Consider the following 56,823-nt stretch of genomic DNA (forward strand, 5'->3'; position numbering starts at 1 on the left):
GAAATATCAATTTCAGTTACGATTGCTCCCAACTTTTTGAATAATTTTCGAGCTGAGCCGACATAACCGGTGTAGCCTTCATGCAGTGAAGCTGTTGGAATAAATGCGACTTTCTTATTTTCAATTTCTTCCTTTATCAGACTTCCTACACTTGAAAAGTGCGAACATAAAAATAGTTTCATCAATATTCTCCTTTATAAATTCCGATTTACCGCACCTTCATTATACCACACAGTCCCAACCAAGTCAATCCACAACCAAAATCACCGACACAGCCCCCTCCGCACCGGCTTTTTTGTGGCGAAATGCAGAATTTTCACAAAAACCTTGTAATCTTCACAGCTTTGGTGTATAATGAAAGAGTATTTGCGGAACAAACAGCGATTGTGCGACCGATTTGTTCCGCCAAACCAAGGAAACAAAAAGGAGTCTTTCCCATGAATTTTAACATTGCATTGCTTCGGGGCGACGGTATCGGTCCGGAGATCGTAGACAGTGCTGTGGCTGTTCTCCACAAGATCGGCGAGAAATACGGTCACACCTTCACCTGCACCCCGTACCTGATTGGCGGCTGTGCGATCGATGCCACCGGCATTCCCCTGCCGAAAGAAACCATTGACGGCTGTCTGGCAAGCGACAGCGTCCTGCTGGGTGCTGTCGGCGGTGCAGTCGGTCACAACAAGTGGGATCAGATGCCGCCGCATCTCCGACCGGAAAAGGCTCTGCTGGGAATTCGTGAGGCTCTGGGACTGTTCACCAACCTGCGTCCGGCAAAGCTGTATCCGGCTCTGAAAGGCGACTGCCCCCTGCGGGAAGACATCGTGGCAAAGGGCTTCGACATCATGATGGTTCGTGAACTGACCGGCGGCATCTACTTCGGCGAACGGGGCAGACGCGAGGGCAAGTACGGCGAAGAAGCATATGACACCGAGTGCTACAGCAAAATGGAAGTAGAGCGTATCGCACGCGTGGCTTTTGAGACTGCACAGAAGCGGAACAAGAACGTCATCAGCATCGACAAGGCAAACGTTCTGGAAAGCTCCCGTCTGTGGCGTGAAGTCGTTCACGAAGTGGCAAAGGATTATCCGGACGTCACCCTCACCGATATGCTGGTAGACAACGCAGCCATGCAGCTGGTCAAGAATCCCAGACAGTTTGACGTAGTTGTCACCTCCAATATGTTCGGCGACATTCTGTCCGATGAAGCTTCCCAGATCACCGGTTCTATCGGTATGCTACCGTCGGCTTCTCTGGGTGCCACCAAGCGTGGCATGTACGAGCCGATCCACGGTTCTGCACCAGATATTGCCGGACAGAACAAGGCAAACCCCATCGCAACCATTCTCTCCGCAGCCATGATGCTCCGCTACTCCTTCGACCTCATGGACGAGGCACAGGCAATCGAAGACGCTGTGGACGCATATCTGAATGCAGGCTACCGCACTGCCGATCTGGCTGGCGAGGGCGTAACACCGCTGTCCTGCACCGAATGCACCGAAAAGATCATTGCACTGCTGAAGTAAGCAGTATTCTTATAAAAATAGTCGAAAGAGATGACCCATATGACTCCCAGAGAAGAAATCGGATACGGGCTGGATGCCCTTGTCATTTTCCGCAGTTTACAGCAGGATCCGGTGCTTCGTGCACTGATGCAGTTCTGCCACACTGACAAGGAAAATACCCCCGCACAGATCCGCTTTTACAGTGCCATGGTTTCCGCCCTGTATGAACGGGCAGACGACCTCACCGGCTATCTGGAACAGATCGTTCTGGAACACGAAAACGTTTATGTCCAGCGTGCCGGTGCCGGCGAAACCATTTCGCAGAACATGGAAACCTGCCTGCACACAGAATTGAAATTGCTGAACCGCATTGCAATGCTCACCCCTGCCATGATTCAGGCAGAGATGCAGACCAGCATTCCCCTGCCGGCATGGCAGACCCACAAGACCGATCTGGACAAGCTCTACACCCAGCGTGTAGCGGAGATCGGCAAGCACGGCTACGGCATCTATGCACGGCACCACATGTTCACCGTCGGAGCAAGCGGCGAGTTGGTTCCGGTGCAGTATCCTGACCCCATTTCTCTGGAACAAATGGTGGGATACGAACGGGAACGCGGCATTGTGGTAGAGAATACCAAGGCACTCCTTGCAGGAAAATACGCCTCCAACGTCCTCCTCGCCGGAGATGCCGGCACGGGAAAATCTGCAACTGTCAAGGCAATTGCCAACGCGTTCAAAGACGACGGACTGCGGCTGATCGAACTGAACAAAGACCAACTGTGCTACATTCCCCAGATCATGGATCACCTGTGCAAAAATCCGCTGAAGTTTATCCTCTTTATTGACGACCTCACATTCTCCGAGGACGACCCCAACTTTGGCACGCTGAAAGCGACTCTGGAGGGCAGCATTGCCGCCAGAATGCGGAATACCGTCATCTACGCCACCAGCAACCGGCGGCATCTGGTCAAGGAAACCTTTGACGACGGCAGCGACAAGCACTCCAACGACACCGTACAGGAACGCATCTCCCTGTCGGAACGATTTGGCATCACAATTACCTACAGCCGCCCGCAGAAGAACCTGTATCTGGAGATCGTCCACGCTCTGGCAGAACAGAACGGTCTGGACATCACCATGGAGGAACTGGACGCACAGGCAGAACAGTTCGCCCTCCAGAAAAGCGGCAGAAGTGCCCGTGCTGCAAAGCAGCTGATCGACCAGCTGCTGACACAGCGTTCTTAATATGATTATGGAAAGGAAGTCCTATCCATGCTGACATTGGATAAAATCTATCAAGCAAGCCACGTGCTCCGGAGCGTGATCCGGAAAACGGATCTGATTCAGGCACCGAAACTCTGTCCGGACTGCAATCTGTTTCTCAAGACAGAGAACCTGCAGGTCACCGGTTCTTTCAAGGTTCGCGGTGCCTATTACATGATGTCCCAGCTGACAGAAGAAGAAAAGGCACGGGGTGTCATCGCCTGCTCTGCCGGCAACCACGCACAGGGTGTGGCTCTGGCTGCGGCAAAGAACCACATGAAGGCTCTCATCTGCCTGCCGGACGGTGCTCCGATCTCCAAGGTAGAAGCTACCAAGAGTTACGGTGCAGAGGTCTGCATGGTCAAGGGTGTCTATGACGATGCCTACAACAAGGCTGTAGAGCTCCAGAAGGAACACAACTACACTTTTGTACACCCCTTCGACAACGAAAACGTCATTGCCGGACAGGGCACCATCGGTCTGGAAATTCTGGATCAGATGGCAGACGTGGACGCAGTGATCGTGCCGATCGGCGGCGGCGGACTGATCTCCGGCGTGGCATTTGCCATTAAGCAGCTGAACCCGAATATCAAGGTTTACGGCGTACAGGCAAGCGGTGCACCCAGCATGTACGAGTCCATTCACAACGATAAGATCACCTGTCTGGACTCCGTTTCCACCATTGCCGACGGTATCGCCGTCAAGGAACCGGGGCCTCACACTTTCGAGTATGTCAAGAAGTATGTGGACGACATTGTGACTGTGACCGACGACGAGATCTCCGCTGCAATTCTGGCTCTGATCGAAAAGCAGAAGCTGATCGCAGAGGGTGCCGGTGCAGCATCTGTGGCTGCGGCAATGTTCCACAAGGTTCCCGTAGAGGGCAAGAAAGTGGTTTGTCTGGTTTCCGGCGGCAACATCGACGTGACTATTCTGTCCCGTGTCATCAAGCGTGGTCTGCTGATGTCCGGCAGAAGCTGCATGCTCAACATTGAACTGCTGGACAAGCCGGGTCAGCTGAAAGATGTTTCCCGCATCATCGCCGATCTGGGCGGCAACGTCATCTCCATTCACCATGAACGTGCCAACGAGGGCAGCGACATCAACGGCTGCTTCCTGCGGATCACCATGGAAACCAGAGATTACGCACACATTCAGGAGATCCGCAGTGCCCTCATGGAAGCAGGATTCCATCTGGTGGACTAAAATAAGGCAATACCGCACAAAGAGCGTCTGGCGACTTTGCACGCCATCTGCTTGCAAATTTTCCGTCATATTTCACAAAAATGCTCGTGAATACATCAAGTATTCACTCCGCTTTTTGTTTCATCTGACGAAAAATTTGACGACGCATCTGTCGCACAATCTTTGTGCGGTATTGCCTAAGAAATCCCTATTTTTTGAAAAGAGGTTTTTATCATGGATACCATTTATACCAAAAACGCACCAAACGCAATCGGTCCGTATTCACAGGCTGTCAAAATCGGTGATATGCTGTACACTTCCGGTCAGATTGCCATCAATCCGGCGACCGGCAATGTAGAAGCAGCTGACATCGTGGGACAGTCCAAGCAGGTCATGGCAAACCTGAAAGCCGTTCTGGAAGCCGCAGGCACCAGCTTCGACAAGGTTGTCAAGACGACTTGCTTCCTCAAGGACGTAGCACGGGATTTCGGTGCATTCAATGAAGTGTACGCCGAAGCCATGGGCGATGCAAAGCCGGCAAGAAGCTGTGTTGGCGTAGCAGACCTGCCCAAGGGTGTGCTGGTAGAAGTTGAAGTTATCGCGGCTCTGTAAGCGGTAGGCTTCACGCAAAGAGAAATGAGAAGCGGAGAACGTTTTTTAGACGTTCTCCGCTTTTTTGTCATTATCGATTGCCTTTGGGATAAGGCTTTTTCTCATCTGTTCGCCCCATGAGATAATCTACACTTACCCCATAAAAATCTGCAAGGGCATTCAGCGATTCCAAAGGGATTTCTCTTGTTCCCAGTTCATATCTGGAATATGTCACCTGCGAGCAGTGCAGGTAATCTGCAATGTCTTTTTGATATAAATCCATATCTTCCCGTAAATCACGAAGCCGCTGTAACAACAAGTTCTTTTCCTCCGTTTTTTACTCATTATATGCCAAACCAAAACGGTATATTGACTTATAAACCAAATTGGTATATAATGAAGCAAAAAGGAGGTTTTCCCATGACAAATTACAAAAGACCTTACTTCCGGTTATTCTGTGCCGTCTGTGACACCATTGATGCACTGGAACAAACAGCCGCTTCGAAAAACTGCCCCGAAACCACTGCCAAACTTCTTTCAGAACAGGCGAAGCAGTTGCGAAAAGTCACACAGGAAACAGAGAAACTGGTCATTGGCAGCGATTCCTAACGTTTTTACCGGCTCTTTTTTTCCGCAAAACGCTTGTAATTTCCGCTGAAATATCGTACAATAAAAATATACACAAGCATTTTCCAGCTAAAAACGTCAGGAAACCAGCATCTATCCAGCAGCAGTACATACGCTGCTGCAAAAGGGGAAGCACATGAATCAAAAAACAAAACATTTTCTAATTGGATTAGCTTTGTCCGTTTGTTTATTTCTCACATTAGTATTGGTTGTATCTTGTTACGATAATGTCGCTTTCAAATATGAAACAAAATACATAGAATCCGAAATAAATCGAACTATCTGCGTTGAAAATGAACGCATAAGATGCACATATCCGTCTTATCACAAGGGAAGTAACAAAATTGAGATGTATTTTGAAATTCATGATGAAACTCATGGTCAAGAAAAAGAAGGCGAATTAGAAAGAATGTGTGAGATCGCGGACTATATATCCCGATATATCAAAAACAATCCCGAATCTTTTTTATGCGGAAAAAAAATCACCCTCAGTTCTGAAAGCTGTGACCGGTTAGGCGATGTAAAAATTTGTAACTTTGATCCTGAAACAGACGAAACCTTTTCCAGTTCAGAACAGTTTCACTATGGGTATTTTGACGGATACTTCTATCCCAAGGAAGATTTTTCCCTGTCCAAGCTAGAAAGATTTGATTGGTTCGAAATACTAGAGTTTACAGATATGACAAACGATAACGCTTCCAGTTTGCTCCATTTTCCGCAGTTAAAAGAAATTCGCTGTGAGCGTGATTTTTTCACAACGACAGAACAAGAACGATTTCGATCTAAGGATATTTTCCTGTCTTTTATAGAAATCTAAAATTTCACAAATTTGGTTCCCTTTTTTGAGTGAGGCTTGATCTTACATGGAGAGCGGCAACAGAATCGCACCCTATCTTTTTTCCGCAAAACGCTTGTAATTTCCGCTGAAATATTGTATAATGAAAGCTATAGGAATCTGCCCTGCGGGTTTCAATTTATCAAAAGGAGTTTTTACCATGTACGCAAATATGATGGACACCATTGGTTTTGTTTCCCAGTTCGATCCGGAAGTCGGACAGGCAATGAATGAGGAGCTGGGTCGCCAGCGTCGGAATCTGGAACTGATCGCCAGCGAGAACCTGGTTTCTCCGGCAGTTATGGCTGCTATGGGTTCTGCCCTCACCAACAAGTATGCAGAAGGTCTGCCCCACAAGCGGTACTACGGCGGCTGCGAATATGTAGACGTAGTAGAGGAAATCGCTATCGAACGTGCCTGCAAGCTGTTCGGTGCCAAGTATGCCAATGTACAGCCCCATTCCGGTGCACAGGCAAACACTGCTGTATACTTCGCACTGCTCCAGCCGGGCGATACGGTTATGGGCATGAGCCTGGCACACGGCGGCCACCTGACACACGGTTCTCCGGTCAACATCTCTGGCAAGTACTTCAACTTCGTTCCCTATGAACTGGGCGATGATGAATATATCGACTACGACCGTGCCGAGGCTCTGGCAAAGGAAGTCAAGCCGAAGCTGATCGTTGCCGGTGCAAGTGCATATCCCCGCATCATCGACTTCAAGCGTCTGTCCGAGATCGCAAAGTCTGTAGGAGCATACCTCATGGTAGACATGGCTCACATCGCCGGTCTGGTTGCCGCAGGCGTTCACCCGTCGCCGGTACCCTATGCCGACATCACCACTACCACCACCCACAAGACTCTCCGCGGTCCGAGAGGCGGTCTGATCCTGACCAACGACGAGGAACTGGCAAAGAAGATCAACAAGGCAGTATTCCCCGGCACACAGGGCGGCCCGCTGATGCATGTGATCGCAGCAAAGGCTGTCTGCTTCGGTGAAGCACTGAAGCCGGAATTCCAGACCTACGGCAAGACTGTTGTTGCAAACGCTTCCGCACTGGCTGACGGCTTGATGCAGCGTGGATTCCGTCTGGTATCCGGCGGCACAGACAACCACCTGATGCTGGTAGACCTGCGTCCTTTCGGCGACCTCACCGGTAAGGAATTCGAACGCCGTCTGGACGAAGTGTTCATCACCGTCAACAAGAATGCAATCCCCAACGACCCGCAGAAGCCGTTCGTTACCAGCGGTATCCGCGTAGGTACACCGGCAGTTACTACCCGCGGTTTGCAGCCGGCAGATATGGAAATTATTGCACAGGCAATGTACCTCGCCGCTTCCGACTTCGAGAACAAGGCAGAGGAAGTTCGCGAGAGTGTCTGCGAGCTGTGCAAGAAGTACCCGCTGTACGAATAAACCATGCACACACCCCTTGCAGATCAGATTCGCCCCAGCACGCTGGACGATGTGGTAGGACAGCGGCAGCTGCTCGCCGCCGGAAAGCCTCTGCGGCGAATTATTGAAAGCGGAAAAATCCCCAACATGATCTTCTATGGTCCCTCCGGCGTGGGGAAAACCACCGTTGCCCGCATCATTGCGGACAGCACCTCGATGACACTGCACAAGCTGAACGGCACCTCTGCCTCGACGGCGGATATTCGCGACGTGGTGGCAGAAGTGGGCACCTTTTCCGGCATGAACGGCATTCTCCTCTATCTGGACGAGATCCAGTATTTCAACAAGAAACAGCAGCAGCTGCTTCTGGAATACATGGAAAACGGGCAGATCACCCTGATCGCCTCCACCACGGAGAACCCCTACTTTGCCGTGTACAACGCTCTCATCAGCCGTTCCACCGTGTTTGAGTTCAAGCCGGTTCCGCCGGAGGAACTGGAACGTGCTGTTGCCCGTGGTTTCCGCTGTATGGAACAACAGCTGGGCGAAACAATTCACCTGTCAGACGGTGTCTGCGGCTGGATCGCACGGGGCTGCGGCGGCGATGTCCGCAAAGCCATGAACACGGTGGAACTGATCGTGCTGTCCGGTGAACACACCGAAAACGGCATTGTCATTTCCGATGAACTGGCACAGGAACTGACGCAACGCAGCAACATGCGATACGATCGGGACAACGACCAGCACTATGATCTGCTGTCTGCCCTGCAAAAGTCCATTCGCGGCTCCGACGAAAATGCAGCCCTGCACTATACGGCAAGACTGCTGGCGGCAAATGATTTGCTGTCCGTCTGCCGGCGGCTGCTGGTCATTGCGGCAGAAGACGTGGGGCTGGCATATCCGCAGGCAATTGTCATCACAAAGGCATGCGTGGACAGTGCCCTCCAGCTGGGGCTGCCCGAAGCCCGTATTCCCATTGCAGAAGCCGTGGTGCTCCTCGCCACTTCGCCAAAGTCTAACAGTGCCTACGAAGCGATCAATCGGGCAATGGCAGACGTGGAAGAATATGGAGCACCGGATTTTCCGCGGCATTTACAGAATAAACATTTCGACGGGGCAGAGGCAGCTGTCCGCGGGCAGCACTACCGCTATCCCCACGACTATCCCAACCACTATGTCAAACAGCAGTACCTGCCGGATATTCTCAAGGACAAGGTCTATTACCAGTTCGGCGAGAACCGGCAGGAACAGGCCGCGGCAGCCTATCGGGAAAAAATCCTGCGGGAAGATCAGACGTAAAGATTTTAGGCAATACCGCACAAAGATTGTGCGTAAGGTGCCCTAGATTCGGCGGGACAGATGCTCCAACGCCATGTCATACAGACCTGACGGCTTGACTTCACGCCGGATTAGGTCATTGGCAAAGCGGATCGTCTGTTCCAGACTGCCGGAAAAGTCGGGAATGCTCTGGCGTTCTTCGGTGTACAAGTCCTCCAGCATGATTCCATAGGTGGGCTGCCGGATTCCCTGCCGCACGATGCTGCCGGCAGTGACACGGTAGACCACACGGTTGCTGCTGTAGACTTCCATATAAACAATGAGTTCCGCGGGGCGGGACTGGGAACGGGTTTTCAACTTCGTTTTCATTTTGTATGCTCCTGTTCTGGTAAATAGAATCTTTTTCTCTGGGCAGTGCTGCATTTTGCAGCAGATGTTCCTTCTGTCTACCAGTATAACATTTCTCCGCGAAAATGAAAAGGCTGAAAAGCCACGTGTTTTGTCGAAATTTTGAGAAAACACAGGGAAAAAGACAACATCGCACAAGGTCGACAGCAAAGCTTTTTGCAGCGTTTTCCCAGACTTTTCCGCGAAGTGAAACGAAGCAGACACATTGCAACTGCAATACGTTAAAAATGCTGTGCTGTCCATGTAAAATCCACAAGATTCCTGCGGTTACAGTCGGAAATCTTTGTCGGAAATGCGACTAGACGAACACACATGATGTTGCTATAATAGAGAAACATGCTTTTTCGAAAGGGGATCTCTGTTATGACAAAAGATATGACTGCGGGGAAACCGCTGGGGCTGATCTTACGCTTCTGCGGTCCCATGGTGTTTGGCAACATTTTGCAGCAGTTGTACAGCATGGTAGATACGGTCATCGTGGGACGCTATCTGGGTGCCAGTGCCTTGGCAGGCGTGGGTGCCACCGGTGCTATCAGCTTTCTGGTGGTGGGATTTGCCACCGGCATCTGCACGGGGCTTTCCATTCCTGTGGCACAGGCGTTCGGTGCCGGCGACTACCAGAACATGCGGAAAAATATTGCTAACTCCTATTATTTAGGTGCACTGATCGGCGTACTTCTGACCATTCTCACCATGATCGGCACAGGAACGATCCTGCACTGGATGAAAACGCCGGACGATATTTATCAGTATTCCTACGATTATATCATTGTCATTTTCGGCGGCATTCTCACCTCGGTGCTGTACAACAGCCTTGCGGCGATTCTCCGTGCCGTCGGTGACAGCAAGTCCCCGATCTTGTTCCTCGCCATTTCGTCTGTTTTGAATATCGTTCTCGATCTGGTATTTCTGGTGGGACTGCACTCTGGCGTTGCTGGTGCCGGCTATGCCACTGTCATTTCACAGGGTATCTCCGGACTGCTCTGCCTGTTTTACCTGTACAAAAAATTCGAGATCATGCGGTTTCAGCAGGGAGAATGCAGACTGGAACTGAAGCGGTGCAGCCGGCTGCTGTCCATTGGTCTGCCGATGGCACTACAGTTTTCCATTACGGCGATCGGTTCGATCATTCTGCAAACCTCTGTCAACTCCCTCGGCTCGCTGGCAGTCACCAGTGTCACTGCCGCACAGAAGATCTGTGCCATTGTCATGGGCCCGCTGGAATCGCTTGGCATCACAATGGCAACCTTCTGCGGACAGAATCTGGGTGCCAAAAAGTTTTACCGGATCCGCGACGGCATTCGCCTGAGCATGTACGTTTCCATGTGTTACTGTGCATTCTGCATTGCTTTCCTGTGGATTCTGGGAAAATACACCGCATACCTGTTCCTCGATCCCTCTGAAACAGAAGTCATTCAGCTGGCAGTACAGTACATGCGTCTAAATGCGATCTTCTATCCGGTGCTGGGCGTGCTCTTTATCCTGCGGAATTCCCTGCAGGGCATGGGCTACAGCCTGATGCCGATGATGGCAGGTGTCAGCGAACTGGCGGCACGGTCGCTGGTCTGCTTCGGCTTTGTTCCCACCTTTGGCTACATGGCTGCCGTCATGGCAAGTCCGGTGGCGTGGATCTTCGCCGACGTACTGCTGATCACCGTTTACTTTGTGGACATGCGAAAGCTGAAACGGCAGCTGCTCCCTGCGGAGGCTGCGGTTTCGGCGTGAGAACATTAAGGAAACACACCCCAAGAAAGGATACTTTTATGAAAAAATTCATCTCACTGATCAGTGCAGCGGTGTTCTCTGCAACACTGGTGCTGCCGCAGACGCTGGCTTTTTCCGCTGCGGCAGAAGAATCTGCACTGGAAGAAAGCACTGTCTTTGATGCAGCGGCAGCCGAAGCCAACCCGTTTCAGGCAACCGGCACCGCCAACACCCTGCCCTATCAGCTGCGTTTCGTACCGGAACGGAATTTCGTCACGGCAGAAGAAGTTGCCGCCGGCGACGTGGTCATTCCGGCAGCTGTGTATATCTCCGGCAGTACTGCCAACCGCTTCGGCTCCGTTATGGTAAAGTACGATGCGTTCCGCAACGATGAAAAAACTGACAGCGTTTACTTCTCCGGCATCTCCACCGGCGACAACGCTCACCGGACTTCGGAAAAGAAAACCTATAACAGCAGTCAGGGCACGTTCACCACGGACTATGTGCCGTACTGCTTCGGCTCTGTTTATGATGACGAATACGACAGCAATTCTCCGATGTTCACCACCAGAGAATATGCCTGTGACCCGATCTTCGGCTCGACGATCACCAGTGCCGGAAAGAACAAGATCAAGTTTAACGCCTCGTTCTACAACAGTGCAGACGAACGCAAAAACGGCGTGAAAAAGACCAACAAGGATTTCATTGCAGATGTGACAGTGGACGAGAACGGCAACGGCGTGTACTCCTATGACTACATCGACCAGAGTTCGTTCCAGACCATTACCAAGACGGCGACACTCCCCCGCTACAATCCGGACACACCGGAAGGCGAAAAGCTGCCGGATACCTGCAACAGCGTCATGTGGGTCGCTGGTACCAGCCAGCTGAAGGACGGTGCCGAATTCCTCGGCAGCACTTCTGACGAATTCCCGCTGTTCCATGTCAATATCGTTATCTCCAAGGGCACTGCTTCCGGCATATATGACGTGCAGTTCCTGACACGGGAAACTGTCGGTGCCAACGAGGCTCCCACCCAGCTTACCAGCAACAAGAGCAAGGAATTCCCCACTGAACTGGTGGGCACTTCCATTGCAGTAGGCGTGGACAGCGTTGCTGTTACCGATTCCCAGCAGGATAACGTACAGTTCTACACGGACAGCAACACCAACATCATTCGTGCGACAGACTTTGCAAGCAAGATCCTTGCAGACGTGACCTATACCGACGGCACCACAGAATCTGATGTGGACATCACCCGTCTGGTGGACTGCTACGGTGCAACGCCGAAGGAACTCTACGATAAACAGGCAAAGAACGGTTTCTTCTCCTCTCCCAACATGCCCCTGTACTATAACGGCAAACTGCTGAAGTGGAAGACTACCGACAAGAACGTGACACAGAACATCATGGTAGGCAAACGCGGCGACCTGAACTTTGACGGCGGCGTAGACTCCACTGATATTTTCTACCTGTCCCTCTACATTGCCCAAAAGGCTGTCGGTATGAAAACCACTCTGTATACCGGTACTTCCACCGATGCCAACATGGAGGATTTTGCATTCTACCTCATGGACTTCGACACACTGGGACAGACCAGCACGGCAGCTCTGGACAGTACAGACATTTATTATCTCCTCCTGTACGTTGCAAACCGTGCAGTAGGCAACCACATCGCCTGGGATTCTTTCGTCCTGTAAGCTGATCCTTTTATAAGGCAATACCGCACAAAGAGCGTCTGGCGACTTTGCACGCCATCTGCTTGCAAATTTCCCGTCATATTTCACAAAAATGCTCGTGAATACATCCAGTATTCACTCCGCTTTTTGTTTCATCTGACGAAAAATTTGACGACGCATCTGTCGCACAATCTTTGTGCGGTATTGCCTTAACAACCTACAAATAAAAACGCTGACTTGCATGGTACAGTCAGCGTTTTTTGCGTGTTTCGCATCTGTTTTGCTCTTCGAAAAAGTAAAATGCCCGTCTGAGGGAGCAGACGGGCATTTTAATAAGGGGATTTTTATGAAAAAAATTTTTAAGAAAGGATACTTATATTATACTCATGCCTACCCCCTCTGTCAACAGTTTTCAAGATAATTTACAATTATTTCACATTTGAAATGTGCTGCCTCAAACTAGTCCGTCTGTTTTGCATGGGATGATCTGCACAAAGTAAAACGCTCGCCTGAGGGAGCAGACGAGCGTTTTAGTAAGGGGATTTTTATGAAAAAAATTTTTAAGAAAGGATACTTATATTATACCCCTGTCTACCCCTTCTGTCAACAGAATTACAGATTGTTTACATTAATTCTATATAAGAAATACAAATAGGTGCAACATTTTCGTGTTGGAAATATTAGGAATTGGAATCCGTGGTTTCTTCCGGCATATGTACGTCCATTTGCGGATACGGAATAGAGATACCGTGGCTGTCGAACGCCTTTTTCACGTTCTCCAGCAGCCGGTAGTGCAGCTGCCAGTAGTTTTCGCTCTTGGTCCACACCTGCAATTGCAGCACCACAGCACTGTCGTCGTGACTGAACACCACCACTTTCGCTTCCGGTTCTGCCAAAGCCTCCGGAGCCGCCTGCACCTGCTCCAGCAGTACCTTGCGGGCAGCATCAATATCGTCCTCATAGCTGATGCCGAAGTTCAGGTCTACGCGGCGGGTATCCTTGTCTGTGTAGTTGATGATCTTGCCGCTGGCGACTACGCCGTTTGGGATAAAAACGGTCTTGTTGTCCGCAGTGACAATGCGGGTGTAGAGAATGGTAATGGCTTCTACCTTACCCGTCACGCCGTCAGCTTCAATGGTGTCCCCCTCTTTCAGCGGCTTGGAGAACAAAATGATAAAACCGCCTGCCAGATTGGAAAGACTGTCTTTCAGGGCAAGACCGACTGCTACGCCGGCAGACGCGATCACGGCAACAATGGAATCCATGGGCACGTCCAGAATAGACAGAGCAATGACGATCAGCAGCACATACAGTACGATCTTGGCAACGGAACGAATGAAACTGGACATGATGCCGTCCATGTTGGAACGGTTGAATGCCCGCTTCAGGATCCGCATGATCTGTTTTACCAGAAAAAAGCCGATCAGCAAAAACAGTATGGCAAAGATCAGGGACGGCAGCTTGTCCAGAATAGGCTGAAAAATTTTGTTCAGTATGCCGGAAGTCTGCTTTACTTCTTCCCCTACAGTGTCCACCATGTTCTGTACGACAGGTGCCAGATCTGTGGTATCTGTGGCAACCGCAGAAGAAGCCGTCCAGAAGGCAGAGCATATTCGAATTGGATTCATGTATATTTCCTCCTGTCATGTTGATATAAGTAATATTATATCGTTTTTCCGAAAAAAGGTCAAGGGCATAATTGCAGGATTCCGGAACATGCTATTCTTGTTGCAGTGTTTCCTGAATATTCCGGCACGAAAATCAATTTTCAAAAATATGTTGATTTAAATTGTGCCAAATTATGAAGTTTGACAAATGAGGCTCCCCTGAAAGGGCACCCGCAGGGCGTGCCTTGTGCTGAGCTGGCAGTGCGTAGCACTGACTGAGGGGTTCCACTTACGCCGGAAACGCCATAAAAGGATTTTACGAAAAAACCTCTCCACCGCCTAACGGCGGTCCCCCTCCCCTTTCAGGGGAGGCTATCATGAAGATTGATTTCCGTGATATTCTGGAAAGAACAGTTGACAGAATCCACTTTTTCTGGTAAGATGAATTTGAGCATATTCGCATAAAATTTTGCCGAAAAGACGTGCATGTCATTCTAAGGCAATACCGCACAAAGATTGTGCGACAGATGCGTCGTCAAATTTTTCGTCAGATGAAACAAAAAGCGGAGTGAATACTTGATGTATTCACGAGCATTTTTGTGAAATATGACGGGAAATTTGCAAGCAGATGGCGTGCAAAGTCGCCAGACGCTCTTTGTGCGGTATTGCCCTAATGTGCACACGCTCCTATTCAAGGCAGCATCATGTAAAGCTTGTTCCGGAATTCCGCAGGCACGGTGCTGCTCCCAATACTGCTTTTTGACAGAGAATCGAGGTCATTGCATCATGCGTCAACCACCAAAAGAATCTTCGCAATCCCTTAGCTATCATATTGCCCTCGGAGGAATCATTGCTGCACTCTGCATCGCCTGCATGTTTCTCACAGGCGTGTTTCCCATGTTCTATCTGATTTTGCCCATGCTGGCGAGTGCCTTCATCTATATCATGACGCTGGAAACCGGCGGCTACTGGGGCTTTCTGACCTATTTGTCCGTGGGACTGCTCTCCGTTTTTGTCACGCCGAACAAGGACGCTTCACTGGCATTCCTGTTCTTTTTTGGCTATTTTCCCCTGCTGCGAAACGGCATGGAACGGTTCCGCTGGAAGTTTCTCGGATTCCTGCTCCGGCTGGCAGTCTTTAATGCCGCAGTGCTGACGTTCTTCTGGGTGTCTGTCTATGTACTGGGCATGAAAGAGCTGCTGGAATCTCTGGGCGATTACGGCAAATACGGCGGCTGGATCCTGCTGGGCATTGCAAACGTTATGTTTTTCTGTTACGATTTCAGTATGGGAAGCTTTCCCGCATTGTATCGCCGATACCTGAAACCACGAATCTCTCCCGGTGCACATCGGGAGTCCTGAAACAACACTGAAAGGAGCATACACATGTCTGAAAAAAAAGAACGCATTGCTTTTTTTGACACCAAGCCTTATGACCGTGTCTGGTTCGACCAGCTGAACCAGCACTACCACATCAAATACTATGAACACAAGCTGACACCGGATTCCGTGTCACTGGCACAGGGCTGCCGTGCGGTGATCCCCTTTGTGAATGACACGCTGGACAAAACCGTTATTGACGGGCTGTGCGAAGCCGGCGTGGAAATGATCGCCCTGCGGTGTGCCGGCTACAACAACGTTGACCGGCAGGCAGCCGCCGGACGCATTGCCGTGACACGTGTCCCCGGCTATTCGCCTTATGCCGTGGCAGAATTCACCATGGGGCTGCTGCTGACACTGAACCGGAAAATTCACAAGGCATACTTCCGCACCCGTGATTTCAACTTTTCCCTGAACGGTCTGGTGGGATTCGATCTTCACGGCAGAACCGTCGGTGTGATCGGCACCGGCAAGATCGGGCAGATCTTTATCCGCATCTGCCGCGGATTCGGCATGAATGTAGTGGCATATGACCCCTATCCCCTGCCGGACGCAGACTTCCCCTATGTTTCGCTGGAAGAGCTGCTTCAGCAGAGCGACATCATCTCCCTGCACTGCCCGCTGACGGAACAGTCCAGGCACCTCATCAATGCCGACACCATTGCCCAGATGAAAGACGGCGTGTATCTGCTGAACACCTCCCGCGGCATGCTGGTAGAGAGTGAAGCACTGCTGGACGCTCTGAAAAGCGGCAAGATCGCCGGTGCCGGTCTGGACGTTTACGAGGAAGAAACGGATTTCTTCTTTGAGGACCGCTCCGATATGGTCAAGCGGGACACCCTGCTCTCCCTGCTGGTGTCCATGCCCAACGTGGTACTGACATCGCATCAGGCGTTTCTCACCAAGGAAGCCCTGCACAATATCGCACAGGTCACGCTGGAAAATCTGGACGCTTACTTCAAGGACGGCACTGTGCTGAATCCGGTGCAGTGAGAACAGGAACACGGTTCGCCGTGTTTTTACATATAGGAAACACTGAATAAAGCCCGCCTGACGGCTTTGCACGCAATCTGCTTGCAGATTTTCCGTCATATTGCCCAGAAATCCCTTGCCAGACACCAAGTCTGCCTGCGGAATTTCTGTGCAATCTGCCGAAAAATCTGACTACGCATCTTACGCACAAGCTTTATTCAGTGTTTCCTATATTACCATTCGATATATTGAAAAGGAAGAAGGAACTTTTATGCTGCCTGAAGCAGTTAAAACTTACATTCACACCCACCGGCAGGAAGCCGTAGATACCCTTTCCAAACTAATCGGCTTTCCCAGCGTTGCCACACCGCAGCCGCAGGATGGCTTTCCCTATGGCAAGCCCGCTGCCGAGGCTCTGGACTTTATGCTGGAACAGCTGTCCGCACTGGGCATGACCTGCACCAACTATGACTACCACATGGGAGCCGCTGACTGGGACGACACGCTGCCGCCGCATCTGGGAATTCTGTGCCACCTGGACGTGGTTCCGGCGGTACAGGCGAACTGGACTTCCGATCCGTTCACTGCCGAGATCCGAAACGACCGCATTTACGGCAGAGGTGCCATTGACGACAAGGGACCGGCTGTGGCAGTGCTATACGCCCTCCGTGCTATCAAAGCCGCCGGCATTCCCCTGCGGAAAAACGTCCGGTTCCTGCTGGGCTGCAATGAAGAAAACGGCTCTACCGACCTCGCCTATTATCTGGCACATGCTGCCATGCCGCCGCAGGTATTCACGCCGGACGGCAGCTATCCGATCATTCATCTGGAAAAGGGTATGCTCCGGCTGGAGTTCACCAAGCAGACCGCAGATCCCATTGTCCGTTTCTCCGCCGGCACTGCTCCCAACGCTGTTCCGGCAGATGCCTCTGTGAGCCTTTCTGCGGCGTTCTGCGGTGCAGCAGAACAGGGCAGTCAAATTACCCGCCAGGGGAACAAACTCGCCTACAAGGGCGTTGCAGCCCACGCTTCCACGCCGGAAAGCGGCGACAACGCCATTACCGGACTGCTGACCTATCTGGGCAGCGATGCCGCCTTTGCCGACTGCAAGGCTCTGGCACAGCTGTTCCCCCACGGCTGCACCGACGGCAGCGGTCTGGGCATTGCCTGTGCTGACACAGAATCCGGTGCCCTCACCTGCATTTGCAGCATGCTCCACGTAGAAAACGGCATGCTCACCGGCTGTGTTGATATTCGCTTTCCGGTCTGCACCACCAAAGAGGCAGTGCTGGAACAGGTACAGGCTGCCTTTGCCGCAAAGGGATTCCGGTGCGAAGCACGCATTCAGAGCGACCCGCATCACACCTCCAAGGACACGCCTTTTGTACAGGACTTGCTGGCAGTCTATGAGGAGCAGACCGGCACCAAAGGCGAATGTATTGCCATTGGCGGCGGCACCTATGTGCATGACATTGCCGGCGGCGTGGCATTCGGCATGGAATACCCCGACTGGGACTATCACATGCACGGGGACGACGAATTTTTGCCGCTGGAACAGCTGGAGGAAAACACCTGCATGATGGCAGCGGCAATTCTACGAATCTGCGGGGAATGAAGGCGGAATAAAGATGACAAAAAAAGCGTTAGAAAGAAAATTAAATGAGTTAAACATTGACAAACGTGCATATGACCTAAATGGCAGTCTTCCAAATGAAACATATTGCATAGAAGAATCTAATGGGAAATGGTATACTTACTATTCAGAACGCGGGAAACGCACTTCATTCAATTCGTTTGAAACAGAAGAAGAAGCATGCCAGTATTTTTTGGATTGGCTCAAGTATATTTTTCATATCTGATATAATATCAGACTTTATCTAACCCTTTTCTGTAATCATCTGTCGCTGGCATTACATGAAGAGGAAGCTTCCATGCTTTTGACCTATTTCAAAATTATCACTGGAATCTTATCTGAACACAGTCCTGTTGTAACACAACTGATCAGAAAAAGCATTCTCTACTAAAAAGGAGAGAAACCATGACACTCACACCCAACCTCATTGCCTGCCTTGCCATTGGCGGTGCAGGGATCCTGACTGCCCTGCTGTCGATCCCATTTTTCCGGCACACCGGCATGCTCCGGCGGAAATGTTCTGCCCGCACCACCGGCACCGTAGTTCGCTACCGCCTGCAACGCAGGGGCAGCGGCTGTGGTACATCGATCGCACCGGTGGTGGAATTTCAGGCGGCAGGTGAAATTTACACTGCCTACCGGCATTACAAAGGTATAGCTGTTTCCAAAAAAGTTGTCCCCATTTCAGACGGCACTGCCGGAAAAACCCGCATTGCTGTCCGGAACGACGTTTTCCACATACAGCAGACCGGAACGGTTCACAGTCTGGAAGCTGCTGCCGGAGAACTGTGGCGACTGGGCAGCACACTGCCGGTAGTCTATGACCCGAAAAATCCCAAGCGTGCCTACGTAGAACACGTGGTTTCCACCACCGGCGTGGCAGGCGTTGTACTGCTCTGTGTCGGTGTGGGACTGCTGGTGCTGGCAGCTTTGGGCGTAGCTTTATTCTAAGGCAGTGGCATCGCCCTGAAAGGACGGGATTTCTTTGATTTTTGTGACTGGAGATATACACGGCAGCCGTGACATTCAAAAGCTTTCCGCAAGCAATTTTCCCATGCAGCCGCAGCTGTCCCGCGAAGATTTTGTCATCATCTGCGGTGATTTCGGGCTGGTTTGGCAGGACTGTGCCGAAGAACGCCGCTGGCTGAACTGGCTGGAAGAAAAACCGTGGACAACCCTATGGGTGGACGGCAACCACGAGAATTTTGACCGGCTGCATACATATCCCGCCACGGAATGGCACGGCGGCAAAATCCAAAAGATCATGCCCCACGTTTTTCATCTCTGCCGCGGACAGATATTTCAGCTGGAAAACCGCCGCATCTTCACCATGGGCGGTGCAGAAAGCCGTGACAAAGAATACCGCAGGGCAGGCGTGTCGTGGTGGGCGGAAGAACTCCCCGCCGAAACGGAGTTGCAGCATGCCAGAGAGGCACTGGAGCATGTGAACTGGAATGTTGACGTGGTAATCAGCCATTGCCTTTCCACAAAAATGCAGCAAAAGCTGTTCAAAGAGTGGAATTATCCCCAGAACCGGCTGACCGATTTCTTTCAGGAGCTGGACGAAAAGCTGAATTTCCGCCTTTGGTTCTCCGGACACTATCACCTGTCCAAGCAGTGCGACCCGCGGCATGTGATCCTCTATGATGCCATTGTACAGCTGACGGAAAACGGATTTCAGCCGCAGCTTCCGCAGGAGCCGAATTCACTTTTCACCAACATTTAACCCACGGCTCCATGCCGAATTAACCTTTCTGTGGTATACTAAGGGAAACACTGAACGCAATCTGCCTGCAGTGTTTCCCTTAACGTCTGCCACAGAAAGGATTATTTTTATGAAAACCAGCAAGCAAAAACGATTTGCCGCCATTTTCGCCGGCATGCTCTGCATCAGCTGCCTGACGGCTCCATTTTCCGCAACAGCCGAAACCGCAGACACTGCCGGAGAAAACGATACCCTCGCCGCCGCGGAAGAACTGCCCCTGAATACAGCAGTTTCCGGAGAGATCTCCGCCAAGGGTGATATGGACTACTACAAGATCACCCTGCCGGAGGACGGTACGCTACAAATGGGCATGACTGCGGACTGGGTTTCAGGCTTCGGGGAATCCTATCGCGTTGCCTTTTACACCGCCGACGGCACGACCGTTTTTCAGGATGACTATGTTGCAGAGAATATACAGTTTCCGGCTGACGGTTGGAAAGCAGGTGTCTATTACTTCTCTGTAAAGCCGGAGTATGACACCTACCCACCCAAGAGTGCCTACACCCTGACGGCAAACTTCACTCCGAAAAGCCAGTGGGCTACTGACAGCAGCTACGAGTTGGAACCCAACGGCAATTTCAACACTGCCAACCCCATTGCACTGGCGACCCCCTGCAAAGGCGTTTTCAGCGATTCCAATGATGCCGACTGCTACACGTTTTCCACAGAGGAGGCGGGAAAAATTTCTGTCACACTGGAAAATCCTGACCAGAGCACTGCGAACTGCACCATAATTCTATACAATGAAGCACAGGAACCGGTGGGCAAGGCTGCCCTGCGAAACAACAGCACTTCGGTAACGATTCCGGAACAGGGATTCAACGCGGGAACATTCTACGTGCAGGTGAAGACAGACAACACCTTGACAAACAACTGGAAATATGCGGAACAATACCAGCTGACTGTGGATTTCACCCCCACCGGTGACACCTACGAGAGCGAACCCAACGATACCACCGCCAATGCCGACACTCTGCCGGTAAATGCACCTGTCACCGGAAAACTGGTTTCCGTCAACGACACCGATTTCTACAAGGTCACATTAAACAGTGCCGCACAGTTTTCCCTGACGCTGGAGCATGCCCTGCCGGACAACCTCAGCAAAAGCGGCAATGCGTGGACTGTGACCTGCTATCAGTACGACGAAAAAGCCGGTTCCCTGCGGGAAACTCCGGTGCTCACCATGCAGGCTGCACTGGAACAAACCAAGACCACCAGTGACACGGCTCTGGTTCGCGGCGGCACGTTCTATGTGAAAGTGGAAAATAAAAGCTACTCTGCTTTTTCCGATCAGGAGTACACGCTGACCATGCAGACAGAACTGCTCACCTACGAAAAGGGCGATGTCAATTCCGACGGCAGTGTGGACACACAGGATCTGTTCGAGATGCTGTACTCCTGTGCCAAGAGTTCCGCCGGCATTCGGGAGGATCTGCTGGAGGGTGCGGCTTTTCTGGCGGCAGATATTGACGAAAACGACGCACTGGATTCCACAGATATTTACTATGCATTGCTGTATATTGCACAGAAAAGTGCTGGTTTGCCCACAAGCTGGGAATCGGTAGTGCAGTAACGAATACACTCTTACGGCAATACCGCACAAAGATTGTGCGACAGATGCGTCGTCAAATTTTTCGTCAGATGAAACAAAAAGCGGAGTGAATACTTGATGTATTCACGAGCATTTTTGTGAAATATGACGGGAAATTTGCAAGCAGATGGCGTGCAAAGTCGCCAGACGCTCTTTGTGCGGTATTGCCTTACAGAAAAAGAACAGAAAAACCGGCTGTCAGATGGCTGACAGCCGGTTTTTTAGAATGCATTGTCAAATTATAAGTAAAGACAATACCGCCTTTACTTCTTTTCCGCCATTCCCAAAGCAATTGCCTTGAGGTTTGCCTCAATGAGGTGAGCACGTTTCGGCGGAATGCACTTTTCCATTGCCTTTTTCACGGTGTCCATATCAAACAGGTTGGTTTCTGCCAGCATTCTGCCCAGCAGCACCATGTTTGCCGCACCGTTCAGCCCTGCATTGGTGGCAATGTCCGTTGCCGGCAGAGAGATTGCCGTGATGTCGGTTCTCTCGCAGGTTTCCTCAACAATAGAGTTATCGAACAGCACCAGACCGTCCGGCTTGACTGCATCGATAAACTTCTTATAGGACGGGCCATTCATCGCAATGAGATAGTCCGGCGTTGTCACGACCGGAGAACCGATCGGTTCATCGGAAATACAAACGGAACAGTTAGCAGTACCACCACGCATTTCCGGACCGTAAGACGGCAGCCAGCTGAGTTCCTTGCCGGCGATCAGTCCGCAGTATGCCAGAATCTTTCCGGCAAACAGAATGCCCTGTCCGCCGAAACCAGCTAAAATGATTTCAGTTGTCATGCCTTTGCACCCTCCTCTGCGGTAACGTCCTTATATACGCCCAGCGGGTAGTAAGGAATCATCTTGTCCTTGACGAACTGCATGGACTCTGTGGGCGACATGCCCCAGTTGGTGGGACATGTGGACAGCACTTCAATGATCGACAGACCACGCTTTGCCTTTTCATTTTCGAACGCCTTGCGAATTGCCTTCTTGGCTTCGCGGATATGGGGAACGCTGTCGATCGCCACACGCTGTGCCAATGCAGTACCGCTGAGCGTTGCCATCATTTCACAGATACGGATCGGATAGCCGGCAGTTTCAACGTTTCTGCCGAACGGTGTCGTCTGTGTCACCTGTCCCGGCAGCGTGGTCGGAGCCATCTGACCGCCAGTCATGCCGTAGGTGGTGTTATTGATGAAGATCACCACGATATTTTCGCCGCGGGTACCAACATGAACGGTTTCTGCAGTACCGATCGCCGCAAGGTCACCGTCGCCCTGATAGGAAAAGACAAACTTGTCCGGATTGGTACGCTTTGCACCGGTAGCCACTGCCGGAGCTCTGCCATGGGGAGCTTCGATCACATCGCAACCGAAATAGTTATAGGACATTACCGAACAGCCTACCGGAACAACGCCGATGGTGTCGCCCTCGATGCCCATTTCGTCAATGACTTCGCAGACCAGACGGTGTACGATACCGTGACCGCAGCCCGGACAGAAGTGTGTGGAAACGTCCAGCAGGGACTTCGGATGATCAAATACAACAGCCATTATTCTGCACCTCCTGCCAGTTTTTCGATCTCCGCCAGTACTTCTGCCGGAGTGGGGATCACGCCGCCGGTTCTGCCGAAGAACGATACCGGCAGACGGCACTCTGTTGCCAGACGAACGTCATCGATCATCTGACCCATAGACATTTCCACGTCCAGAATATGAGAAGCATGCTTGGTTGCTTCGCACAGTTCTTTTTTCGGGAACGGCCACAGGGTCTTGGGACGGCACAGACCTGCCTTGATGCCCTTGCGGCGGGCAGCAGTGACAGCGGACTTGGATACACGTGCAGATGCACCATAAGCGGTAACGACGATCTCCGCATCATCACAGCAGTACAGTTCTGCATCGGTTTCGGTTTCTTCAATAATGGCGTAACGCTTGAACCGTTCCTGTACCTTTGCCTCCAGCAGCGGTGCGTCCAGATACAGAGAGTTGATGATGTGGTGTTCCCGCTTGTTGCCGTGACCATTTGCAGCCCAGTCGGACTTGTCCGGCAGCGTGGTGCGGGGTTCCGGAAATGTTACCGGCTCCATCATCTGTCCCAGCAGACCGTCTGCCAGAATCATTGCCGGCATGCGGTACTGGTCAGCCTTATCGAATGCCAGTGTCACGGTGTCCACCATTTCCTGTACGGAACATGGTGCATATACCAGAATATGAAAATCACCGTGTCCCATGGCGTGGGTCGCCTGATTATAGTCAGACTGTGCCGGCTGGATCGAGCCCAGACCCGGACCGCCACGCTGTACGTTGATGATCAGCCCCGGCAGGTCGGAACCAGCCATGTAAGAGATTCCCTCTGCCTTCAGCGAAACGCCGGGCGAGGAGGACGATGTCATGGCACGCACGCCGGTAGATGCGGCACCCAGCACCATGTTGATCGCTGCAATTTCCGACTCTGCCTGCAAAAAGACACCGCCGGATTTTTCCATACGCTTTGCCATATACGCAGACAGTTCGGTCTGCGGTGTGATCGGATAGCCAAAGAAGCACTTACAGCCGGCACGAATTGCCGCTTCTGCCAATGCCTCGTTGCCCTTCATCAGACTTCTTTCCATTGGTTATGAACCTTCTTTCACTTTTGAATGGTAATTGCACAATCCGGACAGATCATTGCACACATGGCACAACTGATACATGCGTCCTGATCAGTGCATTCCGCGGTAAAATATCCTTTTTCATTCCGGTGTTCTTTTTGCAGGGCAACGATCTGCTTGGGACAGACCGTTACGCAAAGACCACACCCTTTACAGCGTTCAAACCGAACCTGCATTTTCTCCATATTCCTCACTCCTTTCTGCGTACATTTATTCTACAAGACACTTGAGGCAACGCCGCACAGGACACGCCCTTCGGGTGCCTTTTCAGAGAAGCTTACTTTGTAAAATCTTAGGGCAATACCGCACAAAGAGCGTCTGGCGACTTTGCACGCCATCTGCGTGCAGATTGCTCCTTATTCCTCCCACACCGGCTTGACAAACACCTCTACCGGCAGAATGTCCGGCACAGAAACGGTCAGGTCTTTCCGGCAGGTGGTGCAGACCAGCGGCAGCTTCGCCTGTGCGGCGATTTCTTCCGCATAAGGCACTGCCCGCAGAATGGTTTCCGCCGTGGTTTCCTTCCCCAAATTGGAGTTGTTCACAATTCCGGTGTGACGCATGCGGGAAACGGCTTCGATCTCGTACATCAGTTCCAGTGTTTCCTGCGGTTCTTCTGTGAGATAGCGATAGCGGTTCACCACATACCACATGTCCAGCTGATCGGGAACATAAGCGGAAAAGCCCTCGGCATACCGCCCCAGTCCAATGGCACCGGCATCGTCCCCGCCTACGTCGATGATAAGATAGCCGTCCTCATATGCCATGCGTTCCATATCAAAAGAAATGGCAGGAATGTCCAGACTGGTGTTGGCATACATAGAAGCCGCCAGCGTGACACCCCGTTCCTCAAACAGTTTCGCAAAATCCGCCGTGCGGAAATAGGGATTGACAATGTCAAAATCGACAATGGTCACCTTTTCGCCGGCATCTGCCAGCCGCAGGGCAAGGTTGACTGCCAGATTGGTTTTTCCGGAACCATAGTGTCCCGTAATGATCGTGATCTTTTTCATAGAAGTTCCTTTCCCAGCAAGAGCATGTTTCTTTTTATTATAGCACATTCTATACAAAAATGCAACTGAAAATGTTGGGGCAATACCGCACAAAGAGCGTCTGGCGACTTTGTACGGTATTGCCTTGGATTTTTTACAGAAATACAGCCCGCTGCCCCCTGCTTTCTCCGATAAAAAATACCGTACTCCACGCACGGAATACGGTATCTGCATACAGCAACAAAAAGCGGGAATAACAGCGGCTCTTATACCCGAATCAGTCTGCCCTCCTGCAAGTCCAGTTCTGCCAGCTGTTTCATGATATAGTGCATCTTCTTTCCTGTGACATTGCGGGGCAGTTCACTGACAAACCGGTAATAATGCGGGCGTTTATAATTCGCCAGCAGCGGACTTTCCTTGCAGTAGCGTTCCAGTTCCTGTGCTGTCAGCGACGGGTCTGCGGCGATCACATAGGCGGTGACGATCTCGCCACGCCTGCTGTCCGGTGCCGCCGTAACAATGCAGTCCTTGACTGCGGGGTGCAGGTTCAGCACTTCTTCCACTTCCACCGGATAAATGTTTTCTCCGCCGGAAATGATCATATCGTCTTTCCGTCCTACAATGCGGAAATAATGGTTCTCGTCCCATGTGCCCAGATCATTGGTATAGAAAAAGCCGTCATGGAACCGCCGGCGGGTTTCCGCAGGGTTGCCGAAATAGAACGCCGCCGACTTGGCATTGGAACGAATGATGACTTCTCCCACCTCGCTGCCGTCTGTCGCTGCAAGGTCATCCGGCTCTGCCACACGATCCTCATATACCTTTATCACACGTACATCATCATCAACGCAGGAACGCCCTGCACTGCCTGCCATTTCCGGCAGGTCGTCCGGTCGGAGGAACGTGTTCCAGAACGTTTCCGTCGTACCATAGCCGTTGAAAATCCGCTTGGTCAGAATCTTCTGATAGCGGATACAGTCTGCCCGTTCCAGCGGGCTGCCCATGGTGACGATGCCACGCAGGCTGCTCAGGTCACGGGGCTGTTTCTGCTGTGCTTCTGCCAGCAGTTCCAGCACGTTGGGAACGCCGATGAGAAATGTCAGTCCGTACTGCTGTACCATGTCCAGTGTCTTTTCCGGCTGGAATTTCCGCTGGATAATCACAGTACCGCCGGCGTACAGCGTCGGTGTAATGCCGCCGGAGTGCAGCCCGCCGCGATGAAACCACGGTGTAGTGTTCATGGAACGGTCGGTAAACGAAAACGGGAAATGGATCATCACATCATGGGCGGAAAGCACCTCGTTGATGCTGGTCAGGCATACGCTTTTCTGTCTGCCGGTGGTACCGGAGGTGAACAGCCGCAGGGTTTCATCATAGACAGACAGTTCCCATGGCAGCTCCGGTTCAGTTGCGGGACAGTCTGCGGTGAAGCCAGCGTAGGCATGGGCTGCCCTGGCATCTGTGGTCAGCAGAATCTGCGGGGCGTGTGCCGTCCGCCGCAGTGCCATGTCCACTTCCGCCTGTGTTTCCGGCTCCAGCAGGAACACCTTGGGACGGCTGTTGTCCATACAGTCTGTAATTTCCTTGGCAGACAGACGGAAATTCACCGGACAGAATACCATGCCGGTCTTATGGCAAGCCAGATAGGCGAACACGAATTCCGGACAGTTGTGCAGCTGTACCATGACAACATCGCCCTTTTGCAGTCCGGCACGGAGCAGGGCGTGCGAAAACCGGTTTGCCTCTGCATTCAGCTGTGTGTACGTCCAGACGGTTCCGCTCTCCGGTTCTATCAGGGCTTCCCGATCACCGAACCGTGCCACATTCCGCAGAAAACCGTTCCGCCATGTGTAGCCGTTTTCAAACTGCTGCCGGAACGCTTCCATCGCACGCTGTTTTTCGTCCAGAATGCGTTTCTGCCGCACCTGCTGCAAAAATTGTTCCAGATGTGCCGTGGCTCTTTCCAGAGCCTCTGCTCCGGCAGGGACAGCTTCAGCAGCCAGAATCATTTGCTCCATTTCCCGCAGTGCTGCCATTTCGTGCTGTTTGACACTGCTTTTGCGGGAGGTATGGCTGCCGGTGCGGAAAATGGTTTCGGTATATTCTTTGCGGTACATGGCGAAATCCTCCTTCGATCAGAATGTGAAATATGCGGTGCCGTAACTCAAACCGCCGCCGAATCCGGACAGCATCATGGTCTGTCCCCGTTTTACGCTGCCGCTGCGGACACAGTCGTCCAGTGCAATGGCGATCGATGCCGCAGAGGTGTTGCCGTATTCGCCGATGTTCAGGAAGAACTTTTCCATCGGTTCTTTCAGCTGCTTGGCTGCTGCCTGCAAGATGCGGGCATTCGCCTGGTGGCAGACATAGCAGTCCGGATAGCCGCCCACTTTTTCCGCCACACGCTGGATACTGCCGGAGAGTGCCTGCACGGCAAAACTGTACACGGCTCTGCCCTGCATGCTGACAAACTGCTCTGCCGGTTCCGGCAGGTTTTCAGCAAAGGGGTTTGTATCGTGATAATACTTCGGGCAGTACAGCACTTCTGTGTTGCCCTCTGCTCCGCAGTCAAAGGCATAGCGGCTATTTTCGTCCAGCGTGATTACCGCTGCACCGGCACCGTCCCCGAACAGGACGCAGGTGTTCCGGTCAGCAAAATTGGTAACACGGCTCAACACTTCGCTTGCCACCACCAGAGCGTATTTCTTTTCCGGCATGCTGCACAGCAGAGAACGGGCGGTGTGTACTGCGTAGAGGAATCCGGTGCAGGCTGCACAGATGTCAAAGGCAAACACCGTTTCCGGCAGTCCCAGTTCCTTTTGCAGCATACACGCCTGCGACGGAACGATATTGTCCGGCGTAATGGTGGCACAGATGACTACGCCAATTTCTTCTTTAGAGATGCCAGCCATTTCCAGTGCCTTTTCTGCGGCTTCCATGCCCAGAGAAAGATTCGTTTCCTTGTCCGCAAAATGCCGGTTGGAAATGCCGGTGCGGGTGCGGATCCATTCGTCGTTGGTTTCTACGATCGTTGCCATGTCATCGTTGGAAATCTTCCGTTCCGGCACGCTGCTGCCGGTGCCGCAGATGCGAATGCCAATGTCCTGTGTGATTTTCATATGGGGTTCCTCGCTTTCATGTTGTTGCAGTACTTAGTATACCCTTTTTACGGAATAGAATCCACCTATTCCCACAGAAACCGGCTCTACCGTTTTGAGAATTTCCGAATGCTGGTGTATATTCACACAAAAAAAGGCATGGTACACCTGTACCACGCCTTTTTCGTCATATTTCAAATACAATATTTATTAAAAGCAGCGGTATTACCTTTACTTTTTCCGCGGAAACGGATAGGGGATCAGCCACTGGTGCTTTGCCGCACACCGCCAGAAATAGCAGAGGACTACCGGCAGTTCCAGCACACCAGCCAGTGCAAACACCACCGCCGCACCGGAAATGGTGTGAAACGTCACAAAGACAGAGAGAGCCCCTGCCCAGATGATGCCGGTTATGGCAATGAATATCCATGCCCGTTCCCACCACAGGCTGGCAAAAATCAGGAACACCACAAACGAACCGGCAAGAGCGTAGCACAGCACTCTGCCGTCCCAGAGATCTGCCACGCTCGGTGCGAGGTACTGGAACAGACAGATCAGCAGAAATGCCACCAGCCAAACGCCGGCTACGGACAGTAGAGTGATGAAAAAGTGCTTCCAGCGGAATCTACCGTAAGTAGAATCTACCGATTTTGCGTCACTTTCCGGCTCTACCGGCAATTCCGGCTGGGGCTTCGGCGGATAGATCAGTTCGTCCACAGAAACGCCGAAAACTTCCGCCAGCTGCACCAGTGTCGGCACATCCGGAATGCCGTCGCCCCGTTCCCATTTCGAAATGCTCTTGTCAGAATAGTTGATCTTCTCCGACAGATCAATTTGTGTCATGCCCAGCTGCTTCCGATATTTTGCAATGTTTCCGGCAATGGTTTTCCGCATATTTTCCTCTGTCATTCCAAAGGCCCCTTTCTGTAAAATTCCAAAGTGCTCTTATCCATGCATCATTGCAGATGTAAAGGCAACACCGCACCTTACGCACAAGCTTTGTGCGGTGTTGCCTAAAATCATTCGTAGAATCAAAAGTATTATAGCATAAGAAAAAGTTTTTTTGGTGAAATTCTTATGAATCTTCATACCGGAAAAAGTCTCTTGACAAACGGCAGAAATCATGTTATACTGATAGCAGCTTCAGGGTACTGTGCAATTCAGAACCGGCAGTGAACGGCGATATGCCGTAGTCTGCGAGCCAGTGTGGAACTGGTTGATTCGGTGAGATTCCGAAACCGACGGTAAAGTCCGGATGAGAGAAGCCACGCAGCAAATACGATGTGTTTCCCCCATAACCATGAATCCATACAGCTGCCGCAGAAAAGCGGCTGTCTGATTTCGCCCTGTTGTGCTTCTGGCAAAACAGGGCGTTGTTATTTTTCGGAGGTGTTTTCATGACAGAGCATTCTTTTTATATGGAGCGTGCCATACAGCTTGCCAAGCGTGGCACCGGCTTCACCAATCCCAATCCGCTGGTAGGTGCTGTGATCGTCAAAGATCACCGCATCATCGGCGAAGGCTGGCATGCCCGCTATGGTGACCTGCACGCAGAACGAAACGCCCTGAAGCACTGCACGGAGGATCCTGCCGGTGCAACCATGTATGTCACACTGGAGCCATGCTGTCACCACGGCAAGCAGCCGCCCTGCACCGAAGCACTGGTGGAAAGCGGCATTCGGCGGGTGTACATCGGTTCCCGCGATTTCAATCCGCTGGTATTCGGCAAGGGTGTGCAGTATCTGGAAGAACACGGCATTGAAGTGATTCCGGATTTCCTGCGGGAAGCCTGTGATAAACTGAACCCGATCTTCTTCCGGTATATCGGCACCAAAATGCCCTATACTATTTTAAAATATGCCATGACTGCAGACGGCAAGATCGCCTGTGCCGGCGGGGCTTCCAAATGGGTAACTGGCGAAGCTGCCCGTGCCCATGTTCAACAGACCCGAAAGCGGGTGGCTGCGGTCTGCGTTGGCATCGGCACAGTACTGGCAGACGATCCCATGCTCACCTGCCGCTGTGAGAATCCATCCCAGCCGGTACGGGTGGTACTGGATACCCGCCTGCGAATCCCCATGGAGAGCCGGCTGGTGCAGACTGCCAAGGAAGTGCCGGTCATTGTCTTTTGCTATGCTCCGGACAAGAACAAAAAGGCGGCTCTGGAAGCGGCAGGCGTTACCGTACTGGAGGCAAAGCTGCTGCCCAAGGAAGAACTGGACGAGTTGTTCATGCGGCTCGGCGAATTTCAACTCTCCAAGGAGGAACTGAACGGCAGACACATCTCCCTGCGAAACTGTCTGGAACAGCTGGGACAGCGTGGGCTGGACAGCGTGCTGATCGAGGGCGGTGCGACCATTCACGCCGCAGCATTGCAGGAAAATTGCTGTGATCTGGTGCAGGTTTACGTGGCACCGAAGCTGTTCGGCGGCGACGGTCTGTCCCCCATTGGCGGCATGGGCATTACCACACCGGACAAGGCTGTCCTGCTGTCCGAACCCACCATTACCCGTCTGGGACAGGATCTGCTTCTGGAATATACCAGAAAGGAGCAATTCTAAGATGTTTACCGGAATCGTAGAAGAAATGGGGACTGTGCGGCGGCTGAACCAGTCCCCCAACCGGTGCGAACTGGAACTGTCCGCCGCAAAGGTGCTGGAGGGGACGCAGATCGGCGACAGCATTGCCGTGAACGGCGTTTGCCTGACGGTGATTCGCATGGACAAAGACCACTTCACAGCAGATGTGATGCCGGAAACCCTGCGGCGGAGCAATCTGGGACAGCTGAAAACCGGCTCGAAAGTGAATCTGGAACGTGCCATGGCGGCGGACGGCAGATTCGGCGGGCACATTGTCGCCGGACACATTGACGGCACGGGAACAATTCGTTCCATGCAGCCGGAGGGCAACGCAGTGCTGGTGACGATCAGTGCCGCACCGGAACTGCTCCGGTATGTGGTGGAAAAAGGCTCCATTGCTATTGACGGCATCAGCCTGACAGTGGCAAAAGTTTCCCACACGGATTTCACTGTGAGCCTGATCCCACACACTGGTGAGGAAACCACCCTGCTGAAGCATCGCTCCGGTGAGATCGTCAATCTGGAAACCGACATCATCGGCAAGTATGTGGAAAAGCTGATGCAGCCGAAAAGCGGCGGTGTCACTATGGAACTGTTGCAACAGAACGGATTTTTTTAAAGGAGATGCATATGCGGCATATCATTTGTTTTCACAATCCAGAAGAAGAAAACGGCTATCTCAGCAACTGGTATCCCTCGCCGTTCGAGAAAGACGGCATTTCCTTTGCCCACATGGAACAGTACATGATGTACCAGAAAGCCCTGCAATTTCAGGATACCGAAATTGCACAGCAGATTCTGCAAACCGACAACCCCGGCAAGGTCAAGGCTCTGGGGCGAAGCGTCCGGAACTATGTGGACTCCCAGTGGAGTGCCGTCCGGCAGCAGATCGTCTACGAGGGACTGCTGGAAAAATTCCGGCAAAACCAGTCGCTTCTGCAAGAACTGCTGGCAACTGCACCGCATCTGCTGGCAGAATGTGCGGTACATGACAGGATCTGGGGCATCGGACTGTCCATGACAGACAGCGACCGTTTTTTTCCGGAAAAATGGCGTGGACAAAATCTGTTGGGTTATACACTGATGCAGGTACGGGACGAACTATCCAAATAAGGAGGTCATTTCTATGGCAATTACATATAACACCATTGAAGAAGCTTTGCAGGATTTGCGGAACGGCAAGTGCATTCTGGTGACAGACGATCCGGATCGGGAAAACGAGGGCGACCTCATCTGTGCCGGACAGTTTGCCACCACGGAAAACGTCAACCTCATGGCAAGTGCCGCAAAGGGGCTGATCTGCATGCCCATGAACCATGACAACATTGTCCGGCTGGGACTGACGCAAATGGTTTCTCACAACACCGACAACCATGAAACCGCGTTCACCGTTTCCATTGACCATATCGACACCACCACCGGTATTTCCGCAGTGGAGCGTGGTCTGACAGCCCGCATGGCAGCCGATCCGGAAGCACACCCCGGCGACTTCCGCCGTCCGGGACACATGTTCCCGCTGGAAGCCAAGCCCGGCGGCGTTCTGGAACGGAACGGGCACACCGAAGCAACTGTAGACCTGCTCCGGCTCGCCGGACTGACACAGGTGGGACTTTGCTGTGAGATCATGGACGATGACGGCACCATGATGCGTGGCGAAAAGCTGGCAGACTTTGCAAAACAGCACGGGCTGTCCTTTATCACCATTCGGGAACTCCAGCACTACCGCCGGAATCATGACAACTTCGTGGAAGAAGTGGCACGGGCAGAACTGCCCACAGTCCACGGACATTTCCAGATGTTCGGTTTCCGCAACACCATCAACGGGGACGAGCATGTGGCTCTGGTCATGGGTGATGTGGCAGACGGCAATCCGGTATTGTGTCGGGTGCACTCTGAGTGTCTGACTGGTGATGTGTTCGGCTCCTGCCGGTGCGACTGCGGCGAACAGCTGAACCGTGCACTGGACATGATCCACGCAGAGGGACGGGGCGTTCTGGTCTATCTGCGGCAGGAAGGCAGAGGCATTGGTCTGCTGAACAAGATTCGGGCGTACAAGCTACAGGAAGACGGACTGGATACCGTAGAGGCAAATATCAAACTGGGATTTGCACCGGACCTGCGGGATTACAGCGTGGGTGCACAGATCCTGAAACATCTGGGGGTAACTTCTCTGCGGCTGATGACCAACAATCCGGAAAAGATCGCAGAGCTGGGCGAATACGGGCTGACTGTTGCCGAGCGTGTTCCCATCGACATTCCGGAAAAGCCGGAGAATCTGCGGTATCTCAAGACCAAGCAGTTCAAAATGGGTCATTATCTGCACTTTTAAGGGGATTTGTCTATGAAAATCATTTATAGTAGTATGCTTCCTCTGCTGGCAGCTGTCTGTGTATGGACAAGCGGCTGCGGCTCGTTGGAGTCCGCTGTGGAATCTTCCACAACAACCGCGACTACTGCTACAGAAACGACAGAAACTACTGTTGCGGAAACCACTACAACATCTGCAACAGAAACCACTACGACGTCTGCAACAGAAACTACTACAGCATCCGCAACAGAAACTACTACAGCATCCGCAACAGAAATTGTTACAGAAATCGCTACAGAAATTGCTGCAACACCAACAACAGAAGCTACGGACGATGCTGCGACAATAGAAGTGTTCGCCTGCACTGCCGGCACGTGGTATATGGACGGAGATCCCGATACGGCTTCTCTGGTCATGGACGGTGAAGGCGGTGTGGCTGCCTACTACGCCACCGGCAATCTGGAATACAGCGGTTATCTGGAATGCACCGATGCGACATCAGGAACATACGCCATTTATCAGGACAGCGGCGAATATGTTACAGATTTTACCTTTGATGATGCGGACACATTTCACATCAACAGCAACTGGGGACCTGTGACATTCCGCCGTACTTAGGGCAATACCGCATCAGCGTTTCCTTAGACGTTGTCCACAGAAAGGAAGTGATTCCCCTGCACCTATTATTCTGTATCAACCGCAATTTTTGCTGGCAGCTGGTACAATGCCTGCGTTCTGTGGTACGATTTCCCTGTTCGGAGGGCTACACCGTCCATGTGCTGCACTCCGATCTGACAGCGGACGATCTGCAACAGATACAGCAGAAGGTTCCGGAAGCGGAAATTCTGGGGGTGTCCATAGACGAAACCTTTTTTCAGGACTTTCCGGAAACCGACCGCTATCCCAGGCAAATCTACTACCGCATCTTTGCGGCTCAGTTTTTACCGACAGAATTAGACCGTGTGCTGTATCTGGACACCGACACGATCGCAATTCAGCCGCTGGACGACCTGTACCACAAGGCATTTGACGGTGCAAGCTATATTGCCTGCACCCACGTGCGTGCTCTGTTCAACAAGATGAACTGCCTGCGGCTGGGCATTACGGAAGATGTGCCCTACATCAACACCGGTGTCATGGTGCTGAACCTGAAACAGCTTCGGCAGCAGCAGACCACCGAGGACGTGCTGGCATTTGTCAGCGACAAGAAAAACCGCCTGCTCCTGCCGGATCAGGACATCATCACTGCTCTGTACGGCAAGCAGATTCAGCTGGCGGACAGCTATCGCTACAATCTGAGCGATCGTATTCTGGCAATGTACAACGCCAGACACCCGAACGAGATCCGCAGTATCGACTGGGTCAGACAGAACACCAGCGTCATTCACTACTGCGGCAAAAATAAACCATGGAAGTCCGGATACGTCGGGAAACTGGGTATCTTTTATCAGGAACTTCTCGAAACTGAAAACAACAACGGAGGTACAAGAACATGAAAACACTGGAAGGCATGTATGACGGCAAAGGGCTGAAAATCGCAATTGTTGCATCACGTTTCAACGAATTCATCACCACCAAGCTGGTGGGCGGTGCAGAGGACTGTCTGCTGCGGCACGGCACCGACGGCGACGACATCACACTGGCATGGGTACCGGGGGCATTTGAGATCCCGCTGGCTGCCAAGAAGCTGGCATTCTCCGGCAAGTATGATGCGATCATCTGCGTCGGTGCAGTGATCCGCGGTTCCACCAGCCACTACGACTATGTTTGTGCAGAAGTTTCCAAGGGCATTGCACAAGTAGGACTGGAGTCCGGTCTGCCGGTACTGTTCGGCGTGCTGACTACCGACACCATTGAACAGGCAATCGAGCGTGCCGGCACCAAGGCGGGCAACAAGGGTTATGACTGTGCCATGTCCGCACTGGAAATGGTCAGCCTGTTCAAGAACGCCTGAAAACGAGAAACGAGGCACTTTCCACATTGTTGAGGCAATACCGCACAAAGATTGTGCGACAGATGCGTCGTCAAATTTTTCGTCAGATGAAACAAAAAGCGGAGTGAATACTTGATGTATTCACGAGCATTTTTGTGAAATATGACGGGAAATTTGCAAGCAGATGGCGTGCAAAGTCGCCAGACGCTCTTTGTGCGGTATTGCCTTGAAAACCGCAAATTTGAAATTCCCGTAAAGTGAGTGAGTTTATGCAAAATTTCATTTTCTTTGATATCGACGGCACGATCATTTCAGAGGACGGCTATCTGCCGGAATCCGCAGTCCGTGCCATTCAGGCAGCCCGCAAAAAGGGCAATGCCACCTTCATCAACACCGGACGCACTGCCATGAACGTAGACCTGTTTCTCCGCGAGATCGGCTTCAATGGTTACGTTTATGGCTGCGGCACAGAATTGGAATATGACGGAAAAGTCCTGTTCCACGAGAAGCAGACACCGGCATGCAGCCGCGAAATAGTGGAACTGGTTCGCCGCACCAATGTTGCCGTTCTGTACGAACGCAGCGATGCCATGTTCATCGACCGCAGCACACGAATTTTGCCATATCTGCAAGATCTGCTGAATCTGTACGAAAGCAAGCATGTGACTGTTTCCGACCTGCCCGATGATGCAGACTGGTACACGGACAAGTTTGTCATCTGGTACGACGAGCAGAGCGATCTGGCTGCATTTCAGGCAGGGCTGACCGGCAAGTTTGACTACATCGATCGGGGAAATCACTTTGCGGAAATGGTGCCCTGCGGCTGTTCCAAAGCCACCGGCATGGAAAAGATGATGCAGCTGCTGGGGGCAGACCGTTCTCAAATTTTTGCCGTAGGCGACAGCCTGAACGACCGCCCCATGCTGGAAGCTGCCGGCACGGGAATCGCAATGGGGGACAGCCCTATGCTGCATCCCTATGCGAATTACATCACCGCAAATCTTGCAGACGACGGGCTGGAAAAGGCACTGGCACACTTTGACTTGATCTAGGGCAACACCGCACAAAGCCCGCCTGACGGCTTTGTACGGTATTGCCCTAGTAATTATTCCAAAAAACAAAATCCCACAGTTTCAAAAATCCTTGAAACTGTGGGATTTTTTATTGCTATGGCAATACCGCACAAAGAGCGTCTGGCGACTTTGCACGCCATCTGCTTGCAAATTTCCCGTCATATTTCACAAAAATGCTCGTGAATACATCCAGTATTCACTCCGCTTTTTGTTTCATCTGACGAAAAATTTGACGACGCATCTGTCGCACAATCTTTGTGCGGCATTGCCCTATGTTATTCCGCACTTTCCTGCTTTGCAGCTTCCCGATCCATGCGAATCGCCTTCAGCACGATCGCACATTCCAGACGCTTCTTTTCGATCTCACAGGACAGCTTGTGTGCCTTGTGCACATCGCCGCTGAACTGGTAGTTATTCGCGTTACAGCCGCCGCTGCAATAGAATCTTGCCCAGCAGTTCCGGCAGTCCGGCTTGCTGTAGATATGAGTCTTGGCGAAGTCGGACTTCATTTCACGGTTAAATGTGCCGTCGTCCACGTTGCCCATTTTATAGTCTGCCTCACCGACAAACTGATGACATGGGTAGATGTCGCCGTCCGGTGTGATTGCCACGTACTCATTGCCGCAGCCGCAGCCACGCAGACGCTTGATCGCACAGGGGCCCTGATCCAGATCCAGCATGAAGTGGAAGAAGTTGAACTTCTTGCCGGTTGCCTCATAGTCCAGAATCTTCTGCATCAGCCGTTCATATTCCTCAAAAATACGGGGCAGGTCTGCCTCGGTAATTGCGTAAGGTTCTTCCGCATCAGCGATAACCGGTTCCACAGAGATCTGGTCGAAGCCTGCGTCCAGCAGAGCGAACACATCATCGGAGAAGTCCAGATTGTACTTGGTGTAAGTACCGCGGACGTAGTATTCCTTTTCCCCACGCTGATCTACCAGCTTCTTGTACATGGGAATGATCTTGTCATAGGAGCCCTTGCCGTCTACGCGGGGACGCATGCGGTCATTGACTTCTTTTCTGCCGTCGATAGACAGTACCACGTTGGACATTTCCCGATTGATGAAGTCGATCTTGTCATCGGTGAGCAGCATGCCGTTGGTAGTAATGGTGAACCGGAACTTCTTGTGATAGACCGGCTCCTGTGAACGGGCGTATTCCACAATTTTTTTCACAGTTTCGAAGTTCATCAGCGGTTCGCCGCCGAAGAAGTCCATTTCCAGATTCACGCGGTCGCCGGAATTTTGCAGCAGGAAGTCCACCGCTTTTTTACCGGTTTCATAGGACATCAGCTTTCTGCCCTCGCCGAAATCGCCGGTAGAGGCGAAGCAGTACTTGCAACGCAGATTGCAGTCGTGGGCGATATTCAGACACATCGCCTTAATGGGAGAAGCCACAGCAAAGTTGGCATACTTTTCATAATCGTCCGGTGAAAAGAGAATGCCTTCCTGATATGCCTCCAGAATTTCCGCATAGCAGGAACGGATTTCTTCCGGATCGTAAAACCGTGACAGCTTTGTCACGACTTCCTCCGGACATTCCGGAGCAAAAGGCGGTGCAACATTATCCAGCATGTCATAGGTCAGCTCGTCCACCACATGCACGCCGCCGCTGTTCACGTCCAGCACAATGTTATAGTCGCCCAGTTTATACTTATGAATCATAATTCTGTTTCCTCTTTCCGGCTGCCTTGGGGAACATGCAGCACCATAAAAATTCGTGTATAGATGCGAAAAAAGGGACAGAACTGTCCCTTTCTTCTATCAGTTGCAGACTTGCGTGTGAAAGGTTTTCAAAAACCCTTAGTGCTCGCACTTCTGGTTCGCTACTGTACAGGAAGTCTTGCAAGCAGACTGACAGGAAGCCTGACACTTGCCGCAGCCGCCCTTTGCAGCAGAAGCCTTCAGGTTTGCTGCATTGATGGTCTTAATGTGCTTCATTCGGAAACCCTCCCCCAAAAAAAGTTTAACTACATTATATCACAAATCCGCCGGATTTTCAAGCGTTCTATGCAAAAACGGAAAAAAGTTTACATCTTCCGCGGCAATTCGCCGGACTGTCGCTTCCGGTACTGGCAGTTGCCGTTATTTCGGTGGCTTCTTGTGGGGAGCATTCACGCCGGAGATGCCGCCCCAGATACTGCCGCCGCAGATCAGCAGCAGCCGCACCGGACTGCCGGCAGTCCCCTGCCAGAACAGCCCCACAGCCAACAGGATCCCGCACAGCAGCAGTCCGCAGCACAGCCCTGTCAGCCAGCCCTTGCGGCGGCGGTGAAAGCCGGCAAATCGTCCCATGCTGTAACCGGAACAAAACAACAGCAGCCCCAGCAGCAAAGCAGAGATCCATTCCGACAAGTCGGACAGCAGCAGCAAGCCAGACAGGGCAGCCAGTCCTGTCAGAAGCAAGCCGATTCCCACGGACAATGCCGCCGGCAGATACCCGAACCGGTTTTCCCAGATGCTCTGCCTTGCCGGCTGCCGTTTGGTTCTCATTGCACTGCACCTCCCTGCCATGATGTCTGCTGACAGTGTATGCCTGCGGCAGCGGGATTAGAACAGGAACAGCGTACAAGCAGCAAAAAACGGACCGCAAAATTCCTGCGATCCGTTTCCATGTATTGGGGAGTTCCGAGAATCTGCCGATCAGTCTTTCAGCATACCCTGATCGGAATCGTCAGAATCCTTCTTTTTCTTCTTGCCTGCACGCTTTTCCTTTGCTGCGGCGATTTGTGCTTCCTGCTTCCGCTTTGCATTCTCTGTCATGGTCAGGTTTTCCTGTACTGCCCAGTTCTTCAGACGAATCTTGTTGCGGTTGCCGGTGGTTTCGATGACGATGTTGTCCTCGTTGACCTGTACGACCAGACCTACGATACCGCCAATGGTAACGATCTCGTCACCGACCTGCAAGCTGCTCTGCATTGCCTTGGCTTCCTTATCCTTTTTCTTCTGCGGACGAATCAGGATAAAATACATCACTGCAAACAGCAGCACCATGAAAATCAGATAGCCCACTGTGCCGAAGCCGCTTCCGCTTGCACTTGTGCCGCTGCCGCTTTCTGCGAATGCAGTCACGCTGCAAACCGCACCTGTCAGTGCTGCCGTGCTGGCAGCCAGTCCCAGTCTTGCGAAATTCTTACTCATGTTCAAAAGCCCTTTCTCCGTTGCCGTGTGATTTTGCCATAGGGGTTCACGCTTTTCCGCGTAATACCTCATCGATCGACGCAGCGGCAGTCTTTCCGGCACCCATCGCCAGAATAACCGTTGCTGCACCGGTAACGGCATCACCGCCGGCATAAACCTTGTCCTTGGTGGTAGCCATTTCTTCGTTGACCACTAAACAGCCCCAACGATTGGTGTCCAAGCCCTTTGTTGTCCCAGAGATCAGCGGGTTGGGAGATGTGCCGATCGCCATAATTACAGTGTCTACGTCCAGCACAAATTCGCTGTCCGGAATAGCCACCGGTCTGCGTCTGCCGCTTTCGTCCGGTTCGCCCAGTTCCATGCGAATGCACTTCAGACCGTTGACACGGCCGTTCTCGTCGCCCAGAATTTCCACCGGATTGCACAGGTTCTGGAACTCCACGCCCTCTTCCTTGGCGTGGTGTACTTCTTCCAGACGTGCCGGCATCTCTGCCTCAGAACGACGGTATACAATGTACACATGTTCTGCACCCATACGCAGTGCACTTCTGGCTGCGTCCATTGCCACGTTGCCGCCGCCGACAACTGCCACAGCCTTAGACTGAATGACCGGTGTCGCATACTTCGGATCGTAGCCGTGCATCAAGTTGATACGTGTCAGATACTCATTGGCAGAACATACGCCCACCAGACCTTCGCCGGGGATATTCATGAAGCGGGGCAGACCTGCACCGGAACCGATAAAGACCGCATCATAGCCGGATTCCATCAGTTCATCGACAGACAGGATCTTGCCGATGACCATATCCGGCTGAATGTCTACGCCGGCATCTTTCAAAGACTGGATCTCCTGCTGTACGATCGTCTTAGGCAGACGGAATTCCGGAATGCCGTACATCAATACGCCGCCGGCAACCTGAAATGCCTCGAAAACAGTTACCTGATAGCCCAGCCGTGCCAGATCTCCGGCACAGGTCAGACCAGCCGGACCGCCGCCGACAATGGCAACCCGCTTACCGTTGGGCTCTGCTGTTTCCTGCTTGCCGGTATAGCCATGCTCTCTGGCGTAGTCTGCCACGAAGCGTTCCAGACGACCGATTGCAACCGGTTCGCCTTTCTTGCCGCGGACGCACTTGCCCTCGCACTGATTCTCCTGCGGACAGACACGGCCGCAGACTGCCGGCAAACTGTTCGTGGTACGGATAATATCATAAGCCTGTAAGAAATCACCGGCAGCAACTGCTGCGATGAAATCCGGAATCGGCACGCCTACCGGACAGCCGCTGACGCAGGGCTTTGCCTTACAGTGCAGGCAGCGTGTTGCTTCTTCCCGTGCCTGTTCGGGAGTATAGCCCATTGCTACTTCCTGAAAACATCTTGCACGTTCCTTGGGGTCGCGTTCCGGCATGGGAACCTTATTCGGAGCCATATTGAACTTTCCAGCCATGATCACTGTACCTCCTTCCGAAACAGGTTGCATTCCTGTTCCTGCCGCTTATAGGTACCGTTTCGACGCATCAGTTCATCAAAATCCACCTGATGTCCGTCGAAGTCCGGTCCGTCCACACAGGCGTACTTGATTTTTCCGCCGACAGTCACGCGACAGCCGCCGCACATACCGGTGCCGTCCACCATGATCGGATTAAGGGAAACGATCGTCTTGACACCGAACGGCTCGGTCGTCTTACAGACAAACTTCATCATGGGAACCGGTCCGATGGCAATGACAACGTCATACTTCTTACCCTGTTCCAGCTGCTGCTGCAACACATTGGTAACAAAGCCCTTTGTGCCATAGGAACCGTCGTCTGTGCAGAGATACAGGTTGTCACTGCATGCACGGAACTCGTCCTCCAGAATGACGATGTCCTTGTTCCGGAAGCCAACAATGGTATCCACTTCCAGTCCCAGACTGTGCAGGTGCTTTGCCTGCGGATACGCAATGGCACAGCCAACACCGCCGCCGATCACGCAGACCGACTTGGTGCCCTCCGGCAATTCGGTGGGAACGCCCAGCGGCCCTGCCAGATCCAGAATGGAATCTCCTGCTTCCAGCAGAGAGAACTGCCGTGTGGTTTCACCGGCGATCTGGAAAATCAATGTGATCGTGCCGCCATCGCGGTCATAATCTGCTACAGTCAGCGGTACACGTTCACCAAACTCATCCAGCCGGAAAATGATAAACTGTCCCGGCAGGACTTTTTTTGCAATCAACGGTGCAGCGATCCGTACCATGACCACTGCGTCGTTCAGCTTTTTCTTTTCTACGATTTGAAACAATTCTTTCACCTCATGCAATCGCATTGGCTATAACAGCAATTCTGTTACAATCCGAATGAAACAAGCCGACAGACCGCCGGCTTGTTGTTTGATCCATATTCAGGGAAACACTGCATAAAGGCAACACCGCACAAGTTTATGCAGCGTTTCCTTCGCTGCCGATGCATTCCGGCAGCAGTTGAATCTTATTCCGCAGAACCGTCCTCTGTGGGGTCATCGATCGGCACTTCAAAAGTGTCGCCGTCCAGATCGCTGTAGTCAAACTCCAGCATCTCGCCGCAGCACGGACACGGCATTTCGCCTTTCTCCAGAATCGATTCGCTCAGTGCGATGACATTGTTGCAGGACGGGCAGACTGTCTCATAGAGTGTCTCATCATCGTCGTCGTCAAAATCGTCATCATCAAAGTCGTCGTCACAGGAATAGTATGCGTCATCGTCATCATCTTCATCATAGACAATGTCTTCCAGATCGCCCAGATCCTGATCAAACAGATCGCAGACCTCTGTCAGTTCATCTACCTGTGTCTGCAGGTCTGTGACATACGCAGTCATTTCCTGCATCACGTCCAGCAGCTGTCCCAGTACTTTTCCTTCTTTGGTAGTGGTCAGATCCAGCTCCATGCCGTCTACCATACCACGCAAATATGCCATCTTATCTGTCAGGTTCATTTGAAATACCTCCTGTTCAGCACACGGTGTGCATTGCATGCAGCACCGAAAATAATCACATCATGCAAGAGCCGCAGACTTTTTGTACTGTCTTATGCTCTTTCCATGTATTCGCCGGTTCTGGTGTCGATACGGATCATGTCGCCCTGATTGATGAACAGCGGCACCTTGATCTCTGCACCGGTTTCCAGTGTTGCCGGCTTGGTTGCGTTTGTTGCAGTATCGCCCTTGAAGCCCGGATCTGTTTCGGTAACTTCCAGTTCTACGAAGTTGGGCGGCTCTACGCCGAATACGTTGCCCTTATAGGACAGGACCTTTACTTCCATGTTTTCCTTGACGAACTGGAAAGCCGGACCCAGCTTGGACTTGTCGATCGGCTGCTGCTCATAAGTTTCCATGTCCATGAAGTAGTACAGATCGCCGTCGCTGTACAGATACTGCATGTCCTTCCGTTCAATGTAAGCGGTCGGATACTTATCAGTCGGGTTGAAAGAACGTTCTACCACTGCACCAGTGATGACATTCTTATACTTGGTGCGGACAAAAGCGGCACCCTTACCCGGCTTAACGTGCTGGAATTCGATAACCTGTACCACGTTGCCGTCCATTTCGAATGTGATACCGTTTCTGAAATCGCCTGCTGAAATCATAAATTGAAACCTCCGTTTTATTTCTAGGGAATGGGGGTCGATCCCTTTGATACTTCCCTATATTTCATGCAACGACAGGAAACGCCCTGCATAAGTGCAGAGAATCCCCTCAAAAAACATTGCTTAACTTTATTATACAACATAATTGCTTGCTTTGCAAGACTTTCTGCAAAAAAATTTACGTTTCCACTGGAAAAATCTTTCGGCAGCACCGCACCGGTCAGCCGATCATCACCAGCACTGCGTTTCCCTGTTCTGCGGCATTGTCATAGAATGCCTGCAGATCTGCGAAGCACTCCTGTAGTTCCGCACGAATGTCATCTTCCTCCTCCGGTCTGTCCCAGATATTTGGATAGATCTCTGCCGCCGCAAAATCGGACATCTGCAAGGCTGCCAGACGTGCGGCAAAGTCCACCTCGTGCAGAGCCTGTACAATTTCTTTCACACGCCTTGCCGGAATGCCGCCCACGTGCATCTCCTGTGTCAGAAGAAAGTCACTGCCGCATACAGCCTCCGACAGCGGGTCATGGTCTGCGGTATCTGACAGCGTATCTCCGGTCAGCACAAAATGCAGTGCGTCCCACATCTTATCCAGATCACACGTTTCCGCAGTTTCGTCCTCTGTCAGTTCTTCCACCCGTTTCAGCAGTGCCCGTTCCTCCAGCTGCCGCAGCTGTTCCAGTTCTGTGTCGGAGATCCGGTAATAGCCGGCATACATACCCATAGTACAATTCTCCTTTTACAGCACCAGCAGCTGCTTCGGTGCTTTCGTCAGATTCTCGCAGCCATTCTCCCGAATGACTACAAAATCCTCGATACGAACGCCAAATTCGCCGGACAGGTAAATGCCCGGTTCCACTGTGACTACATTTCCGGCTTCCAGTTTGGTCTGTGTCGCCGGCGAAGCGTTGGGGAACTCGTGAATTTCCAAGCCAACGCCGTGCCCCAGCGAATGCCCGAAAGCATCGCCGTAGCCGGCTTCGTCAATGATGTCCCGTGCCAGCTTGTCCATTTCTCTGCCGGTGATGCCCGGCTTTGCCCCGTCAATACCGGCAGCCTGTGCTTTCAGCACAATGTTATAGACCTGCTGCATCTTTTCGCTGGGCTGTCCCACGCAGACGGTACGGGTCATGTCGCTGTGATAGCCGTCTACCATTGCACCGTAATCCATCAGCACAAAGTCGCCGTCCTGAATGATTCGCTGTGCAGAGGGTACGCCGTGGGGCATGGAGGTAGCACTTCCCGCCAGTGCAATGGTGGGGAACGATTCACCCTCGGAGCCGTGCTCCATCATGGTCTGGTTCAGGCGGAGCATTACATCCCGTTCTGAGATGCCAGCCCGCAGGAAATTACAGATGTCCGCAAAGGCAATCTCTGCGATTCGCTGTGCCTTTCGAATCTTGTCGATCTCGGCTTCTGTTTTCACTGTGCGGCACGCGAAAATGGCACGGCTCAGGGCATCGCTCTGATCCAGCTGCACCTGATTTCCCAGCTGCTGTTTCAGCTTGGAGAACTGGCTCAAGGTCATGGTCATCGACTCCACGGACAGGGTGCGGGCGTTGTGTTTCCGGAGCAGTTCCCGAATTTGTTCATACAGGTCGTGCTGTTCCAGAACGGTGCAGTTTTTCACGCATTCTCGTGCTTTTTCAATATACCGGAAATCAATGATCAGATACGCCCCGTCGCGGAAGCAGAGCACTGTTCCCGCGGAGGACTGCATGCCGGTGAGATACCGGCGGTTGACATCAGACTGGATCAAAGCCGCATCGGTTCCTGCCGGCAGCTTCTGCATCAGGGTTTCCATACGCTTTTGCATCATGACAAGCCATCTCCCTTACATCTCTGAAAGTGCCTGCAATGCCAGAAAATAGCCGTTAATGCCAAATCCGGCAATGGTTCCGGCACAAACCGGACTGAGCACCGAGTGAGAACGGAACTCGTCCCGTGCATAGATATTGCTGATATGTACTTCCACGCAGGGAATGCGAATATCGTGAATGGCATCATGAATGGCATAGCTGTAGTGGGTATAAGCTCCCGCATTGATGATTACGCCGTCAAACGTGGTGCGTGCCGCATGCAGCTTATCAATGATCGCTCCCTCGTGGTTGGACTGGAAGATCTCACACTCCAGTCCCAATCCCTCTGCCCTGCTCAGAATCATACGGTTCAGGTCGGCAAATGTGGTATTGCCGTAAACGCCCGGTTCCCGTTCACCCAGCAGGTTCAGGTTCGGTCCGTGAATGACCAGTACTTTTTGCATCATGTCAGTTCAGCTCCTTGTTTTCTTCATATATCTTTTTCGGCAGAAATGGGATTTCCATTCGCCGCTTGAATCGGAAAAATCTCGTTTTCTCCATTTCCATGGGAAAGACAAAAATGCAGGGCACACCAAACAGATTTGCCCCCAGCACATCGGTGAAGATCTGATCTCCCACAGCAGCCACTTCTTTACGGGACAGTCCCATTTTCTGCACTGCCTCCCGATAGCCTTTCGTCAGCGGCTTTTTTCCCTCGCAGACGAAGTCCAGCCCCAGTCGTTTGGCAAAAGGTTCCACACGGGGCGGGTGGTTGTTGGACACCAGACACAGCGAGATCCCCGCCGCCTGCATGCCTGCCACCCACGCCTCCACGCCGGCAGCCGGCACCGGATTGTCGTGTGTTGTCAGCGTGTTGTCAATATCCAGCAATAGTCCGCACACGCCCAGCTTTTCCAACAACTGGGGCGTGATGTCGCACACACTGCGTAATGCAATTTTTGCACGAAACAGCATTGCTTCTCCTCCTTTCGGCAAATCTTCGCGATGCTCCGCCTTACAGCATGCCTTCAGTGTTTCCTTCATTATACGTCTTTTTTCCCGCCGGAAATGTCGAATCTCCGTTTCTTTCCACAAAAAAACGGGCACACTCTTGTCAAGTGTGCCCGCCTGCTGTGTATCGCAATACTTTTTATTAATACTTGCGCTTACGAGCAGCTTCAGACTTCTTCTTACGCTTTACTGAAGGCTTTTCGTAATGCTCTCTCTTACGAACTTCAGCGATAACGCCGTCCTTCGCACAAGATCTCTTAAACCGCTTCAGTGCGGTGTCCAAAGACTCGTTCTTACCAACGCGAACTTCTGCCACTTACATTTCCCTCCCTTTGCCGCTACGGCAGAGGCTAATCTTCCGTCTAACCATAATACAGCCAAACTTCTGATTTATACCACCAACAATCCCTTTCGGGAACATCGGGTATCAGCTTAACCTTTTTCGCTGCAAACTATATTTTGCAATATGATTTATTGTACCACATATTGCAGAATTTGTCAAGGGTTTTTTCTGCAAACTTAGAAATTTGTTATTTTACCACAAAATTCACAAGTTTCTTTGGTACATATATTTGCTTTATGATTGTTTTCCCTGCGGTAGCTTCCATTATTTTTGTATCTGCCGCAGCCTGCTCCAGAACCGTTTCCTTTTCAGCATCTGCCGGAATATTCATTTTGGTCTTGACCTTGCCGTTGATCTGCACCACGATCTCGATCATATCATCCACGCACAGAGCCTCGTCATAAGTCACCCATTCCTGTTCGCTGAGCACGCCTTCACAGCCGATCAGCTGATACAGTTCCTCGGAAACGTGCGGTGCAAACGGATACAGCAGTACCAGCAGATCGCGGAATTCCTTCCTGGTGATCGAGCCTGCATCGTAAATGTCATTTAGCAGTGTCATCATGGCAGCGATCGCGGTATTGAACTTCATGGATTCAATATCCTCGGAAACCTTTTTAATGGTCTTGTGCATCTTGGAACGCAGTGCGTCGCTGTAGCTGTCGCTGTCTGTTACCTTATCCTGCAATGCCCAGATACGGTCTACAAAACGCTTGCAGCCCTTGACGCTGCTGTCGCTCCACGGAGCAGCCTTTTCATAGTCGCCCATGAACAGCACGTACAGACGCAGCACGTCTGCACCGTAGACATCGACAACATCATTCGGGTCTACCACGTTGCCTCTGGACTTGGACATCTTTTCGCCGTCCGGTCCGAGGATCAGTCCCTGTGCGGTACGCTTTGCATAGGGCTCCGAAGTCGGCACCAGATCCAGATCGTACAGGAACTTGTGCCAGAAACGGGAGTAGATCATATGGCGGGTCACGTGTTCCATACCGCCGTTGTACCAGTCAACCGGCATCCAGTACTTCAAAGCTTCCTGCGATGCGAATTCCTTGTCGTTATGGGGATCACAGTAACGGAGGAAGTACCACGAAGAACCTGCCCACTGAGGCATAGTGTCGGTTTCCCGTCTTGCTGCCGCACCGCATTTCGGGCACTTGCAGTTGACGAACGATTCGATCTTTGCCAGCGGGCTTTCGCCGTCCTTGCCGGGTTCGAAATTCTCTACCGGCGGCAGACGCAGCGGCAGCTGGTCATAGGGTACCGGCACCATGCCGCACTTCGGGCAGTACACGATGGGGATCGGTTCGCCCCAGTAACGCTGACGATTGAACGCCCAGTCCTTCATCTTGTACTGTACACCCTTTTCGCCGCAGCCCTTTTCTGCCAGCACTTCCAGCATCTTCGCAATGGCATCTTTCTTGTTGGTGATGCCGTTGAGGATACCGGAGTTCACCATTTCACCGTCACCGGTATAGGCTTCCTTAGAGATGTCACCGCCCTTGATGACTTCGATAATATCGATACCGAACTTCTTGGCGAAATCATAGTCACGGGTATCGTGTGCCGGCACTGCCATAATGGCACCGGTACCATAACCCATCATAACATAGTCGGAAATGTAGATCGGAATCTCCTTGCCGGTAACAGGATTGATACCGGTCAGTCCGTCGATCTTGACACCAGTCTTATCCTTTACCAACTGTGTCCGTTCAAACTCACTCTTTTTTGCACATTCCGTTTTGTATGCGTCCAGTTCTGCAATATTGGCAATGCTGTCGCGGTACTTCTGAATGATCGGATGCTCCGGAGCAATAACCATAAAGGTGACACCGTACAGGGTATCCGGACGGGTGGTATAGATCCGCAGCTTTTCGTCTGCGTGTTCCTTGACAGCGAAGTTGACAAATGCACCAGTAGACTTGCCGATCCAGTTCTGCTGCTGGAGTTTGACATTCGGCAGGTAGTCCACTTCTTCCAGACCCTGCAGCAGCTTGTCTGCATACTCGGTGATCCGCAGATACCAGACTTCCTTGGTCTTCTGGACGATCTCACTGTGACAGATGTCGCACTTGCCGCCCTGTGAGTCCTCGTTGGACAGAACTACCTTACAGCTGGGGCAGTAGTTGACCAGTGTCTTGTCACGGAATGCCAGTCCCTTTTCAAACATCTTCAGGAAGATCCACTGTGTCCACTTGTAATATTTTTCGTCAGTGGTATCGATCACTCTCGACCAGTCGAAAGAAAAGCCGACACGCTTGAGCTGTCCGGTGAATTTGACGATATTGTCATCGGTGACCTTCCGCGGGTGTACACCAGTCTTGATCGCGGTATTCTCTGTCGGCAGACCATAAGCATCGAAGCCGATAGGAAACAGCACGTTGTAGCCCTGCATGCGGCGTTTCCGGCTGACAACTTCCAGACCGGAATATGCCTTGATGTGTCCGACATGCATGCCGTGACCGGAGGGGTACGGGAACTCTACCAATGCGTAGAACTTCGGCTTGGTGTGATCCTCGCTCGCACGGAACGAGCCGTGCTCTTCCCAGTACTTCTGCCACTTTGGTTCGACAGAGGCAAAATCATATTTGTTGCTCATGTATTTATCATTCCTTTGAATATAATTTACTTACCGAAAAATGCCTTGACATTCTTTTCAAACACCAGCACGGCTGCTGCACCCAGATCCAGCAGTCCTTCCAGCAGATAGATCCACTGGCTACCCAGATTGCTGATATTGCTTCCCACATGCATCAGGAACATCAGTGCCAGAAAAACGGCGACAATGTAATTGATGTAGGGAACGCGGTTCAGCATCAGCACCAATGCCACAACGCTTACAATCAGCATCACCAGATTCGACATGCTGAACCCCAGAATCAGGTTCAGAGCACCCTTGATGATGAGATACAGTCCGATCCCGAATACCCATTTTCTTCCTGTGGTTTCCATGATACCAAATCCTTTCCTGTTGTGCGGTATGCTCTTACGCAATGCCGTTTGGCTTTGTCCACTGAGAAATGTCTACCGGTTCCCCGTCTGCCCACAGACGTTCCAGCTGGTAGAATTCCCGTGTGTCCTTGCAGAACACGTGTACGATAATATCGGCATAGTCCAGCACCACCCAGTTGGAGCCGTTTCCGCGGCCCTCGCGGTGCAGCGGTTCTACGCCTTTTTCCGACAGCTGATATTCCACTTCATCTGCCAGTGTCCGTGTGTGGGTGGTACTGGTACCATTGGCGATAATGAAGTAATCACCCAGAATGGTCAGGTCATGCACCCGAAGCACCTGAATATCTTCGGCACGCTTGCTGTCCAGTGCTTTTACAATGATTTCCAAAATTTCCTGCTGCGTCATATTTGTTCCTTTCTCGTTCTTATTGTGCTCCGTCGTTGCTGTCGCCCTTGTTGATGTCGCCGAGATTTTCCTGTGTGTCATCATAATCTCTTGCCAGATACTCGCCTTCCGGCACCAGTTCCACAATGGTGCTTTCCTCCGGATAGATCTCGTTCTGATAGGGGCGGAAATACTGGTTCAGCAGATCCACAGTTGCAGACTTGTGAATAGAATACACCGACTGGGAAGAGCCGTCCCCCGGATAGTAAGTTGCTCCTTCTCCCGGCACCATAAACACATTGACATTGTCCATAGTCAGACGCTGTGAGGCAAAGTCTGCCACCATGCTGATCTGTTCCAGCGACAGATCGGTAGCGATCCACTGATTCTTATAGATCTTCTGCATGGCACTCATCAGTTCCGTCTGGCTCATGTTCAGCATTTTCTCCATTGCTGCTGCAAGGAAGATCCGCTGTGCCTTAACACGTCCGATGTCCCCTTCGGCATAGCCGTGGCGGAACCGGACAAACCATTCGGACTGCTGACCGTTCAGGGTCTGTTCTCCTGCCGGCAGGATCTTATCTGCTTCATAGGTGATCTGCTCCGGCAGCGTAATGGGAATGCCGCCGACAGAATCCACGATATTGGCAATATCCACGCAGTTCAGTTTCACATAAGCATCGACATAGATGCAGAAGTTTTCCTGAATGGCATTGACCACACGCTGGATCGGTGTTACGCCGGTTTCCTGTCCGCTGTGATAAATGCTGTTGAACTTTGTGGTGGAATAGGAAGCATAATCCGGCATGTAGGAGTCACGGGGAATTTGCAGAATGTTCATGCTGCCTGCTATCAGGTCGAACTGCAATACCCAGTCTACATCAGACAATTCGCCGCTTTCGTCCATGCCCAGAAACAGGATGGTATACTGTCCCTCAATGGTCTGCTCCAAATCCAATCCGTCATTTACATCCGAATCCAGATCGCTTTTCAGGTTCAGTGCCGCATCGTTAGAGTCCACCTTTGCCAGCGTACCCTCCTGATCTACCAGCGGCTGCCACAGTTTCCAGTACTTCATGATCGAAACCTGCTGGGTGGTCAAGGTCGTTCCTTCCAGCTTTTTAAAGTTGATGATCGGTGCATTCAGGACCATCAGCAGGATCAGCACAACGCTGACTACGATTGCCGCAATCATAACAGCAATATCCCGCGGGCTGTTTTTCTTTCGTTTTTTGGGGGCATAGTAGCCGTGTTCATCTGAGTAGTTTTTTCTGCTCATCTGCAATAATCATCCTTCCTGCTGTTGCAGCTCCGTTAAAACTTCGTTGTAGGCTTCTACTGTGTGATGCGGGATCAGTGCTTCCCGCCGCACCAGCTTTATCAGGGAATATTTCAGGGCATATGCCATGCCTGCATTGAGGCTTTCTGCTGCCTTTTCCCGCATCACGTCCACATCGGGATAATCCCGTTCCGCAGAGATCATATCTGCCAGATAGACGATCTTTTCCAGATTGGACATGCCGGCTCTGCCCACGGTGTGAAACCGTACTGCATGCAGCACATCTTCATCAGTCACACCGAATTTCGTCCGCAGCAGCTCCGCACCGGCGATGCCGTGCCAGACCTTGAATGCCTTGCGTTCTTCCATGCACACGTCCATAGAGGACTGCATCATCAGCGTGTACTGTACGTCTTCCGGTTCTTCCTTGCAAATATCGTGTACCAGACCGGCAAAACGGGCGGTTTCCACATCTGTGCCGCCGAATTTCTTTGCCAGCATCACACTGGCCTCCGAAACATTTTTGGAATGGATATAGCGTTTTTGCGAAAGACGGGCTTTCAGATACTCGTCATATTGCTCCAGTGACTCCATGAAAAATGTGAGCTCCTTTCCTCGGGAACATCTTAGGGCAATACCGCACAAAGATTGTGCGACAGATGCATCGTCAAATTTTTCGTCAGATGAAACAAAAAGCGGAGTGAATACTGGATGTATTCACGAGCATTTTTGTGAAATATGACGGGAAATTTGCAAGCAGATGGCGTGCAAAGTCGCCAGACGCTCTTTGTGCGGTATTGCCTTATGCATATAAATTATGAGATATTATATATTGTACTACTTTTTGCGGTAAATAGCAAGAAAAATCTGCATGATTTTTTCGATTCCTGCGAATTTTTGTAGAAGATACCGTGCAAACCTCAGCGGGACACAAAAAAATTTTGCCATATTGCAATAAAAATGCTCTCTGTGCCTCCAGTTCCGCCATGTCCCCGTCCATGCGGGACACCACGCCCAGTGCTGCCATTTCCAGAATTTCCTGCCAGCAGTGCCACTTCGGAAATGACAGGAACATATCGCTGCCCACCAGCAGCACCAGTTCTGCTTCGGGATACCGGTTCCGGAACAGCCGCACGGTGTCCACGGTATAGCTGACACCGGCACGTTCCAGTTCGCAACCGTCTACCGTGCAAAAGGGCAGCGTTTCCGCCGCCAGACGGCACATCGCCAGACGGTCTGCACCGGAAGCCATGTCCGGATTCTGCTGCTTGAACGGCGACACATTGGCGGGGATCAGCACCACCTGATCCAGCCCCAGACTTTCCCTGGCAGTCTGTGCCAGATGCAGGTGCCCGTTGTGAATGGGGTTAAAGCTGCCGCCAAACAATCCGATTCGCTGCATCAGAATTTAATGACCGGTTCTTTCGGATTCCGCTTGAACAGAACCAGCCGGCTGCCGATGACCTGTACCACATCGGATTCCGTCTTTTCCGACAGTTCCTCTGCGACTTCACGGGCACTCAGCGGACAGTTGTCCAGTACGTGGATCTTGATGAGTTCCCGTTTCCGCAGAGCATCGCTGACCTGCTGCACCAGTGTATCGCTGATACCGCCTTTTCCCACCTGAAAAATGGTTTCGTATGTGCTGGCGATGCCCCGCAGAGTCGCCCGTTGTTTACTTGTCAACATCAATTTTTCTCCTTAATCATTTTTATAAGCTTTGAATTTATAAAGTTTTAAAAAAATCTTCCAGCTGTTCCAATGCCTTGCCCCGGTGGCTGATCTGGTTCTTCTCTGCATCAGTCATTTCTGCCATGGTCTGTTCGCCTACGCAGAAAACCGGATCATAGCCGAAGCCATTTTCTCCTCTGGGAGAGGTTCCGATCACACCCTCGCAAACGCCGGAGAAGAACTGCTCCTCCCCTGCCGCATTCACATAGCACAGCACGCACTGAAACCGTGCAGTGCGTTTTTCTGCGGGAGTGTCTTTCAACAGTTCCAGCAGCTTTTCGCAACGCTGGGCATCAGTGGCATTTTCGCCGGCAAACCGGTGCGAGTATACCCCTGGTGCTCCGTCCAGTGCGTCTACCAGCAGTCCGCTGTCATCTGCAATGACGGCACAGTGCAGGGCTTCGTGGACCGCATGGGCTTTCAGTGCCGCATTCTCTGCAAAGGTAGTGCCGGTTTCTTCTACTTCCGCATCAAAGCCGGCTTCTTTCTGGGAAACTGCGTCCAGCCCGAAGGGGGCAAGGATCGCACGGATCTCCCGCAGCTTTCCGGCGTTATTCGATGCAATGACAATCTTCTTCATAGTGATTCCTCCGTAGGTTCAAACAGGGCACGGACAAAATCCTGTGCGTGGAACGGCTGGAGATCGTCGATCTTTTCGCCCACGCCGATCAGCTTCACCGGAATGCCCAGTTCGTTGCGAATGGATACGATGATACCGCCCTTGGCAGTACCGTCCAGCTTGGTCAGCACAATGCCGGAAATGTCTGCCACTTCCTGAAACAGCCGTGCCTGATTGACTGCGTTCTGCCCGGTGGTAGCGTCCAGTACCAGCAGGATTTCCCGATGGCAGCCCTCTGCCTTGGTTTCGATGATGCGGTTGATCTTCGCCAGCTCCTGCATCAGATTCTTCTTGTTGTGCAGCCGTCCGGCGGTGTCGCAGATCAGCACGTCACAGCCCCGTGCCTTGGCGGCATCAATGGCATCATACACCACCGATGCAGGGTCAGAGCCCTCTGCATGCTTGACGATGTCCACACCGGCACGCTGTGTCCAGACTTCCAGCTGATCAATTGCCGCAGCACGGAATGTATCCGCCGCAGCCACCAGCACCTTTTTGCCCTCGCCTTTCAGCTGGTGGCAAAGCTTGCCGATCGTGGTCGTCTTTCCGGCACCGTTGACACCAATTACCATGACAATGGTAGGCTGGGTGGGATATTCCAGTGTCTGGTCTTCACCCAGCATCTCACCGATGATCTCCTGAATCATGCCCATGATCTCCTGCGGATCCTTGACACCCCGTTCCTTGACGCGTTTCCGCAGGGTTTCACAGATCTGTACAGAAGTTTCCGGCCCCAGATCGCTGGTGATCATGGTTTCTTCCAACTCATCAAACAGGTCGTCGTCGATCTTGGTAAAGCCGCCCAGCACCTGCTGCATACGGGAAACCATTGCGTCCTTGGTCTTTCGCAGACCGTCCCGAATCTTCGCAAAAAAGCCCTTTTTCTTTTCGGGTTCTGCTTCTTCCGACTGAGATTCGCCCTCGGGTTCTATTTCTGCTTCCGGCTCGGATTCTTCTGTCAGTTCTGTTTCTGGTTCAGTTGCTTCTTCTGATTCCGGTTCAACTGCTTCTGCCGGTTCCGTTTCTGATTCTGTTTCTGCTTCCTGTTCGGGTTCTTCAACAGGCTTTACTTCTTCCGGTTCTTCTGCTTCGGGTTCAGTTTCTTCCTCCGGTTCAGTTTCTTCCTCCGGTTCGGCTTCTTCCGCCGGTTCGGTTTCTTCCTCCGGTTCTGCCTTTTCTTCATTTTTCAAAATGCCGGCAGCTTCCAGAGCCGCCTGCCGTGCCAACGCAATTGCAGCCTGATGCTGTTCAGATTCCTCCACAACTTCCTGTGCGGCAAGGCGAGCCTTTTCGATCTCGTCCTGCTCCTGTGCCGCCAAGTCATTGAGGGCAGCCGCGGCAATGTCTTCTTCTGCTTCTGCATCAGCCGTTTCCGCAGTCTGTTCCTCCGGTTCCAGTACCGTTTCTTCCTCTGCCTGCTGCTTGTTCCGCCGCCAGAACGGTACGCCTTTTTCCTTGTTTTTATTTTTCTTTCCGAATAAGCCCATCTTACACCGATCCTTTCCTTGAAAGCATAGACATCGCCGTACAAAGCGGACTTTGTGCGGTATTGCCTTATTCCGTTTTCTCGAGTTCTTCCTGTTCCATTCGCAGCAGACGGGAAATACCGTCCTCCTGCATGGTGACACCGTAGAGTACGCTGGCTTCTTCCATGGCACTCCGGCGGTGCGTCACCAGAATGAACTGGGTGGTATCTGTAAAGTTTTGCAGATACTGTGCATAGCGGCGGACGTTTCCCTCGTCCAGTGCCGCATCGATCTCGTCCAGAATGCAGAACGGCGACGGCCGCAGCCGCAGAATGGCGAAGTAAATGGCGATCGCCACAAAGGACTGCTCCCCGCCGGAAAGCGAGATCAGATTCTTGATGACTTTTCCCGGCGGTGCGACCTTGATCTCAATGCCTGATTCCAGTACATGTTCCGGATCAGTCAGTTCCAGCCGTGCTTCTCCGCCGCCGAACAGGTCTTTAAAAATTTCCTGAAAGTTCCGGTCAATGACAGAAAAGCTTTCCGAAAAGATTCGCTGCATCTCCTCTGTCAGAGAGGTGATGAGGTCTTCCAGTTCCCGCTTGGCAGTTTCCGCGTCCTGCATCTGCTCCGACAGGAACTGATACCGCTTGGAAACCTCTGCATATTCCTCGATCGCCGCCACGTTTACCGTGCCCAGCCCCCGAATCTGTGCTTTCAGGCTTTGCAGTTCCCGCTGTGCCGTCTGTAAATCTTCCAGCGGCTGTGCCTGTGCCTGTGCTTCGGAGAGGGAAAGTTCGTACTGCTCCAGCAGCTGCCGGATCACGCCGTCATAATCGTTCTGCACGGAAATTTTCCGTTCCTCCAGCCGGCTGATCTCGCCGGAAAACCGCTCCCGCACAGCGTTGGTTTCCTGCAAACCGCTTTGCAGTTCCCGAATCTGCTGTTCCTGTGCATCATGCACCTGCTGCCAGTGCCGGATCTCTGCCTGCCCGTCGGTGCGGCTGTTCTGCATCTGTTCCAGCCTGGCTTGATTCTCGGTGATCTCCGTCTGCTTCTGACGGATCAGGTCTTCCTGCACGGCAATATCCTTGTCGATCTGCACCAGTTTTTCCGCCATAGAATCCTGCTGGTCGCTCTGCTGCTGCATTTCCTTCGCCAGCGTGTCCATGTCCTTTTCCAGTTCCATCATGCCGATCTTCAGCTGTGAACGGCGTTCTGCCAGCCTGGACTGCTCCTGTTCCAGAGCCGTCCGCTGGTCGGCTTCCTGTGACAGCATTTCCTGTCCCTTTTGAATCGCCTTTTCCACTTCCTCCGCTTCTTCTGCGGCGGCAGTGTGCCGGTCAACGGTTTCCTGCAAGCGTTCCTGCAACGCCGCCTGTTGTCCGGCAGCTTCTTCGGCACGCTCGGTGGTCTGTTTCCGGAGATACTGTTCCTTTTCCAGCTGTGCAGCTGCGGCAACCTGTTCAGATTCCGCCTGCCGGCACTGCTGCTGCAACGCTTCCATTTGCTGCTGTAACTGTGCGGACTGCTGCTGTGCCTTTTGCAGGGCAGCAGAAGCCGCCTGTTCCTGCTGTTCCAGTTCCTGTATCTCGCCGGAAAGAGCCGTCAGTTCTGCCCGTCTGGTCAGCATGCCGCCGGCACGCATGGCAGAACCGCCGGTGAAAGAACCGCCGGCATTGATGACCTGCCCGTCCAGCGTGACGATACGGAACCGGTACTGATAAGCTTTCGCCAGAGCCGTCGCCGTGTCCAGATCTTCCGCCACGACGATTCGCCCCAGCAGGAACTGTACCACGCCGGAAAACCGTTCCTCATACCGCACCAGATTGCACGCCAGATCCACAAAGCCCTCGTGCTGTTCCAGACCGGTTTCGTACAGTGTCTTTCCCCGCACGGAAGTCAGCGGCAGGAATGTGGCACGTCCGGCGTGCTTCTGCTGCAAAAAGCGGATCCACTGCTTGGCAGCGTTTTCGTTTTCCACGATCAGATTCTGCATGGCACCGCCCAATGCGGTTTCCAGTGCCACGCCGTATTTCTGGTCGGTGGTAATCAGCTGTGCCACCGTGCCGAATACGCCGCGGGGCCTGCCGCCGTCTGCCCGCAGGACTGCCTTGACACTGCCGCCAAAGCCCTCCATGTTTCGTTCCATATCCTGTAGCAGTCTTTGCCGCTGCCGTTTTTCCCGCAGGGCGAATGCCGCCTGCTCCTGTTGCTTCTTGCCGGCTTCCAGTGCCTGCACTGCATGAGCGTAGCGTTTCTGAAAACCGTCCCGCTGGTTCTGCACCTGTTGGAACTGTTCCTGTGCCTGCTGTGCCTGTTCTCTGGCGGCATCATACGCGGCATTCTGCTCCGTGCATGCCTGCCGGAGTGCACTCTGCCGCATGCCCTGTTCTGCCAGCTGAGCTTTCAGTTCTTCCTGCTGTCCGGCAGCGGT

The 56,823-nt window shown here is 52.2% G+C and carries 60 protein-coding genes and 1 riboswitch (1 of these 61 only partly in view); of the genes, 25 read left to right on the top strand and 35 right to left on the bottom strand.

Annotated elements, in window-relative coordinates; translation table 11 throughout:
• Positions 1–182: Type 1 glutamine amidotransferase-like domain-containing protein (locus tag DXB92_RS00005; RefSeq protein WP_181976821.1), on the bottom strand; the 182-nt coding region annotated here is incomplete at its 3' end.
• 255 nt (positions 183–437) lie between these two features.
• Between DXB92_RS00005 and leuB the strand changes: the two genes are divergently transcribed.
• The 4 genes from leuB to DXB92_RS00025 all read left to right on the top strand — a co-directional run bounded on the left by leuB (position 438) and on the right by DXB92_RS00025 (position 4,565).
• Positions 438–1,523 (top strand): 3-isopropylmalate dehydrogenase, encoded by a 1,086-nt coding sequence (gene leuB, locus DXB92_RS00010; RefSeq protein WP_117731612.1) that lies wholly within the window; start codon positions 438–440, stop codon positions 1,521–1,523.
• Between the two features lie 39 nt (positions 1,524–1,562).
• The gene (locus tag DXB92_RS00015) at positions 1,563–2,750 is read left to right on the top strand and encodes an ATP-binding protein (RefSeq protein WP_117731614.1); all 1,188 of its coding nucleotides are present in this window, start codon (positions 1,563–1,565) and stop codon (positions 2,748–2,750) included.
• Between the two features lie 27 nt (positions 2,751–2,777).
• On the top strand, positions 2,778–3,974 hold the full coding sequence (ilvA, locus tag DXB92_RS00020) for a threonine ammonia-lyase (RefSeq protein ID WP_021680355.1): 1,197 nt from the start codon (positions 2,778–2,780) through the stop codon (positions 3,972–3,974).
• A gap of 213 nt (positions 3,975–4,187) precedes the next feature.
• A complete protein-coding gene (locus tag DXB92_RS00025; protein ID WP_277213698.1) occupies positions 4,188–4,565 on the top strand; it encodes a RidA family protein in 378 nt (125 codons plus the stop codon).
• Between the two features lie 70 nt (positions 4,566–4,635).
• On the opposite strand, the gene DXB92_RS00030 is transcribed toward DXB92_RS00025, so the two are convergent.
• Positions 4,636–4,860: a helix-turn-helix transcriptional regulator gene (locus DXB92_RS00030; protein ID WP_181976855.1), complete on the bottom strand. Its 225-nt coding sequence runs from the start codon at positions 4,858–4,860 to the stop codon at positions 4,636–4,638.
• Between the two features lie 104 nt (positions 4,861–4,964).
• On the opposite strand from DXB92_RS00030, the gene DXB92_RS00035 reads away from it, so the two are divergent.
• From DXB92_RS00035 to DXB92_RS00050, 4 genes are all read left to right on the top strand, one after another.
• Positions 4,965–5,153, top strand: coding sequence for a hypothetical protein (locus tag DXB92_RS00035; protein ID WP_117731620.1), 189 nt, complete (start codon positions 4,965–4,967; stop codon positions 5,151–5,153).
• A gap of 154 nt (positions 5,154–5,307) precedes the next feature.
• Positions 5,308–5,988 carry a hypothetical protein gene (locus DXB92_RS00040; RefSeq protein ID WP_117731622.1) on the top strand — a complete coding sequence of 227 codons (681 nt, stop codon included), beginning with the start codon at positions 5,308–5,310 and terminating at the stop codon, positions 5,986–5,988.
• Between the two features lie 178 nt (positions 5,989–6,166).
• Entirely contained in the window at positions 6,167–7,423 is a 1,257-nt protein-coding gene (gene glyA / locus DXB92_RS00045; protein WP_021680360.1) for a serine hydroxymethyltransferase, read from the top strand.
• A gap of 3 nt (positions 7,424–7,426) precedes the next feature.
• On the top strand, positions 7,427–8,701 hold the full coding sequence (locus DXB92_RS00050; protein ID WP_117731624.1) for a replication-associated recombination protein A: 1,275 nt from the start codon (positions 7,427–7,429) through the stop codon (positions 8,699–8,701).
• Between the two features lie 42 nt (positions 8,702–8,743).
• Here DXB92_RS00050 and DXB92_RS00055 read toward each other — a convergent pair whose 3' ends face one another.
• Positions 8,744–9,049 (bottom strand): DUF6514 family protein, encoded by a 306-nt coding sequence (locus DXB92_RS00055; RefSeq protein ID WP_040646277.1) that lies wholly within the window; start codon positions 9,047–9,049, stop codon positions 8,744–8,746.
• A gap of 402 nt (positions 9,050–9,451) precedes the next feature.
• Here DXB92_RS00055 and DXB92_RS00060 point away from each other — a divergent pair, with 402 nt between their 5' ends.
• Entirely contained in the window at positions 9,452–10,813 is a 1,362-nt protein-coding gene (locus DXB92_RS00060) for an MATE family efflux transporter (protein WP_117731626.1), read from the top strand.
• Between the two features lie 38 nt (positions 10,814–10,851).
• A complete protein-coding gene (locus DXB92_RS00065) occupies positions 10,852–12,492 on the top strand; it encodes a hypothetical protein (protein WP_117731628.1) in 1,641 nt (546 codons plus the stop codon).
• Between the two features lie 659 nt (positions 12,493–13,151).
• Here the strand turns inward: DXB92_RS00065 and DXB92_RS00070 are convergent.
• Positions 13,152–14,099 carry a mechanosensitive ion channel family protein gene (locus DXB92_RS00070; RefSeq protein ID WP_242986568.1) on the bottom strand — a complete coding sequence of 316 codons (948 nt, stop codon included), beginning with the start codon at positions 14,097–14,099 and terminating at the stop codon, positions 13,152–13,154.
• Between the two features lie 765 nt (positions 14,100–14,864).
• Between DXB92_RS00070 and DXB92_RS00075 the strand changes: the two genes are divergently transcribed.
• The 7 genes from DXB92_RS00075 (at position 14,865) to DXB92_RS00105 (ending at position 21,401) form a co-directional block, all read left to right on the top strand.
• On the top strand, positions 14,865–15,440 hold the full coding sequence (locus DXB92_RS00075; RefSeq protein ID WP_021680884.1) for a hypothetical protein: 576 nt from the start codon (positions 14,865–14,867) through the stop codon (positions 15,438–15,440).
• A 24-nt stretch (positions 15,441–15,464) separates the two neighbouring features.
• A complete protein-coding gene (locus tag DXB92_RS00080) occupies positions 15,465–16,451 on the top strand; it encodes a 2-hydroxyacid dehydrogenase (protein WP_117731631.1) in 987 nt (328 codons plus the stop codon).
• 250 nt (positions 16,452–16,701) lie between these two features.
• Positions 16,702–18,045: a Sapep family Mn(2+)-dependent dipeptidase gene (locus DXB92_RS00085; RefSeq protein WP_117731633.1), complete on the top strand. Its 1,344-nt coding sequence runs from the start codon at positions 16,702–16,704 to the stop codon at positions 18,043–18,045.
• Positions 18,046–18,058: 13 nt separating this feature from the next.
• A complete protein-coding gene (locus tag DXB92_RS00090; protein ID WP_117731635.1) occupies positions 18,059–18,289 on the top strand; it encodes a hypothetical protein in 231 nt (76 codons plus the stop codon).
• Positions 18,290–18,468: 179 nt separating this feature from the next.
• Positions 18,469–19,014, top strand: coding sequence for a DUF3592 domain-containing protein (locus DXB92_RS00095; protein WP_117731637.1), 546 nt, complete (start codon positions 18,469–18,471; stop codon positions 19,012–19,014).
• Between the two features lie 43 nt (positions 19,015–19,057).
• Entirely contained in the window at positions 19,058–19,789 is a 732-nt protein-coding gene (locus tag DXB92_RS00100) for a metallophosphoesterase family protein (protein WP_242986585.1), read from the top strand.
• A 109-nt stretch (positions 19,790–19,898) separates the two neighbouring features.
• Entirely contained in the window at positions 19,899–21,401 is a 1,503-nt protein-coding gene (locus tag DXB92_RS00105; RefSeq protein ID WP_117731641.1) for a hypothetical protein, read from the top strand.
• Between the two features lie 281 nt (positions 21,402–21,682).
• Here DXB92_RS00105 and DXB92_RS00110 read toward each other — a convergent pair whose 3' ends face one another.
• From DXB92_RS00110 to DXB92_RS00145, 8 genes are all read right to left on the bottom strand, one after another.
• Positions 21,683–22,219, bottom strand: a complete 537-nt coding sequence (locus tag DXB92_RS00110) for a 2-oxoacid:acceptor oxidoreductase family protein (RefSeq protein ID WP_021680891.1) — start codon at positions 22,217–22,219, stop codon at positions 21,683–21,685.
• Complete coding sequence (locus tag DXB92_RS00115; RefSeq protein ID WP_021680892.1) at positions 22,216–22,974, bottom strand: thiamine pyrophosphate-dependent enzyme; 759 nt, start codon at positions 22,972–22,974, stop codon at positions 22,216–22,218. The genes DXB92_RS00110 and DXB92_RS00115 overlap by 4 nt, the downstream gene beginning before the upstream one ends.
• Entirely contained in the window at positions 22,974–24,035 is a 1,062-nt protein-coding gene (locus tag DXB92_RS00120) for a 3-methyl-2-oxobutanoate dehydrogenase subunit VorB (RefSeq protein ID WP_021680893.1), read from the bottom strand. Before DXB92_RS00120 ends, DXB92_RS00115 begins: the two co-directional genes overlap by 1 nt.
• 17 nt (positions 24,036–24,052) lie before the next feature.
• The gene (locus DXB92_RS00125) at positions 24,053–24,259 is read right to left on the bottom strand and encodes a 4Fe-4S dicluster domain-containing protein (protein ID WP_021680894.1); all 207 of its coding nucleotides are present in this window, start codon (positions 24,257–24,259) and stop codon (positions 24,053–24,055) included.
• 171 nt (positions 24,260–24,430) lie between these two features.
• Complete coding sequence (locus DXB92_RS00130) at positions 24,431–25,087, bottom strand: P-loop NTPase (protein WP_040646646.1); 657 nt, start codon at positions 25,085–25,087, stop codon at positions 24,431–24,433.
• 245 nt (positions 25,088–25,332) lie between these two features.
• Positions 25,333–27,183 carry a class I adenylate-forming enzyme family protein gene (locus DXB92_RS00135; RefSeq protein ID WP_242986569.1) on the bottom strand — a complete coding sequence of 617 codons (1,851 nt, stop codon included), beginning with the start codon at positions 27,181–27,183 and terminating at the stop codon, positions 25,333–25,335.
• Between the two features lie 18 nt (positions 27,184–27,201).
• Entirely contained in the window at positions 27,202–28,185 is a 984-nt protein-coding gene (locus DXB92_RS00140) for a beta-ketoacyl-ACP synthase III (protein WP_117731643.1), read from the bottom strand.
• A 210-nt stretch (positions 28,186–28,395) separates the two neighbouring features.
• Positions 28,396–29,073, bottom strand: a complete 678-nt coding sequence (locus DXB92_RS00145) for a helix-turn-helix transcriptional regulator (protein WP_117731645.1) — start codon at positions 29,071–29,073, stop codon at positions 28,396–28,398.
• Between the two features lie 226 nt (positions 29,074–29,299).
• Positions 29,300–29,435: riboswitch (FMN riboswitch) on the top strand.
• A 126-nt stretch (positions 29,436–29,561) separates the two neighbouring features.
• On the opposite strand from DXB92_RS00145, the gene ribD reads away from it, so the two are divergent.
• The 8 genes from ribD to DXB92_RS00185 all read left to right on the top strand — a co-directional run bounded on the left by ribD (position 29,562) and on the right by DXB92_RS00185 (position 36,036).
• Positions 29,562–30,725: a bifunctional diaminohydroxyphosphoribosylaminopyrimidine deaminase/5-amino-6-(5-phosphoribosylamino)uracil reductase RibD gene (ribD, locus tag DXB92_RS00150; RefSeq protein ID WP_117731647.1), complete on the top strand. Its 1,164-nt coding sequence runs from the start codon at positions 29,562–29,564 to the stop codon at positions 30,723–30,725.
• Between the two features lies 1 nt (position 30,726).
• Entirely contained in the window at positions 30,727–31,362 is a 636-nt protein-coding gene (gene ribE / locus DXB92_RS00155; RefSeq protein WP_117731649.1) for a riboflavin synthase, read from the top strand.
• 11 nt (positions 31,363–31,373) lie between these two features.
• Positions 31,374–31,856 carry an NADAR family protein gene (locus tag DXB92_RS00160; RefSeq protein ID WP_117731651.1) on the top strand — a complete coding sequence of 161 codons (483 nt, stop codon included), beginning with the start codon at positions 31,374–31,376 and terminating at the stop codon, positions 31,854–31,856.
• Between the two features lie 13 nt (positions 31,857–31,869).
• Positions 31,870–33,072, top strand: a complete 1,203-nt coding sequence (locus tag DXB92_RS00165) for a bifunctional 3,4-dihydroxy-2-butanone-4-phosphate synthase/GTP cyclohydrolase II (RefSeq protein ID WP_117731653.1) — start codon at positions 31,870–31,872, stop codon at positions 33,070–33,072.
• A gap of 12 nt (positions 33,073–33,084) precedes the next feature.
• Positions 33,085–33,669, top strand: coding sequence for a hypothetical protein (locus tag DXB92_RS00170; RefSeq protein ID WP_117731655.1), 585 nt, complete (start codon positions 33,085–33,087; stop codon positions 33,667–33,669).
• Positions 33,670–33,716: 47 nt separating this feature from the next.
• A complete protein-coding gene (locus DXB92_RS00175; protein WP_278277753.1) occupies positions 33,717–34,547 on the top strand; it encodes a glycosyltransferase family 8 protein in 831 nt (276 codons plus the stop codon).
• Positions 34,544–35,005, top strand: a complete 462-nt coding sequence (gene ribE / locus DXB92_RS00180) for a 6,7-dimethyl-8-ribityllumazine synthase (protein ID WP_021680907.1) — start codon at positions 34,544–34,546, stop codon at positions 35,003–35,005. Before DXB92_RS00175 ends, ribE (DXB92_RS00180) begins: the two co-directional genes overlap by 4 nt.
• 248 nt (positions 35,006–35,253) lie before the next feature.
• On the top strand, positions 35,254–36,036 hold the full coding sequence (locus DXB92_RS00185; RefSeq protein ID WP_117731657.1) for an HAD-IIB family hydrolase: 783 nt from the start codon (positions 35,254–35,256) through the stop codon (positions 36,034–36,036).
• Positions 36,037–36,332: 296 nt separating this feature from the next.
• On the opposite strand, the gene scfB is transcribed toward DXB92_RS00185, so the two are convergent.
• The 23 genes from scfB to smc form a co-directional block, all read right to left on the bottom strand.
• Complete coding sequence (gene scfB / locus DXB92_RS00190; protein WP_117731659.1) at positions 36,333–37,721, bottom strand: thioether cross-link-forming SCIFF peptide maturase; 1,389 nt, start codon at positions 37,719–37,721, stop codon at positions 36,333–36,335.
• Positions 37,722–37,859: 138 nt separating this feature from the next.
• A complete protein-coding gene (gene scfA, locus DXB92_RS00195; protein ID WP_021680510.1) occupies positions 37,860–37,997 on the bottom strand; it encodes a six-cysteine ranthipeptide SCIFF in 138 nt (45 codons plus the stop codon).
• Positions 37,998–38,141: 144 nt separating this feature from the next.
• A complete protein-coding gene (locus DXB92_RS00200) occupies positions 38,142–38,549 on the bottom strand; it encodes a TIGR04086 family membrane protein (protein WP_181976824.1) in 408 nt (135 codons plus the stop codon).
• Positions 38,550–38,699: 150 nt separating this feature from the next.
• Positions 38,700–39,197: a preprotein translocase subunit YajC gene (gene yajC / locus DXB92_RS00205; RefSeq protein WP_117731663.1), complete on the bottom strand. Its 498-nt coding sequence runs from the start codon at positions 39,195–39,197 to the stop codon at positions 38,700–38,702.
• A 46-nt stretch (positions 39,198–39,243) separates the two neighbouring features.
• Positions 39,244–40,644 carry an NADPH-dependent glutamate synthase gene (gene gltA / locus DXB92_RS00210; protein WP_242986571.1) on the bottom strand — a complete coding sequence of 467 codons (1,401 nt, stop codon included), beginning with the start codon at positions 40,642–40,644 and terminating at the stop codon, positions 39,244–39,246.
• A gap of 2 nt (positions 40,645–40,646) precedes the next feature.
• A complete protein-coding gene (locus DXB92_RS00215) occupies positions 40,647–41,477 on the bottom strand; it encodes a sulfide/dihydroorotate dehydrogenase-like FAD/NAD-binding protein (RefSeq protein WP_117731665.1) in 831 nt (276 codons plus the stop codon).
• 185 nt (positions 41,478–41,662) lie between these two features.
• Positions 41,663–42,148 (bottom strand): CD1247 N-terminal domain-containing protein, encoded by a 486-nt coding sequence (locus tag DXB92_RS00220; protein ID WP_040646417.1) that lies wholly within the window; start codon positions 42,146–42,148, stop codon positions 41,663–41,665.
• 92 nt (positions 42,149–42,240) lie between these two features.
• Entirely contained in the window at positions 42,241–42,798 is a 558-nt protein-coding gene (gene efp / locus DXB92_RS00225; protein WP_021680518.1) for an elongation factor P, read from the bottom strand.
• A 220-nt stretch (positions 42,799–43,018) separates the two neighbouring features.
• On the bottom strand, positions 43,019–43,522 hold the full coding sequence (locus DXB92_RS00230; protein WP_117731667.1) for a YfbM family protein: 504 nt from the start codon (positions 43,520–43,522) through the stop codon (positions 43,019–43,021).
• 15 nt (positions 43,523–43,537) lie between these two features.
• Positions 43,538–44,617 (bottom strand): aminopeptidase P family protein, encoded by a 1,080-nt coding sequence (locus DXB92_RS00235; protein WP_242986572.1) that lies wholly within the window; start codon positions 44,615–44,617, stop codon positions 43,538–43,540.
• A 15-nt stretch (positions 44,618–44,632) separates the two neighbouring features.
• A complete protein-coding gene (aroQ, locus tag DXB92_RS00240) occupies positions 44,633–45,061 on the bottom strand; it encodes a type II 3-dehydroquinate dehydratase (protein ID WP_040646435.1) in 429 nt (142 codons plus the stop codon).
• Positions 45,062–45,065: 4 nt separating this feature from the next.
• Positions 45,066–45,572: a YqeG family HAD IIIA-type phosphatase gene (locus DXB92_RS00245; RefSeq protein WP_040646437.1), complete on the bottom strand. Its 507-nt coding sequence runs from the start codon at positions 45,570–45,572 to the stop codon at positions 45,066–45,068.
• A 178-nt stretch (positions 45,573–45,750) separates the two neighbouring features.
• Positions 45,751–45,924, bottom strand: coding sequence for a 30S ribosomal protein S21 (gene rpsU / locus DXB92_RS00250; RefSeq protein WP_009984057.1), 174 nt, complete (start codon positions 45,922–45,924; stop codon positions 45,751–45,753).
• 214 nt (positions 45,925–46,138) lie between these two features.
• A complete protein-coding gene (leuS, locus tag DXB92_RS00255; protein ID WP_117731669.1) occupies positions 46,139–48,553 on the bottom strand; it encodes a leucine--tRNA ligase in 2,415 nt (804 codons plus the stop codon).
• Between the two features lie 26 nt (positions 48,554–48,579).
• Positions 48,580–48,906, bottom strand: coding sequence for a hypothetical protein (locus DXB92_RS00260; protein ID WP_021680525.1), 327 nt, complete (start codon positions 48,904–48,906; stop codon positions 48,580–48,582).
• A gap of 34 nt (positions 48,907–48,940) precedes the next feature.
• Positions 48,941–49,312 carry a ribosome silencing factor gene (gene rsfS / locus DXB92_RS00265; RefSeq protein ID WP_040646422.1) on the bottom strand — a complete coding sequence of 124 codons (372 nt, stop codon included), beginning with the start codon at positions 49,310–49,312 and terminating at the stop codon, positions 48,941–48,943.
• Between the two features lie 19 nt (positions 49,313–49,331).
• Positions 49,332–50,570 carry an LCP family protein gene (locus tag DXB92_RS00270; RefSeq protein WP_117731671.1) on the bottom strand — a complete coding sequence of 413 codons (1,239 nt, stop codon included), beginning with the start codon at positions 50,568–50,570 and terminating at the stop codon, positions 49,332–49,334.
• Positions 50,571–50,579: 9 nt separating this feature from the next.
• A complete protein-coding gene (gene yqeK / locus DXB92_RS00275) occupies positions 50,580–51,164 on the bottom strand; it encodes a bis(5'-nucleosyl)-tetraphosphatase (symmetrical) YqeK (RefSeq protein WP_021680528.1) in 585 nt (194 codons plus the stop codon).
• 208 nt (positions 51,165–51,372) lie between these two features.
• Positions 51,373–51,972, bottom strand: a complete 600-nt coding sequence (gene nadD, locus DXB92_RS00280; protein WP_117731673.1) for a nicotinate (nicotinamide) nucleotide adenylyltransferase — start codon at positions 51,970–51,972, stop codon at positions 51,373–51,375.
• A complete protein-coding gene (yhbY, locus tag DXB92_RS00285; RefSeq protein WP_117731675.1) occupies positions 51,972–52,259 on the bottom strand; it encodes a ribosome assembly RNA-binding protein YhbY in 288 nt (95 codons plus the stop codon). Before yhbY ends, nadD begins: the two co-directional genes overlap by 1 nt.
• Positions 52,260–52,296: 37 nt before the next feature.
• Positions 52,297–52,881: an XTP/dITP diphosphatase gene (locus DXB92_RS00290; protein WP_021680531.1), complete on the bottom strand. Its 585-nt coding sequence runs from the start codon at positions 52,879–52,881 to the stop codon at positions 52,297–52,299.
• Complete coding sequence (ftsY, locus tag DXB92_RS14035; protein WP_051343585.1) at positions 52,878–53,750, bottom strand: signal recognition particle-docking protein FtsY; 873 nt, start codon at positions 53,748–53,750, stop codon at positions 52,878–52,880. Before ftsY ends, DXB92_RS00290 begins: the two co-directional genes overlap by 4 nt.
• A 724-nt stretch (positions 53,751–54,474) precedes the next feature.
• Positions 54,475–56,823, bottom strand: partial view of a chromosome segregation protein SMC gene (smc, locus tag DXB92_RS00300; protein WP_117731679.1) — the 3' portion only. The gene runs 1,212 nt beyond the window's last position; the window shows 2,349 of its 3,561 coding nt (coding positions 1,213–3,561); its start codon lies beyond the right edge, outside the window; its stop codon occupies positions 54,475–54,477.

Origin of the sequence: Ruminococcus sp. OM06-36AC, from assembly GCF_003438725.1 — a bacterium.
Lineage (GTDB): Bacteria > Bacillota > Clostridia > Oscillospirales > Ruminococcaceae > Ruminococcus_C > Ruminococcus_C callidus.

Coding starts and splice junctions, on each gene's coding strand:
- leuB (WP_117731612.1), top strand. CDS start 438: ATGAATTTTAACATTGCATTGCTTCGGGGCGACGGTATCGGTCCGGAG.
- DXB92_RS00015 (WP_117731614.1), top strand. CDS start 1,563: ATGACTCCCAGAGAAGAAATCGGATACGGGCTGGATGCCCTTGTCATT.
- ilvA (WP_021680355.1), top strand. CDS start 2,778: ATGCTGACATTGGATAAAATCTATCAAGCAAGCCACGTGCTCCGGAGC.
- DXB92_RS00025 (WP_277213698.1), top strand. CDS start 4,188: ATGGATACCATTTATACCAAAAACGCACCAAACGCAATCGGTCCGTAT.
- DXB92_RS00035 (WP_117731620.1), top strand. CDS start 4,965: ATGACAAATTACAAAAGACCTTACTTCCGGTTATTCTGTGCCGTCTGT.
- DXB92_RS00040 (WP_117731622.1), top strand. CDS start 5,308: ATGAATCAAAAAACAAAACATTTTCTAATTGGATTAGCTTTGTCCGTT.
- glyA (WP_021680360.1), top strand. CDS start 6,167: ATGTACGCAAATATGATGGACACCATTGGTTTTGTTTCCCAGTTCGAT.
- DXB92_RS00050 (WP_117731624.1), top strand. CDS start 7,427: ATGCACACACCCCTTGCAGATCAGATTCGCCCCAGCACGCTGGACGAT.
- DXB92_RS00055 (WP_040646277.1), bottom strand. CDS start 9,049: ATGAAAACGAAGTTGAAAACCCGTTCCCAGTCCCGCCCCGCGGAACTC.
- DXB92_RS00060 (WP_117731626.1), top strand. CDS start 9,452: ATGACAAAAGATATGACTGCGGGGAAACCGCTGGGGCTGATCTTACGC.
- DXB92_RS00065 (WP_117731628.1), top strand. CDS start 10,852: ATGAAAAAATTCATCTCACTGATCAGTGCAGCGGTGTTCTCTGCAACA.
- DXB92_RS00070 (WP_242986568.1), bottom strand. CDS start 14,099: ATGAATCCAATTCGAATATGCTCTGCCTTCTGGACGGCTTCTTCTGCG.
- DXB92_RS00075 (WP_021680884.1), top strand. CDS start 14,865: ATGCGTCAACCACCAAAAGAATCTTCGCAATCCCTTAGCTATCATATT.
- DXB92_RS00080 (WP_117731631.1), top strand. CDS start 15,465: ATGTCTGAAAAAAAAGAACGCATTGCTTTTTTTGACACCAAGCCTTAT.
- DXB92_RS00085 (WP_117731633.1), top strand. CDS start 16,702: ATGCTGCCTGAAGCAGTTAAAACTTACATTCACACCCACCGGCAGGAA.
- DXB92_RS00090 (WP_117731635.1), top strand. CDS start 18,059: ATGACAAAAAAAGCGTTAGAAAGAAAATTAAATGAGTTAAACATTGAC.
- DXB92_RS00095 (WP_117731637.1), top strand. CDS start 18,469: ATGACACTCACACCCAACCTCATTGCCTGCCTTGCCATTGGCGGTGCA.
- DXB92_RS00105 (WP_117731641.1), top strand. CDS start 19,899: ATGAAAACCAGCAAGCAAAAACGATTTGCCGCCATTTTCGCCGGCATG.
- DXB92_RS00110 (WP_021680891.1), bottom strand. CDS start 22,219: ATGACAACTGAAATCATTTTAGCTGGTTTCGGCGGACAGGGCATTCTG.
- DXB92_RS00115 (WP_021680892.1), bottom strand. CDS start 22,974: ATGGCTGTTGTATTTGATCATCCGAAGTCCCTGCTGGACGTTTCCACA.
- DXB92_RS00120 (WP_021680893.1), bottom strand. CDS start 24,035: ATGGAAAGAAGTCTGATGAAGGGCAACGAGGCATTGGCAGAAGCGGCA.
- DXB92_RS00125 (WP_021680894.1), bottom strand. CDS start 24,259: ATGGAGAAAATGCAGGTTCGGTTTGAACGCTGTAAAGGGTGTGGTCTT.
- DXB92_RS00130 (WP_040646646.1), bottom strand. CDS start 25,087: ATGAAAAAGATCACGATCATTACGGGACACTATGGTTCCGGAAAAACC.
- DXB92_RS00135 (WP_242986569.1), bottom strand. CDS start 27,183: ATGTACCGCAAAGAATATACCGAAACCATTTTCCGCACCGGCAGCCAT.
- DXB92_RS00140 (WP_117731643.1), bottom strand. CDS start 28,185: ATGAAAATCACACAGGACATTGGCATTCGCATCTGCGGCACCGGCAGC.
- DXB92_RS00145 (WP_117731645.1), bottom strand. CDS start 29,073: ATGACAGAGGAAAATATGCGGAAAACCATTGCCGGAAACATTGCAAAA.
- ribD (WP_117731647.1), top strand. CDS start 29,562: ATGACAGAGCATTCTTTTTATATGGAGCGTGCCATACAGCTTGCCAAG.
- ribE (WP_117731649.1), top strand. CDS start 30,727: ATGTTTACCGGAATCGTAGAAGAAATGGGGACTGTGCGGCGGCTGAAC.
- DXB92_RS00160 (WP_117731651.1), top strand. CDS start 31,374: ATGCGGCATATCATTTGTTTTCACAATCCAGAAGAAGAAAACGGCTAT.
- DXB92_RS00165 (WP_117731653.1), top strand. CDS start 31,870: ATGGCAATTACATATAACACCATTGAAGAAGCTTTGCAGGATTTGCGG.
- DXB92_RS00170 (WP_117731655.1), top strand. CDS start 33,085: ATGAAAATCATTTATAGTAGTATGCTTCCTCTGCTGGCAGCTGTCTGT.
- ribE (WP_021680907.1), top strand. CDS start 34,544: ATGAAAACACTGGAAGGCATGTATGACGGCAAAGGGCTGAAAATCGCA.
- DXB92_RS00185 (WP_117731657.1), top strand. CDS start 35,254: ATGCAAAATTTCATTTTCTTTGATATCGACGGCACGATCATTTCAGAG.
- scfB (WP_117731659.1), bottom strand. CDS start 37,721: ATGATTCATAAGTATAAACTGGGCGACTATAACATTGTGCTGGACGTG.
- scfA (WP_021680510.1), bottom strand. CDS start 37,997: ATGAAGCACATTAAGACCATCAATGCAGCAAACCTGAAGGCTTCTGCT.
- DXB92_RS00200 (WP_181976824.1), bottom strand. CDS start 38,549: ATGAGAACCAAACGGCAGCCGGCAAGGCAGAGCATCTGGGAAAACCGG.
- yajC (WP_117731663.1), bottom strand. CDS start 39,197: ATGAGTAAGAATTTCGCAAGACTGGGACTGGCTGCCAGCACGGCAGCA.
- gltA (WP_242986571.1), bottom strand. CDS start 40,644: ATGGCTGGAAAGTTCAATATGGCTCCGAATAAGGTTCCCATGCCGGAA.
- DXB92_RS00220 (WP_040646417.1), bottom strand. CDS start 42,148: ATGAACCTGACAGATAAGATGGCATATTTGCGTGGTATGGTAGACGGC.
- efp (WP_021680518.1), bottom strand. CDS start 42,798: ATGATTTCAGCAGGCGATTTCAGAAACGGTATCACATTCGAAATGGAC.
- DXB92_RS00230 (WP_117731667.1), bottom strand. CDS start 43,522: ATGGGTATGTATGCCGGCTATTACCGGATCTCCGACACAGAACTGGAA.
- DXB92_RS00235 (WP_242986572.1), bottom strand. CDS start 44,617: ATGATGCAAAAGCGTATGGAAACCCTGATGCAGAAGCTGCCGGCAGGA.
- aroQ (WP_040646435.1), bottom strand. CDS start 45,061: ATGCAAAAAGTACTGGTCATTCACGGACCGAACCTGAACCTGCTGGGT.
- DXB92_RS00245 (WP_040646437.1), bottom strand. CDS start 45,572: ATGCTGTTTCGTGCAAAAATTGCATTACGCAGTGTGTGCGACATCACG.
- leuS (WP_117731669.1), bottom strand. CDS start 48,553: ATGAGCAACAAATATGATTTTGCCTCTGTCGAACCAAAGTGGCAGAAG.
- DXB92_RS00260 (WP_021680525.1), bottom strand. CDS start 48,906: ATGGAAACCACAGGAAGAAAATGGGTATTCGGGATCGGACTGTATCTC.
- rsfS (WP_040646422.1), bottom strand. CDS start 49,312: ATGACGCAGCAGGAAATTTTGGAAATCATTGTAAAAGCACTGGACAGC.
- DXB92_RS00270 (WP_117731671.1), bottom strand. CDS start 50,570: ATGAGCAGAAAAAACTACTCAGATGAACACGGCTACTATGCCCCCAAA.
- yqeK (WP_021680528.1), bottom strand. CDS start 51,164: ATGGAGTCACTGGAGCAATATGACGAGTATCTGAAAGCCCGTCTTTCG.
- nadD (WP_117731673.1), bottom strand. CDS start 51,972: ATGCAGCGAATCGGATTGTTTGGCGGCAGCTTTAACCCCATTCACAAC.
- yhbY (WP_117731675.1), bottom strand. CDS start 52,259: ATGTTGACAAGTAAACAACGGGCGACTCTGCGGGGCATCGCCAGCACA.
- DXB92_RS00290 (WP_021680531.1), bottom strand. CDS start 52,881: ATGAAGAAGATTGTCATTGCATCGAATAACGCCGGAAAGCTGCGGGAG.
- ftsY (WP_051343585.1), bottom strand. CDS start 53,750: ATGGTTTCCCGTATGCAGCAGGTGCTGGGCGGCTTTACCAAGATCGAC.